General features: G+C 68.8%; 47 protein-coding genes and 1 tRNA gene (1 of these 48 running past the window's edge). 26 read left to right on the forward strand and 22 right to left on the reverse strand.

Features of this window, described 5'->3' with window-relative positions; translation table 11 throughout:
- The 5 genes from ESP51_RS11950 to ESP51_RS11970 all read right to left on the reverse strand — a co-directional run.
- A partial coding sequence (locus ESP51_RS11950; RefSeq protein WP_479683766.1) for a beta-ketoacyl-[acyl-carrier-protein] synthase family protein occupies positions 1-317 on the reverse strand: 317 nt, incomplete at its 3' end.
- A complete protein-coding gene (locus ESP51_RS11955) occupies positions 314-1,561 on the reverse strand; it encodes a class I adenylate-forming enzyme family protein (RefSeq protein WP_129521129.1) in 1,248 nt (415 codons plus the stop codon). The genes ESP51_RS11955 and ESP51_RS11950, both read right to left, overlap by 4 nt.
- Before the next feature lie 4 nt (positions 1,562-1,565).
- The gene (locus ESP51_RS11960) at positions 1,566-2,225 is read right to left on the reverse strand and encodes a biotin transporter BioY (RefSeq protein ID WP_129521130.1); all 660 of its coding nucleotides are present in this window, start codon (positions 2,223-2,225) and stop codon (positions 1,566-1,568) included.
- A gap of 167 nt (positions 2,226-2,392) precedes the next feature.
- Positions 2,393-2,827, reverse strand: a complete 435-nt coding sequence (locus ESP51_RS11965) for a hypothetical protein (RefSeq protein WP_129521131.1) — start codon at positions 2,825-2,827, stop codon at positions 2,393-2,395.
- A 109-nt stretch (positions 2,828-2,936) separates the two neighbouring features.
- Entirely contained in the window at positions 2,937-3,137 is a 201-nt protein-coding gene (locus ESP51_RS11970) for a hypothetical protein (protein ID WP_129521132.1), read from the reverse strand.
- Between the two features lie 98 nt (positions 3,138-3,235).
- On the opposite strand from ESP51_RS11970, the gene ESP51_RS11975 reads away from it, so the two are divergent.
- From ESP51_RS11975 to ESP51_RS11985, 3 genes are read left to right on the forward strand one after another with little or no spacing between them, the layout of a single operon-like run.
- Complete coding sequence (locus tag ESP51_RS11975) at positions 3,236-3,835, forward strand: TetR/AcrR family transcriptional regulator (RefSeq protein ID WP_129521133.1); 600 nt, start codon at positions 3,236-3,238, stop codon at positions 3,833-3,835.
- A 7-nt stretch (positions 3,836-3,842) separates the two neighbouring features.
- Positions 3,843-6,746 (forward strand): MMPL family transporter, encoded by a 2,904-nt coding sequence (locus ESP51_RS11980; protein ID WP_129521134.1) that lies wholly within the window; start codon positions 3,843-3,845, stop codon positions 6,744-6,746.
- A complete protein-coding gene (locus ESP51_RS11985) occupies positions 6,743-8,662 on the forward strand; it encodes a YhgE/Pip family protein (RefSeq protein ID WP_129521135.1) in 1,920 nt (639 codons plus the stop codon). The genes ESP51_RS11980 and ESP51_RS11985 overlap by 4 nt, the downstream gene beginning before the upstream one ends.
- A gap of 5 nt (positions 8,663-8,667) precedes the next feature.
- On the opposite strand, the gene ESP51_RS11990 is transcribed toward ESP51_RS11985, so the two are convergent.
- The gene (locus tag ESP51_RS11990; RefSeq protein WP_129521136.1) at positions 8,668-9,528 is read right to left on the reverse strand and encodes a sugar phosphate isomerase/epimerase family protein; all 861 of its coding nucleotides are present in this window, start codon (positions 9,526-9,528) and stop codon (positions 8,668-8,670) included.
- Between the two features lie 110 nt (positions 9,529-9,638).
- On the opposite strand from ESP51_RS11990, the gene ESP51_RS11995 reads away from it, so the two are divergent.
- The 5 genes from ESP51_RS11995 to ilvC are packed head-to-tail and all read left to right on the forward strand — an operon-like array spanning position 9,639 to position 17,027.
- Positions 9,639-11,891: a bifunctional alpha,alpha-trehalose-phosphate synthase (UDP-forming)/trehalose-phosphatase gene (locus ESP51_RS11995; protein WP_129521137.1), complete on the forward strand. Its 2,253-nt coding sequence runs from the start codon at positions 9,639-9,641 to the stop codon at positions 11,889-11,891.
- Positions 11,892-11,901: 10 nt separating this feature from the next.
- A complete protein-coding gene (gene ilvD, locus ESP51_RS12000) occupies positions 11,902-13,596 on the forward strand; it encodes a dihydroxy-acid dehydratase (protein WP_129521138.1) in 1,695 nt (564 codons plus the stop codon).
- Positions 13,597-13,639: 43 nt separating this feature from the next.
- Positions 13,640-15,454, forward strand: a complete 1,815-nt coding sequence (locus ESP51_RS12005; protein ID WP_129521139.1) for an acetolactate synthase large subunit — start codon at positions 13,640-13,642, stop codon at positions 15,452-15,454.
- Positions 15,455-15,456: 2 nt separating this feature from the next.
- Complete coding sequence (ilvN, locus tag ESP51_RS12010; protein WP_129521140.1) at positions 15,457-15,966, forward strand: acetolactate synthase small subunit; 510 nt, start codon at positions 15,457-15,459, stop codon at positions 15,964-15,966.
- Between the two features lie 11 nt (positions 15,967-15,977).
- The gene (gene ilvC / locus ESP51_RS12015) at positions 15,978-17,027 is read left to right on the forward strand and encodes a ketol-acid reductoisomerase (RefSeq protein WP_338420347.1); all 1,050 of its coding nucleotides are present in this window, start codon (positions 15,978-15,980) and stop codon (positions 17,025-17,027) included.
- A 66-nt stretch (positions 17,028-17,093) separates the two neighbouring features.
- On the opposite strand, the gene ESP51_RS12020 is transcribed toward ilvC, so the two are convergent.
- The 3 genes from ESP51_RS12020 to merB form a co-directional block, all read right to left on the reverse strand.
- The gene (locus ESP51_RS12020; RefSeq protein ID WP_129521142.1) at positions 17,094-21,464 is read right to left on the reverse strand and encodes a DUF11 domain-containing protein; all 4,371 of its coding nucleotides are present in this window, start codon (positions 21,462-21,464) and stop codon (positions 17,094-17,096) included.
- A gap of 134 nt (positions 21,465-21,598) precedes the next feature.
- Positions 21,599-22,213, reverse strand: a complete 615-nt coding sequence (locus ESP51_RS12025; protein ID WP_129521143.1) for a hypothetical protein — start codon at positions 22,211-22,213, stop codon at positions 21,599-21,601.
- A gap of 134 nt (positions 22,214-22,347) precedes the next feature.
- Positions 22,348-23,019: an organomercurial lyase gene (merB, locus tag ESP51_RS12030; RefSeq protein ID WP_129521144.1), complete on the reverse strand. Its 672-nt coding sequence runs from the start codon at positions 23,017-23,019 to the stop codon at positions 22,348-22,350.
- Between the two features lie 108 nt (positions 23,020-23,127).
- Between merB and ESP51_RS12035 the strand changes: the two genes are divergently transcribed.
- The 4 genes from ESP51_RS12035 to serA all read left to right on the forward strand — a co-directional run bounded on the left by ESP51_RS12035 (position 23,128) and on the right by serA (position 26,549).
- Positions 23,128-23,874: a copper homeostasis protein CutC gene (locus tag ESP51_RS12035; RefSeq protein WP_129521145.1), complete on the forward strand. Its 747-nt coding sequence runs from the start codon at positions 23,128-23,130 to the stop codon at positions 23,872-23,874.
- 49 nt (positions 23,875-23,923) lie between these two features.
- On the forward strand, positions 23,924-24,412 hold the full coding sequence (locus tag ESP51_RS12040; protein WP_129521146.1) for a DNA polymerase III subunit gamma/tau: 489 nt from the start codon (positions 23,924-23,926) through the stop codon (positions 24,410-24,412).
- Positions 24,409-24,810 (forward strand): hypothetical protein, encoded by a 402-nt coding sequence (locus tag ESP51_RS12045; RefSeq protein ID WP_129521147.1) that lies wholly within the window; start codon positions 24,409-24,411, stop codon positions 24,808-24,810. Before ESP51_RS12040 ends, ESP51_RS12045 begins: the two co-directional genes overlap by 4 nt.
- Positions 24,811-24,959: 149 nt before the next feature.
- Positions 24,960-26,549 (forward strand): phosphoglycerate dehydrogenase, encoded by a 1,590-nt coding sequence (serA, locus tag ESP51_RS12050; RefSeq protein ID WP_129521148.1) that lies wholly within the window; start codon positions 24,960-24,962, stop codon positions 26,547-26,549.
- Here the strand turns inward: serA and ESP51_RS12055 are convergent.
- Positions 26,539-27,111 carry a TetR/AcrR family transcriptional regulator gene (locus ESP51_RS12055; RefSeq protein WP_129521149.1) on the reverse strand — a complete coding sequence of 191 codons (573 nt, stop codon included), beginning with the start codon at positions 27,109-27,111 and terminating at the stop codon, positions 26,539-26,541. The genes serA and ESP51_RS12055 overlap by 11 nt on opposite strands.
- Positions 27,112-27,189: 78 nt before the next feature.
- Here ESP51_RS12055 and ESP51_RS12060 point away from each other — a divergent pair, with 78 nt between their 5' ends.
- Positions 27,190-28,794 carry an MFS transporter gene (locus tag ESP51_RS12060; protein ID WP_129521150.1) on the forward strand — a complete coding sequence of 535 codons (1,605 nt, stop codon included), beginning with the start codon at positions 27,190-27,192 and terminating at the stop codon, positions 28,792-28,794.
- A 78-nt stretch (positions 28,795-28,872) separates the two neighbouring features.
- On the opposite strand, the gene ESP51_RS12065 is transcribed toward ESP51_RS12060, so the two are convergent.
- Complete coding sequence (locus ESP51_RS12065; RefSeq protein WP_129521151.1) at positions 28,873-29,136, reverse strand: DUF6458 family protein; 264 nt, start codon at positions 29,134-29,136, stop codon at positions 28,873-28,875.
- 138 nt (positions 29,137-29,274) lie between these two features.
- On the opposite strand from ESP51_RS12065, the gene ESP51_RS12070 reads away from it, so the two are divergent.
- The 4 genes from ESP51_RS12070 to ESP51_RS12085 are packed head-to-tail and all read left to right on the forward strand — an operon-like array spanning position 29,275 to position 32,714.
- Entirely contained in the window at positions 29,275-30,333 is a 1,059-nt protein-coding gene (locus ESP51_RS12070) for a 3-isopropylmalate dehydrogenase (protein ID WP_129521152.1), read from the forward strand.
- 29 nt (positions 30,334-30,362) lie between these two features.
- Complete coding sequence (locus ESP51_RS12075; protein WP_129521153.1) at positions 30,363-31,478, forward strand: branched-chain amino acid aminotransferase; 1,116 nt, start codon at positions 30,363-30,365, stop codon at positions 31,476-31,478.
- Positions 31,475-31,933 carry a GNAT family acetyltransferase gene (locus tag ESP51_RS12080; protein WP_241843135.1) on the forward strand — a complete coding sequence of 153 codons (459 nt, stop codon included), beginning with the start codon at positions 31,475-31,477 and terminating at the stop codon, positions 31,931-31,933. Before ESP51_RS12075 ends, ESP51_RS12080 begins: the two co-directional genes overlap by 4 nt.
- 4 nt (positions 31,934-31,937) lie before the next feature.
- Positions 31,938-32,714, forward strand: a complete 777-nt coding sequence (locus ESP51_RS12085; protein ID WP_129521154.1) for a fumarylacetoacetate hydrolase family protein — start codon at positions 31,938-31,940, stop codon at positions 32,712-32,714.
- A gap of 35 nt (positions 32,715-32,749) precedes the next feature.
- Here ESP51_RS12085 and ESP51_RS12090 read toward each other — a convergent pair whose 3' ends face one another.
- From ESP51_RS12090 to ESP51_RS12120, 8 genes are all read right to left on the reverse strand, one after another.
- Positions 32,750-34,135 carry an FAD-binding oxidoreductase gene (locus ESP51_RS12090; protein ID WP_129521155.1) on the reverse strand — a complete coding sequence of 462 codons (1,386 nt, stop codon included), beginning with the start codon at positions 34,133-34,135 and terminating at the stop codon, positions 32,750-32,752.
- Between the two features lie 243 nt (positions 34,136-34,378).
- Complete coding sequence (locus ESP51_RS12095; RefSeq protein ID WP_129521156.1) at positions 34,379-35,224, reverse strand: LacI family DNA-binding transcriptional regulator; 846 nt, start codon at positions 35,222-35,224, stop codon at positions 34,379-34,381.
- Positions 35,208-37,682, reverse strand: a complete 2,475-nt coding sequence (locus ESP51_RS12100) for a glycoside hydrolase family 2 protein (protein ID WP_129521157.1) — start codon at positions 37,680-37,682, stop codon at positions 35,208-35,210. Before ESP51_RS12100 ends, ESP51_RS12095 begins: the two co-directional genes overlap by 17 nt.
- Positions 37,679-38,470, reverse strand: a complete 792-nt coding sequence (locus ESP51_RS12105; RefSeq protein WP_129521158.1) for an ABC transporter ATP-binding protein — start codon at positions 38,468-38,470, stop codon at positions 37,679-37,681. The genes ESP51_RS12100 and ESP51_RS12105 overlap by 4 nt, the downstream gene beginning before the upstream one ends.
- The gene (locus ESP51_RS12110; protein WP_241843136.1) at positions 38,467-39,327 is read right to left on the reverse strand and encodes an ABC transporter ATP-binding protein; all 861 of its coding nucleotides are present in this window, start codon (positions 39,325-39,327) and stop codon (positions 38,467-38,469) included. The genes ESP51_RS12105 and ESP51_RS12110 overlap by 4 nt, the downstream gene beginning before the upstream one ends.
- Positions 39,324-40,283, reverse strand: a complete 960-nt coding sequence (locus ESP51_RS21075; RefSeq protein ID WP_241843137.1) for an ABC transporter permease — start codon at positions 40,281-40,283, stop codon at positions 39,324-39,326. The genes ESP51_RS12110 and ESP51_RS21075 overlap by 4 nt, the downstream gene beginning before the upstream one ends.
- 9 nt (positions 40,284-40,292) lie before the next feature.
- Entirely contained in the window at positions 40,293-41,282 is a 990-nt protein-coding gene (locus ESP51_RS12115; protein WP_129521160.1) for an ABC transporter permease, read from the reverse strand.
- 86 nt (positions 41,283-41,368) lie between these two features.
- On the reverse strand, positions 41,369-43,045 hold the full coding sequence (locus ESP51_RS12120; RefSeq protein ID WP_129521161.1) for an ABC transporter substrate-binding protein: 1,677 nt from the start codon (positions 43,043-43,045) through the stop codon (positions 41,369-41,371).
- 318 nt (positions 43,046-43,363) lie between these two features.
- Between ESP51_RS12120 and ESP51_RS12125 the strand changes: the two genes are divergently transcribed.
- Positions 43,364-44,578, forward strand: a complete 1,215-nt coding sequence (locus ESP51_RS12125) for an ROK family transcriptional regulator (protein ID WP_129521162.1) — start codon at positions 43,364-43,366, stop codon at positions 44,576-44,578.
- Positions 44,575-45,516, forward strand: a complete 942-nt coding sequence (locus tag ESP51_RS12130) for an N-acetylglucosamine kinase (RefSeq protein ID WP_129521163.1) — start codon at positions 44,575-44,577, stop codon at positions 45,514-45,516. The genes ESP51_RS12125 and ESP51_RS12130 overlap by 4 nt, the downstream gene beginning before the upstream one ends.
- A 27-nt stretch (positions 45,517-45,543) precedes the next feature.
- On the opposite strand, the gene ESP51_RS12135 is transcribed toward ESP51_RS12130, so the two are convergent.
- The gene (locus ESP51_RS12135) at positions 45,544-46,575 is read right to left on the reverse strand and encodes an aminotransferase class V-fold PLP-dependent enzyme (RefSeq protein ID WP_129521164.1); all 1,032 of its coding nucleotides are present in this window, start codon (positions 46,573-46,575) and stop codon (positions 45,544-45,546) included.
- 82 nt (positions 46,576-46,657) lie between these two features.
- Between ESP51_RS12135 and ESP51_RS12140 the strand changes: the two genes are divergently transcribed.
- The 3 genes from ESP51_RS12140 to ESP51_RS12150 all read left to right on the forward strand — a co-directional run bounded on the left by ESP51_RS12140 (position 46,658) and on the right by ESP51_RS12150 (position 49,404).
- On the forward strand, positions 46,658-47,599 hold the full coding sequence (locus ESP51_RS12140) for a LysR family transcriptional regulator (protein ID WP_241843138.1): 942 nt from the start codon (positions 46,658-46,660) through the stop codon (positions 47,597-47,599).
- Positions 47,600-47,658: 59 nt separating this feature from the next.
- A complete protein-coding gene (gene gltX / locus ESP51_RS12145) occupies positions 47,659-49,173 on the forward strand; it encodes a glutamate--tRNA ligase (RefSeq protein WP_129521166.1) in 1,515 nt (504 codons plus the stop codon).
- A gap of 159 nt (positions 49,174-49,332) precedes the next feature.
- Positions 49,333-49,404: transfer RNA gene (locus ESP51_RS12150), tRNA-Gln, on the forward strand.
- Positions 49,405-49,468: 64 nt separating this feature from the next.
- Here ESP51_RS12150 and ESP51_RS12155 read toward each other — a convergent pair.
- Together ESP51_RS12155 and ESP51_RS12160 are read right to left on the reverse strand one after the other, a co-directional pair.
- Positions 49,469-50,299 carry a nucleotidyltransferase family protein gene (locus tag ESP51_RS12155; RefSeq protein WP_241843139.1) on the reverse strand — a complete coding sequence of 277 codons (831 nt, stop codon included), beginning with the start codon at positions 50,297-50,299 and terminating at the stop codon, positions 49,469-49,471.
- Positions 50,300-50,412: 113 nt separating this feature from the next.
- Complete coding sequence (locus tag ESP51_RS12160; RefSeq protein ID WP_129521168.1) at positions 50,413-52,548, reverse strand: RICIN domain-containing protein; 2,136 nt, start codon at positions 52,546-52,548, stop codon at positions 50,413-50,415.
- A gap of 306 nt (positions 52,549-52,854) precedes the next feature.
- Here ESP51_RS12160 and ESP51_RS12165 point away from each other — a divergent pair, with 306 nt between their 5' ends.
- From ESP51_RS12165 to ESP51_RS12180, 4 genes are all read left to right on the forward strand, one after another.
- Entirely contained in the window at positions 52,855-53,775 is a 921-nt protein-coding gene (locus tag ESP51_RS12165; protein ID WP_129521178.1) for a carbohydrate ABC transporter permease, read from the forward strand.
- Positions 53,772-54,671 (forward strand): carbohydrate ABC transporter permease, encoded by a 900-nt coding sequence (locus ESP51_RS12170; RefSeq protein WP_129521169.1) that lies wholly within the window; start codon positions 53,772-53,774, stop codon positions 54,669-54,671. The genes ESP51_RS12165 and ESP51_RS12170 overlap by 4 nt, the downstream gene beginning before the upstream one ends.
- 90 nt (positions 54,672-54,761) lie before the next feature.
- On the forward strand, positions 54,762-56,111 hold the full coding sequence (locus ESP51_RS12175) for an ABC transporter substrate-binding protein (RefSeq protein ID WP_129521170.1): 1,350 nt from the start codon (positions 54,762-54,764) through the stop codon (positions 56,109-56,111).
- Between the two features lie 112 nt (positions 56,112-56,223).
- On the forward strand, positions 56,224-57,671 hold the 5' portion of the coding sequence (locus ESP51_RS12180; RefSeq protein WP_129521171.1) for a beta-galactosidase. 631 nt of this gene lie beyond the right edge of the window; 1,448 of the gene's 2,079 nt are visible here — the first part of the coding sequence; its start codon is at positions 56,224-56,226; its stop codon lies off the right edge, out of view.

Below are 57,671 nucleotides of genomic sequence, written 5' to 3' on the forward strand. Positions count from 1 at the left end.
ACACGGGAGGCGGCCTGCATCACCGCGTCGAGGCCCGAGCCGCACTGGCGGTCGACCGTCACGCCCGGAACGTCGTGGCCGAGCCCCGCGCGAAGTGCCGAGATGCGCGCGACGTCGCCGCCCGGGCCGAGGCAATTGCCGAGCACGACGTCGTCGACGGCGATGCCCGCGGGCGCGACGGATGCCGCGACGGCGGCGAGCACGGGCGCCGCGAGCGCGTCGACGGTGTGGCCCGCGAAGCTGCGCCCGACGGAGGCCACGGCGGTGCGCCGTGCGGCGACGATGACGGGAGCCTCGAGACTGATGCCGCGGTTCATGCGCGCCCGAACCGATCCTCGTCGAGGGAACCGGCGGCGAGGGCGACGCCGAGCGCACCGCGCGCGACCTTGCCGGAGGTCGTGCGCGGCAGCGCCTCGATCGCGTACCAGCGGCGGGGGAACTCGGGCGCAGTGAGTCGCGAGCGCGCTGCCGTGATGATGTGGGCGAGATCCGCCGAGGCGGCCAGTTCGAGCACTGCCACCGGTACCTGTCCGTGCAGGGCGTGCGGCACGGCGATCACAGCCGCCGCTCGCACACCCGCAAGCTGCGCAAGGGTGGCCTCGACGTCTTCGGCGAGCACCGTGGTGCCCGAGACGGTCACGGCCGAGTCGCCGCGGCCGCGCACGACGAGGCTGCCGTTCGGGGCGGCATCCGCCCGATCGCCGACCGTGGCGAAGCCGTGCGCATCCCTTCGGTACGGCCCGTCGACACCGGCGTACCCGAGGGAGAGGTAGGGGGAGCGTGCCCACAGTTCGCCCGCGCGCACGTCGACCTCGACGCCCGGGAACGGCAGGAGCGCGCCGGAATCCTCGGCGTCGCCGCGCGAGTGGTCGACCGCGGCGACGAACGAGAGCTCGGCGGCGCCGTAGTACTCGGTCACGGCGATGCCGGCCGCCCGAGCCGATGCGAGGGCCGACGGCGGGAGCGCGCTGCCCGCGACGACGACACGTCGTGGGCGATGCCCCGCCGACACGAGTCGATCGAGCGTCGTCGGCGTCGCGTGCACGAGGTGGGCCCCGGCGATGTCGTCGACGAGCACCGCACCGCTCCAGAGCGCGTGCAACGCGGCGAAGAGCTGCATCGAGACGTGCAGCGGCCCGGTGATCGCGACGACCGGCGGCTCGGCGCGGGCATCGCGGCGGGAGCGGCGGGCCTCGGTACGTCCGGTGAGCCCGGTGAAGGGCTCGAACGACGCCGTCCACGACGCAAGCGTGCGGGCGACGGGCCGGGCGTTGCCCGACGATCCGCTCGTCATGAGCACGAGCTCGGTGCCGGGCGGCAGCGAGCTCACGACGGGAGCGGCCTGCGCGGGGTCGGCGACGACGACGGCACGCTTCGCCTCGAGCGCGGCGAGCACGGTCACGAGCTGGGCGACGGGGTCGGCGTCGTGCGCAAGCACCGGCCCCTGCGAGCGGTCGAACTGCTCGGCGACGGATGCCACGAGCCGGCGCAATTCGGCACGGCTCAACGAGCGTCCGGTGAAGCGGATCGCCTCACCGTCGCCGTCGAGCCAGCCGATCACGCCGTCACTCCGAGTGCGCTGAGGGGACTTCGGCTGCGGCCGGACGAGGGGTTGACGGAGCGGACTCGCTCTTCGACTCGACAGCGCGAGACCACGGCCACGACCGAAGGGCGATGAGGCCGGGCCACGCGCGGTGCACCTGCTTCGCGACGAGCACCGTGACGACGACCTTCAGGATGTCACCCGGCAGGAAGACGGTGGAGCCGCCGAGCGCGACCCAGAACGGCACCCCGGTGGCCGACGCCATCCACGGCACGCCGAGCGCATAGATGACGACGATGCCGCCGAGCAGCGTCGCGCAGATCGCGGGGAACACGCGGTACCGGGGGAGCAGTCGCGCCGTGAACCAGCCGATCACGAGGGCTCCGACCAACCAGCCGACCAGGTACCCGGCCGATGGGCCGACGAAGACCACGAGGCCGCCGCGCCCGCCGGCGAGCAGCGGCAGTCCGGCGGCCACGAGCCCCTCGAACAGCAGCACCGTGAGGAAGCCCTTGCGAGCGCCGAGGATCGCGCCTGCAAGCATGACGCCGAGCGTCTGGAAGGTGATCGGAACACCGGTCGTGCCGCCGATCTGCAGGGCGCCGGGGAGGCCGAGTGCGGCGATGAGGGCGGCGAAGACGGCGATCTGTGCGAGATCGCGAGCGGGGATGCGACGGGTCACGAAGTCCTCCGGGTCGAAGCGGTGGCCGAGGAGACGGCGGAATTCACGCTACGGCGGGCTGGGAGGGCCGTGCTCGCGATCGCCGTACAGAAATCGGGTGCCGATTTTGGACGAGCGCCGTGGCCGACGGGTGCCCGCAGGGCGGGCTGCGCGAACGAAGGGGCGACTCAGGCCGCGCGGGACTCGACGTGCACGGTGCCGATCGAGGGGAGTGCGTCGGCCTCGGCGGCATCCGAATCGGCCGGCACCTCGACGGGGTCGGCCCACATGACGAGCGGCGCCGGGGTCCAGCTGAGCGCGAGCGACTCCTCGCCCGCGGGCACGACGACGGTGACCGCATCGCGCTCCTCGAGGATCGAGCGGGTGAGGTCCGCGGCGATCTGGTGCGTGAGCATCGCGTGGAAGATCTGGTCGGTGTCGCCGTCGGCGCGGCGCACGAGCGACCAGCTGCCGGACGGGCCGATGAACTCGGAGAGCTTCGCGTTCAGGAGCTCGAAGATGTGTTCGCCGCGCAAGTCGGCCGCGTTCTGTCGCGGTGCGGGAAGGGCAGCGTGTGCGGCGGCTTGTGCGGCAAGCCTCGCGCGGCGCCAGCGGCGGAACATCGTGACCCCTCTCGGTGGTGCGGAACGACGGATCGGGTCGTTCGTCCCAGTCTCGGGTACCACGTCATGGATTTCGAGTGACACGCCGCGGAGCGCGCCTTGCGTGCTCTTATTGGCGGAATTCCCGCTCGAGCTCGGCTCGCTTCGACTCGTCGGACACGGTGCCGATCGCGATCGCGAGGCTCGCGAGCCACGAGACCCACATGAGCGCCAGGCGCCAGTCGCGAGGACCGGCGGCAGTGGCGCGGATGACGCCGACGCCGGCGAAGATCGCCGTGAGCACGGCCCCGCTGAAGAGGTACTTGCGCATGCCGCAACGCTACTCGTTCGACTCCGGTGTCTGGGAGTCATCCGTGAATCTGACCGATCGTGCAGAATCTGACCGATCGGTCAAGGTACCTTCGACCCATGCCAACCGATGCCCACGCCACGTCTCGTGTGCGCCCGGCCGACGAACTTCGACAGGTCGCCCTCGAGCAGTTCTCGACCGTCGGCTTCGCCGCGACCTCGCTGCAGCAGATCGCCGACCACGCCGGCTACTCGAAGTCGAGCGTGCTCTACCACTTCGCCTCGAAAGAAGCGCTGCTCGAATCGGCGATCGGTCCCGCGATCGACGACCTCGAGGTCCTGCTCGGCGACTTCGTCGCGGGCGGTCGCTCACCTGAGGCGCGGGCCGTCTTCATCGAGCGGTTCGTCGACTTCCTGCTCGGCAACCGTCTCGCCGTGCACACCTTCGTGAACCAGGGGCAGTCGCTGCTCGACATCCCGGTCATCCAGCGTGCGAACACCGCCATTCGCGGCATCGCCGACTCGATCTGCGCCGACGACGCCACCGTCGTCGAGAACATCCGCTTCGGCGTCGCGCTCGCCGGCGCCGCGTACATGCTCGTCGCCGGTGCGACCTTCCGCGACGAAGACCATCAGTTCGACGACGTCGAGGTGCGCGCCGCACTCATCACCGTCCTGTCCGAACTCCTCCTCCCGGCCGACGGCCGTTCGACGCGATAGGCAGCACATGGCCCTCCTCCTCCACCGCCTCGGCCGCTTCGCGTTCCGCAGGGCCTGGCTCGTCATCGTCGCCTGGGTGCTCGCCCTCGGGGCCCTCGTCGGGGCCGGCGTCGGGCTCGGCGGGCAGCTCCAGGAGTCCTACGCGATTCCCGGCACCGAGTCGCAGACCGCGATCGACCAGCTCGCCGCCGTGTTCCCCCAGACGGCCGGCGCGTCGGCGAAGGCCGTCGTCGAGACGCCTGATGGGGCATCCGTCGACGACGATGCCTACCGCAGTGCGATCGAGGCCATGGAGGCCGAGCTCGAGCGGGTCGATGGCGTGGCGAGCGTGCTCGGTCCGTTCGACGAGTATGCCGGCGACCAGGTCTCGCACGACGACCGCACCGCCTTCATCCAGGTGCAGTTCGACGGCCAGACCTCGGATGTCACGACCGACACGATCGACGCCGTCACCGCCACCGGCGACACCGGCCGAGACGCCGGGCTCACCGTCGCGTTCGGCGGCGAGGTGTTCCAGGAGACGAGCTTCGGCCTCACGATCACCGAGATCTTCGGCGTGCTCTTCGCCGCGGTCGTACTCCTCATCACGTTCGGCTCGCTGGTCTCAGCCGGCATGCCGCTGCTCACCGCGCTCGTCGGGGTGGGCGCTGCGTTCGGCGGGATCTCGATCGCTGCGGCGTTCGCGACCGTGTCGAGCACGGCCCCGATGCTCGCGGTGATGATCGGGCTCGCCGTGGGCATCGATTATGCGCTCTTCATCCTCTCCCGGCACCGCACGCAGCTCGCGCGCGGCCACACTCCCGAAGAGAGCGCCGCCGAGGCCGTCGCCACGGCGGGCGGGGCGGTCGTGTTCGCGGGGCTCACCGTGATCATCGCGCTGCTCGGCCTGCTCATCGTCGGCATCCCCTTCCTCAGCGTCATGGGCGTCGCGGCGGCCTTCGCGGTGTTCATCGCGGTCGCCGGCGCCGTCACGCTGCTGCCGGCGCTCCTCGGGGTGTTCGGCAAGCGGCTCGCGCCCAAGCCCGGCAGCCGGGTGCACCGCCGCGCGAACGCGAGCGACGAGGGCGGAACACGAACCCTCGGCCGTCGCTGGGTCGACCTCGTGCTGAAGGCGCCCGTCGTCTTCGTCGTGCTCGTCGTCGGCGTGCTCGGCACGGCCGCGATCCCCGCCGCGAGCCTCGACCTGAACCTCCCGAGCGGCGCGTCGGAGCCCGCCGGGTCGACGCAGCGCGAGGCCTACGAGATGATCGACGCCGGTTTCGGCCCCGGCTACAACGGCCCGCTCATCGTCACGGTCGACATCACCCAGACGACCGACATCTTCGGCGACCTCGACGCCGTCGGCGCGCGCATCGCCGAACTCGACGACGTCGCCTACGTCGGTGACGGCATGCCCAACGAGACCGCCGACACGGCGATCATCCAAGTCGTCCCCGAGAGCGCACCCGACGCGCCCGAGACGAAGGACCTCGTCGAGCGCATCCGAGAGCTGGCGCCCTCGATCGACGCCGACTTCGGCACGCCTATCGCCGTGACGGGCTACACGGCCGTCTCGATCGACATCTCGAACCGCTTGACCGACGCGCTCATCCCGTTCGCGCTCATCGTCGTGGGGCTCTCGATCGTGCTGCTGCTCATGGTGTTCCGCTCGGTGTTCGTGCCGGTGAAGGCCGCGCTCGGGTTCCTCCTCTCGGCGTTCGGCGCGATCGGCGTGACGGTGGCGATCTTCCAGTGGGGGTGGTTCGCCGACCTCCTGCACGTGCAGCCCGGCCCGATCCTGAGCTTCCTGCCGATCCTCCTGATGGCGGTGCTCTTCGGCCTCGCGATGGATTACGAGGTGTTCCTCGTCTCGGGGATGCGCGAGGAGTTCGTGCGCTCGCTGAAGCAGAATCCGGCGGGCGAGCCGCGCCAGGCGGTCGTGCACGGCTTCCAGCACGCCTCGCGAGTGGTGACGGCCGCCGCGCTCATCATGTTCTTCGTGTTCTTCGCCTTCGTGCCCGAGGGCTCCGGGGTGATCAAGGGCATCGCCTTCGCGCTGGCCGTCGGCGTCGCGTTCGACGCGTTCCTCGTGCGGATGACGCTCGTGCCCGCCGCGATGGCGCTCGCCGGCCGTGCAGCCTGGTGGTTGCCGAAGTGGCTCGCGAAACGCTTGCCAGACGTCGACATCGAGGGCGAAGGGCTCCGGGCCCACCTCGACCAGGTCGCGTGGGCGGCGTCCCGGCCCGCGGCCGTCAACGCCGACCTCGCCGTGTTCGGCCTGCCCGAGCGTCCCATCGGCCCGATCTCCCTCGAGGTGCCGAAGGGCGCACTGCTCGCCATCCGCGGTGAGGCCGTCGACCGGCGTGTGGTCGCGGCGACACTCTCCGGGCGGCTCGCACCCGTCTCGGGCCGGCTCGCGGTGCTGGGGCATCCGCTTCCCTCCGGCAGTCGTGACGTGCTGCAGTCCGTGGCGCTCGCCGAAGCGGCAGCGGATGTCGCAGGCCCTCGCAGCGTCGGCGAGCTCATCGCGAGCCGGCTCGACGCGACCCGCCCGTGGTACCGGCTGGCGCCGTCGCGTGCCCTCGTGCACAGCTGGACCGATCGCGCCGCGGAGGCCGCAGGGCACGACGACGACGGACCCCGCTTCAGCACGGACACGCCCCTCGTGGCACTCGACCCGACCGATCGCGCGATCGTCGCCCTCGCCGCCGCCCTCGCCGAACGCCCGAAGGCCATCGTCGTCGACCTCGACGATCCCGGCAGCTCGGGCATGGCCCTCTGGGATGCCACCGCGCGCCTCGTTCCCGCCGGGGTGACCCTCATCGCGGGAGTCGGCGTCGATGCGGCGCTGCCGGCGCCCGGCTCGGAACTCGCCGGTCGCGGCATCCGCATCCTCGAACTCGCCCCAGCCACCCAGGAGGCCCTCCGATGAGCTCCCGACTCCAGCCCCTGCTCGGCACCACGCCGGCGCAACGCCGCGTGCGCTACGGCGCACTGCTCGCGGCCGTCATCGTCGTGCCGCTCGCGGTCGCCGGCCTCTTCTCGGGAGCGCTCGGCGGCTCGGGTGACCGGCTCGACACGATCCCGGCGGTCGTCGTGAACAACGACGAGATGGTCACGATGACCGGCACCGACGGCACCGAACAGCCCGTGCTCGCGGGCCGCCAGCTCGTCACCGAGCTCACGGGTCCCGCAAGCACCGGGTTCGACTGGTCGATCTCGAACGACGAGGAGGCCGCCGAGCTGCTCGCGAGCGGCGATGCCTACGCCGTGCTCACCGTTCCCGCCGACTTCTCGGAGTCGGTGACCTCGCTCGCGGGTGAAGCACCCACCCGGGCCCAGCTCGACATCCGCACCGACGACGCGCACGGCTACCTCGCGGGGTCGGTGGCGCAATCCGTCGGCGACGCCATGACCGCCGCCTTCGGCCGTGAGCTCACCGCCCGGTATCTCGAGGGCTTCTACTCGAACCTCGCCTCGCTCGGCGGCTCGCTCGGCGACGCCGCGACCGGCGCGACCGAGCTCTCGAGCGGCGTGGGCTCGCTCGCCGGCGGGCTCGGCGAGCTCTCGACCGGCGTCGCCTCGGCCGCGTCGGGCGCAGCGGATGCCGCGAGCGGCGCGTACGCCTACGCCGACGGCGTGGGGGAGTACACCTCGGGCGTCGACTCGCTCGCCGGCGGACTCGGACAGTTGCAGCAGCAGGCAGGAGGGCTCGACGGCCTCACGTCCGGCACCGCGGAGTACGTGACGAACGTGCACGCGGCGGCCGACGGCTTCGATGCGCTCGCCGCGGGCCTCGCGCCGCTCCTCGAGGCGGATCCCTCCGGCGCGGCAGCGCAGAGCGTCGCCGAGTACGCGGCAGGCCTCGACCAACTCGCGGCGGGCGGCGACCTCCTCGTCACGAAGACCGGCGAAGGCGTCGACCAGCTGCAGGGCGGCATCGACGAGATCGGCACCGGCGCCGCGCAGCTCGCCGGCGGCTCCGAGCAGCTCCGTTCGGGCGCCGACGGGCTCGCGAACGGCGTCGATTCGCTCGCCAGCGGGCTCGGCGAGCTCTCCAGGGGCACTGCGGATGCCGCGAGCGGCGCCACGCAGCTCGCCGACGGCGCAGGCAGCCTCGCCTCCGGCCTCACGAGGGGGGCCGAGAGCGCCTCAGCACTCACCGACATCGACGCGGCGACGACGGCCGACGTCGTGTCGGAGCCGGTCGTCGTCGACGCCGCGCGCGACCACGAGATCGACTCGACCGGGGAGGTCATCGGCATGCTGTTCGTGCCGATCGGGCTCTGGATCGGGGCGATGGCGATGTTCCTCGTCTTCCGCCCGTTCAGCCGTGACGCGCTCCGCAGCACGGCGTCGACCGGCGGGCTCGTCTCCCGCACGCTCGCTCGCGCCGGCCTCGTGGGCCTCGCGCAAGCGGTCGCGGTCGTCGCGTTGCTGCACACCGCGCTCGGCGTCTCGTGGACCGTGCTCCCGCAGACGCTCGCCTTCGCGGCGCTCCTCGTGCTCGCCTTCACCGCGATCCACGCCTTCCTGAGCGTCGCGCTCGGACGTGCGGGCATGCTCGTCTCGCTCGTGGTCGTCGCGCTGCAGCTCGCGGCATCCGGTGGCCTCTATCCCGTGGAGGTGCTGAGCGGACCGTTCCAGGCGATCAGCCCGTTCCTGCCGCTCACCTGGGCGGTGCAGGGCATGCAGGCGATCGTCGCGGGTGCCGGCGGCGGAGCCGTGGGCACCGCCGCGGGAATGGTCGCGCTGTTCGGACTCGCCGGCCTCATCGGCACGGCGATGGTCGTGGCGAGGCGTCGCGGCATCCGCTCGATCGGCTTCGCCTCAGCCGCTCTCGGCTGACGAGCTCAGTGGCGCGAACCCGGCAGGAGCGCCTCGAGCGCCCGCCGGGATCGGGTGAGCGCCCGGCGCCGCTTCGACTGGTGCGTGTGGGTGCGGGCGAACTCGAGCGTCTCGCGCAGCAACTCGAGCCGTTCACGCTCGCTCTTGGCCTTGCGGGTGTTCACCTCGGCAACGATCGAGCCGCTCCAGCCGCGCGCCACGAGCGCCTCGAGCACCTCGGCGACGGGCTCGCGACCGTGCCCGGGCAGCAGGTGCTCGTCGAAGATCTGGCCCTCGCCGATCGCGCCGGATCCGTCGCAGAGGTGCACATGCCGAAGCCGCGCGCCGAGGTCGTTCGCGAACTCGAGACTGTCGACGCCCGAGAGCGCGGCGTGCGAGAAATCGAGGGTCACCGCGTCGCAGTCCATGATGCGCGGGTCCCATCCGGGGGCGTACGCCTTGAGGTTCTTGCCGGCGGCGCGCCACGGGAACATGTTCTCGACGGCGATGACGACCCCGTGCTCGGCCGAGATCTCGCGCACGATCCGCAGGAAGTCGAGCGCGTAGGTCGCCTGCCATCGGAACGGAGGGTGCACGACGACCGACTCGGCGCCGACCGCCGCGGCGAGCTCAGCGGTGCGTTCGAGCTTCACGCGGGGGTCGCGCCCCCACACGAAGTGCGTGAGGAGCAGCACCGGAGCGTGCACCGACAGGATCGGCAGGGCGTACCGTCGCGAGAGCTCGAGGAGATGCTCGGCCTGCTGCGTCGACTCCTCTTGCGTCACCATGATCTCGATGCCGTCGAAGCCCGCGAGCTTCGCCAACCGGAAGGCGTGCTCGGGCTCGAGCGGGTAGACGCACGTCGTGCTCATGCCGATGCGGATCATCAGGGCGGCAGTCTAGCCGCGTCGTCGGCGCGATGGGAGGGACATCGCCGCCGTTCCCGCCCGTGAACCGTGCACTGTTAGCCTGAGGCAAGCGAAGGGACATCCGCCAGATGCAGCACGCCCCCGAACCGACACCGAGCGACGACCTCTATATCGACGCGGCGTACGACATGATCGTCGTGTCGAATCGCCTTCCCGTCGACTATGAGCGCGCCCCAGACGGGTCCACCACGTGGAAGGGCTCGCCGGGTGGCCTCGTCACCGCACTCGAGCCCATCATGCGCACGACCGAGGGCGCCTGGGTCGGCTGGGCGGGCGTCGCCGACATGGAGTTCGATCCGTTCGAGCACGACGGCATCTCGATCATCCCCGTGCCGCTCTCGGCCGACGAGCTCGAGGAGTACTACGAGGGCTTCTCCAACGACACGCTCTGGCCCCTCTACCACGACGTCATCGCGCCGCCGTCGTTCCACCGCGAGTGGTGGGACTCGTACGTTCGCGTCAATCGACGCTTCGCCGAGGCCGCCGCGCGCGCCGCCTCCCACGGAGCCGTCGTGTGGGTGCAGGACTACCAGCTCCAGCTCGTGCCGCGGATGCTTCGCGAGAGCCGCCCCGACCTCGTGATCGGGTTCTTCAACCACATCCCGTTCCCGGCCTACGGCATCTACTCCCAGCTCCCGTGGCGGCGCCAGGTCGTCGACGGACTGCTCGGCGCCGACGTCATCGGCTTCCAGCGGTCGGCCGACGCCGGCAACTTCACGAGAGCCGTGCGCCGGTTGTTCGGGTACGCCACGCGCGGCACCGTCATCGACGTGCCCGACGGCAACGACAACGTTCGGCACGTCGTGGCTCGCCACTTCCCGATCTCGATCGACGCGGCCGGCTTCGAGGAGATCGCGCGCCGTCCCGAGGTGCAGGCGCGGGCGAAGGAGATCCGGGCGAGCCTCGGCGATCCCAAGACGATCATCCTCGGCGTCGACCGGCTCGATTACACGAAGGGCATCCGGCATCGGCTGAAGGCGTTCGGCGAGCTGCTTCGCGACGAGCGGCTCTCGGTCGAAGACGTCACGCTCGTGCAGGTCGCGAGTCCCTCCCGTGAACGCGTCGAGACCTATCGCCTCCTTCGCGACGAGATCGAGCTCATGGTGGGCCGGCTGAACGGCGACCATTCGACGCTCGGACACCAGGCGATCGCCTATCTCCACCACGGTTACCCCCGGGAAGAGATGGTGGCCCTCTACCTCGCGGCCGACGTCATGCTCGTCACCGCGTTGCGCGACGGCATGAACCTCGTCGCCAAGGAGTACGTCGCGTGCCGGTTCGACGAGCGCGGGGTGCTGCTGCTCAGCGAGTTCACCGGGGCATCCGACGAGCTCAGGCAAGCCGTGCTCGTCAATCCGCACGACATCGAGGGCTTGAAGGACGCGATCGTCGAGGCGATCGAGATGCCGCAGCGCGAGCGGGCTCGCCGCATGCGAGCCCTGCGCAAGCGAGTGCGGGAGAACGACGTCGCCAACTGGTCGGCCACGTTCCTGAAGACGCTCACCGGGAGCGGCATCATCGCGCCCGGCGTGCCCGAGGGACTCACGGCCGCGCTCAACCGCATCGCCGGCACTGAGCGCCTGCTCGTCGCCCTCGACTTCGACGGCACTCTCGCTCCGCTCGTCGACCGGCCCGAAGACGCGCGGGCCACCAAACGCGCCCGCACGGCGATCGAACGGCTCGCGGCCGCCGACGACACGAGGGTCGCGATCGTGTCGGGGCGGGCCCTGCAGAGCCTCCGCGAGGTGGCCGACCCGCCGCAGGGAACGCTCCTCAGCGGATCGCACGGTGTCGAGCTGCAACTCGACAGCGGCGGCGTCACGATCGACCTGCGCGATGCCGAGCTCGCCGGGCTCGAGCGCCTCACGCACATTCTCGAAGAAGTGGCATCCGGAGCGGAGGGGGCCTGGGTCGAGTGGAAACCGGCCGGCCTCGCGCTGCACACGCGACGCGTGCCCGCGAACATCGGTGCGACGCTGCAGCGCATGGCGCGCGAGCGCGTCGAGGCCGAGGTGCCCGAGCTCAGCGTGCGCGGGGGCAAAGGGGTGCTCGAGTTCTCGGTGCGCCCCGGCGACAAGGGCGAAGCGCTCACCCGGCTCCGGCAGCACGCCGGCTCGAGCGCGGTGTTCTACGTCGGCGACGACGTCACCGACGAAGATGCGTTCGCGGCTCTTGAGTACGAGGATGTCGGCGTCAAGGTCGGCCAGGGCAAGTCGCTCGCCACGCACCGCGTGAAGAGCACGGAAGACGTCGCCGAATTGCTCGAGCGGCTCGCCGATGCCCGTGACATGGCGCGCGGGCGACCTTCGCGCTGGACATAGACTCGAAGGCATGCCCGAGTTCGATCCCAAACCGCGTAGTCGTACCGTCACCGACGGCATCGAGGCCATGACGAGCCGGGGCATGCTCCGTGCCGTCGGCATGGGCGATGCCGACTGGGACAAGCCGCAGATCGGCATCGCGAGCTCGTGGAACGAGATCACGCCCTGCAACCTGTCGCTCGGCCGCCTCGCGCAGGCCGCGAAAGAGGGCGTGCACGGCGGCGGCGGCTACCCGCTGCAGTTCGGCACCGTCTCGGTCTCCGACGGCATCTCGATGGGCCACGAGGGCATGCACTTCTCGCTCGTCTCGCGCGAGGTCATCGCCGACTCGGTCGAGGTCGTCATGCAGGCCGAGCGCCTCGACGGCTCGGTGCTCCTGGCTGGCTGCGACAAGTCGATCCCCGGCATGCTCATGGCGGCGGCCCGGCTCGATCTCGCCTCGGTCTTCCTCTATGCAGGGTCGATCGCGCCCGGATGGGTGCGGCTCTCCGACGGCACCGAGAAAGACATCACGATCATCGACTCGTTCGAGGCGGTCGGCGCGGTGAAGGCCGGCACGATGAGCGCCGAAGACGCACACCGCATCGAGTGCGCCTTCGCGCCCGGTGAGGGCGCCTGCGGCGGCATGTACACCGCCAACACCATGGCCTCGGTCGCCGAGGCGCTCGGCCTGTCGCTCCCGGGCTCGGCTTCGCCGGCTTCGGCCGACCGTCGCCGCGACTACTACGCCCACCGATCGGGCGAGGCCGTCGTCAACCTCCTGAAGCACGGCATCACCGCGCGGCAGATCCTCACCAAGCAGGCCTTCGAGAACGCCATCGCGGTGGGCATGGCGCTCGGCGGCTCCACGAACATCGTGCTGCACCTGCTCGCGATCGCCCACGAGGCCGAGGTCGACCTCTCGCTCGACGACTTCAACCGCATCGGCTCGAAGGTGCCGCACATCGGCGACCTGAAGCCGTTCGGCAAGTACGTCATGAACGACGTCGATCGTCGCGGCGGCCTGCCCGTGCTCATGAAGGCGCTGCTCGATGCTGGACTCATGCACGGCGACGCGCTCACCGTCACCGGCAAGACCCTCGCCGAGAACCTCGCCGAGATGAACATCCCGCCGCTCGACGGCGAGGTGCTGCGCACGCTCGACAACCCGATCCACGAGACCGGCGGCCTCACCATCCTGCACGGGTCGCTGGCACCCGAGGGCGCGGTCGTGAAGACGGCCGGCTTCGACGCGGCGACCTTCGAGGGGCCGGCGCGGGTGTTCGAGCGGGAACGCGCAGCGATGGACGCGCTCACCGAGGGGAAGATCACGCACGGCGACGTCGTGGTGATCCGCTACGAAGGCCCCAAGGGTGGGCCCGGCATGCGCGAGATGCTCGCCATCACCGCCGCCATCAAGGGCGCGGGACTCGGGAAAGATGTACTACTCTTGACGGACGGTCGATTCTCAGGCGGCACAACCGGCCTCTGCATCGGCCATCTGGCACCCGAAGCAGTCGACGCTGGTCCGATTGCATTCGTGCGCGATGGTGATCTGATACGGGTCGATATCGCAGCTCGCACGATCGACCTACTGGTCGACGACGCCGAGCTGGCTGCCCGCCGTGAAGGCTGGGCTCCGCTTCCTCCGCGCTATACCCGTGGCGTCCTCGCGAAGTACTCGAAGCTCGTGCGTTCCGCCGCCGAAGGCGCATCCACGGGCTAGTGCTGCGCTTCCCGCACACCTCGTTGCAGAGAACAGGAACCGAATGACCACGGAATCCATCCCCGTGCCGTCGCCCACCGCACCGCCGACCGGTGCGCTCACCGGTGCGCCCGAGAAGATCACCGGCGCCGAAGGCGTCGTGCGTTCGCTCGAGATGCTCGGCATCACCGACGTCTTCGGGCTGCCGGGCGGCGCGATCCTCCCCGTCTACGACCCGCTGCTCGACAGCAAGAAGCTCCGTCACATCCTCGTGCGTCACGAGCAGGGCGCCGGCCACGCGGCCGAGGGCTACGCCGCGTCCTCCGGCAAGCTCGGCGTTGCGATCGCGACCTCGGGCCCAGGCGCCACGAACCTCGTCACGGCGATCGCCGACGCGCACATGGACAGCGTGCCGATCCTCGCCATCACGGGCCAGGTGTTCTCCAACCTGATGGGCACCGACGCGTTCCAGGAGGCCGACATCGTGGGCATCACGATGCCCATCACGAAGCACTCCTTCCTCGTGAAGGACCCCGCCGAGATCCCCTCGACGATCGCCGCGGCCTACCACATCGCCACGACCGGTCGTCCGGGCCCCGTGCTCGTCGACATCACGAAAGACGCCCAGCAGGCCACGTTCGAGTTCCACTGGCCGCCGAAGGTCGACCTGCCCGGCTACCGCCCGATCATGAAGGCGCACGGCAAGCAGGTCGCTGCCGCGGCACAGCTGTTCGCCGAGGCGAAGCGCCCCGTGCTCTACGTCGGCGGGGGAGTCATCCGTTCCCGTGCGTCGGCCGAGCTCATCGAGCTCGCCGAGGCGACCAATGCACCCGTCGTGACCACGCTCATGGCGCGCGGCGCGTTCCCCGATTCGCACCCGCAGCACCTCGGCATGCCCGGCATGCACGGCACGGTGCCCGCCGTCATCGCGTTGCAGGAGGCCGACCTCCTCATCGCGCTCGGCGCCCGGTTCGACGACCGCGTCACCGGCAAGGCGGCGCTCTTCGCGCCGAACGCAAAGGTCGTGCACGTCGACGTCGATCCGGCCGAGATCTCGAAGATCCGCACCGCCGACGTGCCGATCGTGGGCGACGCGAAAGACGTGATCGTCGACCTGCTCGCGGCCTACCGCGAGGCGACCCGCACCACGACGCCCGACGTCGCCGAGTGGTGGGCCATGCTCGACGGGCTGCGCTCGGAGTTCCCGCTCGGCTTCTCGACGCCCTCCGACGGCCTCCTGGCTCCGCAACTCGTGATCCAGCGCATCGGCGAGCTCACCGGCCCCGAGGGCATCTACGCCGCCGGCGTCGGCCAGCACCAGATGTGGGCCGCCCAGTTCATCAAGTACGAGCGCCCGAACTCCTGGCTGAACTCGGGCGGTGCGGGCACCATGGGCTACGCGGTGCCGGCCGCGATGGGCGCGAAGGTCGCCGAGCCCGATCGGGTCGTCTGGGCCATCGACGGCGACGGATGCTTCCAGATGACGAACCAGGAGCTCGCCACGTGCACCCTGAACGACATTCCGATCAAGGTCGCCATCATCAACAACTCCTCGCTCGGCATGGTGCGCCAGTGGCAGACGCTCTTCTATGACGGCCGCTACTCGAACACCGACCTGAACACGGGCCACGACAGCGTGCGCATCCCCGACTTCGTGGCACTCGCCGAGGCATACGGCGCGCTCGGAATCCGGGTGACGAAGGAAGACGAGATCGACGCGGCGATCAAGCTCGCGCTCGAGACGAACGACCGCCCCGTCGTGATCGACTTCGTCGTGAGCGCCGACGCGATGGTGTGGCCGATGGTGCCGCAGGGCGTCTCGAACAGCTATATCCAGTACGCCAGAGACCACTCGCCCGCATTCTCCGAGGAGGACTAGACATGTCGACGCACGTTCTCTCACTCCTCGTGGAAGACAAGCCGGGTCTGCTCACCCGCGTCGCGGGGCTCTTCGCCCGCCGCGGCTTCAACATCGAGAGCCTCGCGGTCGGCCACTCCGAGATCGACGGGCTCTCCCGCATCACGGTCGTCGTCGACGTGGAAGACCTGCCGCTCGAGCAGGTGACGAAGCAGCTCAACAAGCTCATCAACGTCATCAAGATCGTCGAGCTCGACCCTGCGCAGTCCGTGCATCGCGAGCACCTGCTCATCAAGGTGCGCGTCGACAACGCGACCCGCTCGCAAGTGCTCGAGGCGGTGAACCTCTTCCGTGCCCGCGTCGTCGATGTCTCGAGCGACGCGCTCGTGATCGAGGTCACGGGGGACTCCGGCAAGACCACCGCGTTCCTCAAGGTGCTCGAGCCCTACGGCATCAAGGAGATCGCCCAGTCGGGACTCCTCGCGATCGGTCGCGGTGGCAAGTCCATCACCGAGCGCGTCTTCAAGAATTGAACCAGACCCACATCAAGGAGAAAGAACAGCACATGGCTGAGATCTACTACGACAAGGACGCCGACCTCTCGCTCATCCAGGGCAAGAAGGTCGCCGTCATCGGCTACGGCTCGCAGGGCCACGCGCACGCGCAGAACCTCCGCGACTCTGGCGTCGAGGTCGTCATCGGCCTCAAGGAGGGCTCGAAGTCGAAGCCCAAGGCCGAAGAGGCCGGCTTCGAGGTGAAGAGCGTCGCGGATGCCGCGGCGGAGGCCGACGTGATCGTCATCCTCGCTCCCGACCAGTACCAGCGCCACATCTACGCCGAGTCGATCAAAGACAACCTCGCCGAGGGCAAGACCCTCGTCTTCGGCCACGGCTTCAACATCCGCTTCGGCTACATCGAGGCCCCCGAGGGCGTCGACGTCGTCATGGTCGCCCCGAAGGGCCCTGGCCACACCGTGCGCCGCGAGTACGAAGCCGGCCGCGGCGTCCCCGTGATCGTCGCCGTCGAGAAGGACGCCTCGGGCAACGCCTGGCCGCTCGTGCTCTCCTACGCCAAGGCGATCGGCGGCCTTCGCGCCGGCGGCATCAAGACGACCTTCACCGAAGAGACCGAGACCGACCTCTTCGGCGAGCAGGCCGTGCTCTGCGGCGGCGTCTCGCAGCTCGTGCAGTACGGCTTCGAGACCCTCACCGAGGCCGGCTACCAGCCGCAGGTCGCGTACTTCGAGGTGCTCCACGAGCTGAAGCTCATCGTCGACCTCATGTGGGAGGGCGGCATCGCCAAGCAGCGCTGGTCGGTCTCCGACACGGCCGAGTACGGCGACTACGTCTCGGGCCCGCGCGTCATCGACCCCCACGTCAAGGAGAACATGCAGGCGGTGCTCGGCGACATCCAGTCGGGCGCGTTCGCCGAGCGGTTCATCGCCGACCAGGACAACGGCGCGACCGAGTTCCTCGAGCTCCGCGCCAAGGGCGAGGCGCACCCCATCGAGGCCACGGGCCGCGAGCTGCGCAAGCTCTTCGCCTGGAACGCCTCGAACGACGACGACTACGTCGACGGCGAGGTCGCTCGCTGAGCGCACCCCATCTGAGCTGAACGGCCCGCCCCGGAGCATCCGGAGCGGGCCGTTCCGTTCGCTGGACTACCCCTTGCCGCCCTTGCCGGTGCCGCCCTTCATGACGAGGGAAGCGCTGTCGGTGTTGTTGTCGGCATCGGGATCGAAGGTCGAGCTCGTGACTGACGACGCGTTCAAGATCGTCCCCACGCTGCCGCTCGCCTGAGCCTCGATGACGAATTGCACCGTCGCGCCCGCCGGAAGCTCATCGGCCGTGCAGGTCACGACATGCGCGGGCTTGTCGTAGGTGCACTGCGGCGAGATGTACTGGACGACGAGCTTCTTCGCGGTGAGCGGCAGCACGTCGGTCACCACGATGTCCTGGGCATCCGACGGACCGCCGGTACCGCAGGTCGGCGTCGGGGTCGACTGGGCGTCCGACTCGCATCCCGTGTCGTTGTGCACCGTCAAGGTGTAGACGATCATCGGGGCCGGGTTGCCCGAGCGCTGCACCGCGGTCTTGTCGATCCAGATCTCGGCCGCGGTGTCGACGTTCGTCGATTCGGTGACGGTGTTGTCGGAGAGGTCGGGATCCGGGGTCGACGAAGTCACCGTCGCGGTGTTCTCGAGCGCCGCGTCCGGCGGCAACGACGGGTCGACCGTGACGGTGAGGTAGATCGTCACCGATGCCCTCGGCGCCATCGAGCCGAGGTCGCAGATCACGGTGCCGGGCTGCACGAGCGCACACACGGTGGCGCCGTTGCCGTCGACTCCCTCGACGAAGGTGGTGCCGTCGGGAAGCTCATCCGAGATCTCGACCTCGTTCGCCGTCGACGGGCCGCTGTTCGTCACGTTGATCGTGTAGGTGAGTTCGTCACCCGCGAGCACCGGGTCGGGCGAGTCCGACTTCGTGATCGACAGGTCGGCCGAGCCCGTCACGTCGGTGACGATCGTGTCGAGGTTGTCGGAGAGATCGTTGTCGAACGTCGAGCTCGTGACCCGCGCGTCGTCGTGGAGCGCTCCGACGAAGTCGGGCAGCACGTGCACCTGCACCGTCATCGTCCGCGCATCCCCGGGAGCGAGGTTGCCGAAGGAGCAGACGCTGGGCAGCGCGGCATCACCGGGCACGCCCGTATTGCAGGTGGCGCCGCCGGAGCCGCTCACGGAGAGGATCTGCGCCCCGGTCGACAGGACATCGGTGACGACCACGCCCTGCGCGGTCGACGGGCCGTCGTTCACGATCGAGAGCGTGTACGTGATGTCCGTTCCCGCCGTGGCGGTCGCCGGGCCGGTCTTGTCGACCGACAGGTCGGCGACGGCCATCACGCTCAGCGAGCCCTCGGCCTGGTTGTTCGACTGGTCGGCGTCAGGTGTCGGCGAGGTCACCGTGACGACATCGTTGATGTCGACGTCCTCGTTCGCCGATACCTGGACGGCGATGGTGGCCCGCCCGGTCGCGGTGGGCGACGCCGCGGCAAGGTCGCCGAGCTGACACGTGACCACGCCGCCGACGGGTGCACCGCAGGTTCCCTGGCTCGGGGTGATGGTGCCGAACGTGAACGCTCCGTCGCTGAGGTTGGCATCGGTCACGACGATGTCGCGGGCCGACGACGGGCCGAGGTTGTCGACGAAGATCGTGCACGTACCGGTCTCTCCGGCGGGCAGCTCGTCGTCGGGCTTGCACACCTTTGTCACCTTCAGGTCGCTGCGCTCCTGCACGAAGGTGCGCTGCACGAACGTGTTGTTCGCCAGGTTGCCGTCGACGCTCGCGCCCGAGACGGATACGAGGTTCTCGATGAGCAGGGTGCCGTCGTCCTCATCGACGACCGTGTCGGAGAGGACCCGCGTCTTGATGACGAACGAGCGGCTGTCGCCCGCAGGGATGTCGCCCACGGCGCACGTGAGCCGGTGCTCGAGCGGGTCGTAGGTGCATCCGCCGTCGTCGGACAGGTACGTCACCTCTTCTGGCAGGTCGTCGACGACGATCACCCCTGCGGAGGCATCCGGACCGTCGTTCGTCACGGTCACCGTGTAGAACAGCTCCTCGCCGGCGATGACCGGATCGGGGGAGTCGGTCTTCGTGACGCGCACGTCGGCGATCGGGATGACATCCTCGATGTCCTCGACGAGCCAGGTGCCGCGACCCATCGTGCCGACGAGCAGCACGTCGTCGGCCGCGTCGACGTGGAGATCGAACGCGATCGTGTTGGGGAGCGAGGAGCCGAGTTCCGCCCAGACGCCCAGGTTCTGCGTCTGGCTCACGAAGACGCCCGAATCGGTGCCCGCGAGGAGTGCGAGCACGTTCGTCCCGGGAACCGGCACGATCTCGAGCGAGCGCACGTTCGCAGCTGGAGCGAGCGTGCCGAGGTTGCCGGTCACGTCCGTGAAGGTGCCTCCGGCATCGACGGTGCGGAACACCTGCGTGCCCGACGAGACGAACGCGTCGGCCCAGTTCTCGGGGTTGAGGATGATGTCGGACGCCGCGCCGTTCGTCCAGCCGGCCACTTGGGCGGGCGCGCCGGCGCCGCCGCTGCGCAGGAACAGCCGGCCGCCCGTGTCGCCGAACCACAGCACACCCGCGTTGTCGGCCCCGCCCGCGCGGCCGCCGTATGCGATGGCACGCGTCGTGGCGGTGTTCGCGCCGAGCGAGTTGACGATGATGTTGAGGTTGTCGAGCGAGTCGGTCGACTCGTAGACGCGGTTCGACGTGACGATGAACCGCGTCGGATCGATCGCGTTGATGGCGAGCGGCGTGTACAGGGGCAGCGTCGAGTTGCCCCCGACGACCTCGAAGTTCTGGATCGTTTGGCCCTGTCCGACGACATTGAAGCCCGGCGCGGAGTTCGCGCACACATTCGCCGCCGTGCAGGTGCGCCGGAGGAAGGAGCCGGCGCCGAAGCTGTTCGAGCTGCTGAAGCGGATGGAGTTCGCGCCCGCGTCATTGACGGCGACGAAGCCGCCGTCACCGGCGCTCAGCGTGGTCCAGCTCGCGCTGCCGGTCGCGGACTGCTCTGGCGCGCCCGTGTCCTGGTCACCGCAGAGGATGATGTCGCCGACGCTGTCGTAGTCGCAGGAATGGTGTTCGCCGATCTGGAGGTTGCCGTTGATCGACTGCCAGGCGCCGTTCGTGGTCGTCGGGTCGGTCTGGCGGTAGACACCGCCGTCGTCGCCTTCGAGGATGTCGCCGTTCGCGTCGAAGACCATCTCACGCGAGTCGGCGTGCGGCGAGCTGTTGTTCGCCGTGCCGTTGTGCGTGAGCGACGTGCACTGCGTGTTCGCGGCGAGGGCCGAGTCGCACCGGAACAGCCGGCCGCTGAACGTGTTCGCCCCGACGGCATTCGGGAAGCCGTTGTTGTTCGGCTGGCGGTCGCCGCCGACGTACACGAGGGTCGGGTCGGCGGAGTCGGCGAGCATCGAGAAGTGCACGGCACCTTGGCTGCCCGGCTTCTCTCGCGGCTGGAGGCCCACGATCGTGCCGCCCTCGTTCGTCACGGGCGTGTCGAGCTGGGTCCAGTTGGCGCCTTGGTCGGGTGAACGCCAGAGGCCGTTGAGCTGGCCGCTGTTGATGACGCCGGCGTAGACGACGTTGTTGCCTGCACTGTTGTGCACCGTGAACTCGAGGTTGTTGGTCGTCGCATTGTTGATGCCGGTGACCTGGTTGGTGACGTTCTGCCAGTTGAGGCCGGTGTCGGTGCTGCGGAAGATTCCCTGCTGGGTTCCGGCGTAGAGCACGGCGTTGTTCGAGCGGTCGCCGACGAGGTCGAAGACGCCGATGTTCGGAAGCCCGCTCGTGCCGTTGCCCGAGAGACGCACGAAGTTGGCGCCGCCGTCGGTGCTCCGGTAGATGCCGCCCTGGCCGGCGCCGTTCGCGTTGCTGTTGCCGTTGGAGGCGACGACGATGGTGGCGCCGCGGGGTGCGACGCCCGAGATGCTCTCACCGGCGAGTTGCGCCGCGCCGAGCGGCGTCCACGTCGTTCCGGCGTCGGCCGTGCGCAGCAGGCCGTTGAGCGGCCCTGAGATGCGCCCGAAGGAGCTCACCCGGCCGATGCCCGCGAGGAGGACGGTGTTCGTCGCGACCGTCGGGTCGAGTTCGAGCGCGCCGATCGACAAACTCGACTGCTGATCGGTCAGCGGCGTCCACGTGGGTGACGCGGCGGTGGCGTTGAACGTGCGCCAGACGCCGCCGTTGACCGTGCCGATCCAGGCGATGTTCGGGTCGCTCGGATGCGCGACGACCGTCTGCACCGCGCCGGACACCTCGTCGTTCGGCGTGACCGATTCGACCTGGCCGCCGGTGATCGGTCCGGGCCCTTGGGCCACGTAGTCGGCGTCGATCGTCGCGGCCTCCGCAGGAAAGGCGAACAATGTCACCCCGGCGAACGCGAATGCCGCGATGACCGCGGCCAGCTTCTGCGAGCGCGATCCCCGTGCCGGGCGCGCGACAAATCGTTCGGTCATGACCAACCCCCTCGGCGCGCTCGGGGACGTTCCCCCCATCCCACATCGAACGCGCTCGACACCGCAGATATTGGCCCTGCGCCCCGCATCTGTCCAGACCCGGATGGACGATGGGCCACCCCCCATTCAGAGGGTCACCAGGGCTGCGGCGCGCTCTTCTCCGACACGTCGAGCTGCACGAGCGAGGTCTCCCGGCCGCCGAGGACCTGCTGTTGCACGACACCGTCGATCGTGTACGTCGACTCTCTCTCCCAATCACCGCAGGTCGGTGTGGGTAGGCTGCCCTCCACACAGCTCAGCCTCCTGCCGCCCTCGGCGAGGGCGATCGCCTGGCCCACGTCGGCGGCGATGAGCGTGCGCCGCTCGGGATCGGCGAGGTAGCCGAACAGCACGCAGTCGGTGTTCGCGCTTCCGGGCGGCGGGCACTCGGCGATGAAGAACACGCTGCCGGTCACGCGCACGGGCTGCCCGATGAACGTCGCAGGATCCTCGAGGAGCTCGTCGAACGTGACCTCGTGCGCGGCCCCGTCGCCGTCGCCGCCGTTGTCGTTGTCGCCCATCCCGTTCGCCTCAGTCGGGCTCGCCGAGGAGCTGCCACCCGGCGAGCGAGAATCGGCGCCGCATCCGGCGACCGCGGTCACGAGGATCAGCGCACCTGCGAGCGCTGCACGCACTCTGCCGCCGCGACGACGGGGCGCCGCGACGGGGGAGTCGCCGCGCGAACGCATCCCGCATGCATCGACGTCCATGCGAACATGTTGCGCCCACCACCGGGTCGCGTCAATGCGCGTCGGAACGCGCGACGGCGAGGTCGCTCGCTAAGCGACACCGTTCATCACTCCGCGCAGCGGGGTCGGCTTCGGCCGGCCCCGCCGTTCGTGCTTCAGGGCGCGTTGCCCCAGAACGGCCCGATGAGGCCGACGCTCGCGAAATACTCCGCCGCCTCCTTGGGCTCCCGGCGTCGATACGGGGTTCCGAGACGACCGGTATACCAGTTCGACGCCAGCCTCCAGAGCGTGGCGAGGTCGAACACGGCACCTCGTTCGTTGCCCGTGTCCGTGAGCCAACGGTCGACGCAGGACTCGTCGCAGAAGATGCGCTGGTTCTCGCAGGCGTGCACGACGTCATCCCAGACGTGCGCCATCGGTGTGAGGAAATGGGCGACCTGCGTTCCCACCGGAGGCCCGTCGCGGGTCACCGTCCACGAGTGGGCCGTGCCGCAAGCGGGGCAAGTCGTCGCGACGAGCGCCGCCGGCTCGTCGGGCACGAGGTTCGGGATGGCGAAGGCGTCCCAGGCGCATCCGCCCCACCAGAGTGTTCGATCGCCCATCACCGAGAATGCGAAGTTGCGGGTCGCGAACGGGTGGGCGAGGACGATCTCGTGCTCGTCGCCGAACACGAGATGCCTGGCTGCGGCGAGCTCATCCATCGCTTCATCGAGCTCCGAGTCGGAGAGGCCCGTCTCCTCGGCCAGCGTCGTCGCGGACGGAAGGCGCCCGGTGGCGGCGAGGGCGGAGTAGATGGCAAGACGAACTCGCTCGTTGCGGTCGGTCATGAGACAAGTGTGCTCCGCGCGATGCGGACGGCATAGAGCTTCTTCGTGAGGGGTGAATGGGGTCGAGTGGCGTGTATCGCGGCGGCGCCGAGCCGGTAGCTTGGCAAGATGTCAGGATTCCTTCCCGTCGAGATCGCCGTCCAGGATGCCGCGGGTGTCCGCATCGCCCTCAACGGCGGCGCCGCCCGCGTCGAGCTCTGCCAGGCGCTCGGGATGGGCGGGCTGACGCCGTCGGCGGGGCTCGTCGAGGCCGCCGTTGAGCTTGCGCGCGCGGCATCCGCAGCGTCGTTCGTTCACGTGCTCGTGCGCCCGCGCGGTGGGGGGTTCGTGTACGACCGCGACGAGGTCGAGACGATCGTGCGCGACATCCGCTCGGCCCGGTCGCTCGGTGCCGACGGCGTGGTCGTCGGTGCGCTGACGGATGCCGGTGCGCTCGACCTCGCCGCGATCGCCCTGTTCCTCGATGCCGCCGACGGACTCGACGTCACGCTGCACCGGGCGGTCGACGCCGCGACGGACCCGCTCGCCGCCGTCGCGGCGCTCGCCGGAGCTGGCGTGCGTCGCGTCCTCACCTCCGGGGGTGCGGCCGATTGCCGTGCCGGCCTGCCGACGCTCGCGCGAATGGCGTCGGAGGTTCGCGGCACCGTCGAGGTGATGGCGGGCGGCGGCGTCGGCGTCGGCGACATCGGCGCGCTTGCGGCGATCGGCGTCGACGCGGTGCACCTGTCAGCTCGTCGCCACGACGAACGAGGCGGACCGAGCGGACCGGGCGGCGGCGAGATCGGCTTCGACGCCACCGACGCAGACCTCGTGCACGCGGCCGTCGGTGCGGCTCAGGCCTCGGCGCGTGCGTGAGCGAGGCTGCTCTCGAAGCCGGTGCCTGCCGAATGGCTAGGCTGAGGACATGACCCGCGACTCCGACGACGACGCCCTTCGGTGGGAGGGCGACGACGATCCGACGCTCGCTCCGGGCTGGAAGACGATCGGCAGTCCCGTGGCTCCCACCGGACCGAACGCACCGGCATCAGACGGCGACGACAGCGCTGCGGCGTCCGACTCCTCGACGACATCTTCGACAGGCCGAGCGGATGCCGCGTCGCCGACGGGATCGGTCGAACTCGTCGTGCTCGGGGTGCTCGGCGGCGTGTACCTGCTGTACGCCGTCGGCTGGATCATCGTGGCCACGCGGCTCTCGACCGGGTCGGTCGATCCCGTGGCACAGTTCATGTTCGGGCTCGGCGGCTGGCTGGCGGTGCTCGCGGTTCCCCTGTGGTTCGGGATCACGCTCTGGCTGTCGCGCGGGCGCTCTCGCGTGAGGATCCTCTGGCTCGTCGCCGGAGCGATCGTGCTCGTGCCGTTGCCGTTCCTGCTCGGAACCGGGGTCACCGCATGAGCGCCGGAGCAGGGGAGGAGCCGGTGCGCCACGAGCGCGCCGTCGGCGGCGCGTCGACGACGCGGTCACGGGTGTCTGGCACGCCGCTCTGGCTCGCCGTCACCCTCGCCGTGCTCTTCGGCCTCTTCTACGCCTACGACGTGTGGGAGGCGCTCGGCAACCTCATCGGCATGTCGACGCTCGCTGCTCACCTCGAGGCCGGCATCAACGGCTTCGGCTGGTTCCTCCTCGTGCTCGCCATCGTGCTTCCGCTCGCCCTGTTCGCGGCCGCGTTCGCTTTCGGACGCCGTCGCGGCCCGCTCGTGCAGATCGCGTTCTATGCGGTCGGGCTCGGTGTGTCGGCCGCCCTGAGCATGGACATCATCGCCGCGTTCACCCGCTGGGTGCCGCTCGCCTGACCGTCGTGCCGCCTCATCGCGGCGCCCGGCGGTGTCTCCCGCCGTCATGAAGTCGGAGCGCTCTGGCGGGCTCGGCTAGAGTTTCACGTGATTGCGTCAGCGATTGCGACGCTCGTCATCCCCCCTCTGGCCAAAGGAATCGATTCGTCGTGTCAAAGCCGGTCGTGCTGATCGCAGAAGAACTCTCACCCGCCACCGTCGATGCGCTGGGGCCCGACTTCGACGTTCGCAACGTCGACGGCACCGATCGTCCGGCGCTGCTCGCGGCGCTCGCCGACGCGAACGCGATCCTCGTGCGTTCCGCGACGAAGGTCGACGCCGAGGCGATCGCCGCCGCGCCGAAGCTCAAGGTCATCGCACGCGCGGGAGTCGGCCTCGACAACGTCGACATCAAGGCGGCGACGACCGCCGGGGTCATGGTCGTGAACGCGCCGACGTCGAACATCATCTCGGCGGCCGAGCTCACCGTCGGACACATCCTGAGCCTCGCCCGCCATATTCCGGCGGCGCACGCGGCGCTCGCGCAGGGCGAGTGGAAGCGCTCGCACTACACGGGCGTCGAGCTCTACGAGAAGACCATCGGCATCATCGGCCTCGGTCGCATCGGCGCCCTCATCGCCGCCCGGCTCCAGGCGTTCGGCACCGAGGTCATCGCCTACGACCCGTACATCACGGCCGCGCGCGCCCAGCAGCTCGGGGTGCAGACCGTGAGCCTCGACGAGCTCCTCGAGCGAAGCGACTTCATCACGATCCACATGCCGAAGACACCCGAGACCACAGGCATGATCAGCACCGAGCAGTTCGAGAAGATGAAGCCCACGGCGTTCCTCGTGAACGTCGCCCGTGGCGGGCTCATCGATGAAGACGCGCTCTACGAGGCGCTCGTCGCTCGCCGCATCGCCGGCGCCGGCCTCGACGTCTTCGTCTCGGAGCCGCCGCGCGAGTCGCCGCTGCTGTCGCTGCCGAACGTCATCGTCACGCCGCACCTCGGCGCCTCGACCGACGAGGCGCAGGAGAAGGCGGGCGTGTCGGTAGCGAAGTCGGTGCGCCTGGCGCTCGCCGGCGAGCTGGTGCCCGATGCGGTGAACGTCGCCGGCGGCGTCATCGATCCATACGTGCGTCCCGGCATCCCGCTCGTCGAGAAGCTCGGCCAGCTCTTCGCCGGTCTGGCGGATGCCGCGCTCACCAGCGTCGACGTCGAGGTGCGCGGTGAGCTCGTCGACTACGACGTCAGCGTGTTCAAGCTCGCGGCCCTGAAGGGCATCTTCACGAAGATCGTCAGCGAGACGGTTTCGTACGTCAATGCCCCGTTGCTCGCCGAGCAACGCGGCGTCACGGTTCGCCTGATCACCGAGGCGGAGTCGCCCGAGTACCGCAACGTCATCACGATCGCGGGTGCGCTCGCCGACGGCCGTCAGCTCTCGGTCTCGGGCACACTCACCGGCACGAAGCAGATCGAGAAGCTCGTGGGCGTGAACGGGTACGAGATCGAGGTGCCGATCGCGTCGACGCACATCATCATGGAGTACACCGATCGTCCCGGCATCGTGGCGATCTACGGCCGTGAGTTCGGCGACGCCGGCATCAACATCGCGGGCATGCAGATCGCGCGTCGCGAGGCGGGCGGCGAGGCGCTCAGCGTGCTCACCGTCGACTCGCCGGTGCCCACCGAGGTGCTCGAGCGAGTGCGCGAGGCCATCGCGGCCGACGTGCTCGTCGAGATCGACATCACGGAGTAGGCGCCCGAGGCGGCTCGGCGGCGAGACGCTCGAGCAGCGCGATGAGCGAGTCCATCTCCGCAGCGCGGGGCGCGTCGACGCCGGTCTCCGCGTCGTCGCCGTGCAACGCGGAGTCGTAGTAGAGCCCGTCGCCGATGAGGGTGATCGCGAGGGCGACCGTGGGGTCGGAGACGTGGCGGCGCACGGCGCCGAGCCAGCGCTGGCGCACGGCCCTGATCACGCGGACAGCGGGTACGCTGCCCGCTTGGGCGAGTCGCGCCGCGGCGACGCCGGCGCGGTCGAGCGGATGGCCGACGGCGACGGCACTGCGCACGTAGTAGGCGACGGCGCCCTCAGGGGCACGCTCGAGCTGCTCGATGTCGGCGTCGACGAGTTCGCGGAAGCGCGCGAGCACCGCGTCGACGAGCGCCTCGCGCGACGAGAAGTGGTAGAGCAGCCCGCCCTTCGACACGCCGGCCGCACGGGCCGTGGCGTCGAGGGTCGCGGCACGCTCGCCGCCGTCGATCAGGATGCGCTCGAACGCATCGAGCACGGCGTCGCGGGCGGCAGGGGGTCGGCTCATGTGCTCGATCGTAGCGAGCGGCATCGTTCCATGTTTCTGATACTATACCGGCTGGACGGTATAGTAATGGATTCGGAAATGATCAACACGACACGCACTGACACCGGCACCGTCGAGACACCGACGAGGCCCGCCGCCGCGACGGGCAGCACGCCCACGACGGCAGCACCGCGAGCACCGCGGCGCGCGTGGATCGCACTCGCCGTGCTCATGCTCCCCGTGCTGCTCGTGTCAGTCGACAACACGGTGCTGAGCTTCGCGCTGCCCGCCATTGCGCGGGATCTCGCGCCGACGGCCGCCCAGCAGCTCTGGATCATCGACGCGTATCCGCTCGTGCTCGCGGGCCTCCTCGTCGCGATGGGCAGCGCCGGCGATCGCTTCGGGCGCCGTCGACTGCTCCTCATCGGTTCGACGGGCTTTGCGATCGTCTCGATCGCGGCGGCCTTCGCGCCGACCGCAGAGGCGCTCATCGCAGCCCGCGCCGCGCTCGGCTTCTTCGGCGCCATGCTCATGCCGTCGACGCTCTCGCTGCTGCGGGCGGTCTTCACCGATCGTGAACAGCGGCGGCTCGCGATCGCGATCTGGGCGTCGGGATTCGCGGCGGGCAGCGCGCTCGGGCCGCTCGTCGGCGGCATCCTGCTCGAGCACTTCGCGTGGGGCTCGGTGTTCCTCCTCGCCGTGCCGGTGCTCGTGCCCCTGCTCGTGCTCGTGCCGCTGCTGATCCCCGAGAGCCGCGACCCCGCTCCCGGCCGCATCGACGTCGTCAGCACCGTGCTCTCGCTCGCGGCGATGGGGCCGGTCGTCTACGGCATCAAGTCGCTCGCGACCGAGGGAATCGGCGGCTTCGGCGTGCCGGCGATCGTGATCGGCCTCGCCTGCGCGGCGTGGTTCGTGCGGCGGCAGTTGCGCAGCGACTCGCCGATGCTCGACGTGCGGCTGTTCCGGCAGGGCTCCTTCGGCGGCGCGGTGCTCGTGAACCTCTTCAGCGTCATCGCGCTCGTCGGGTTCCTGTACTTCGTGTCGCAGCACCTGCAGCTCATCGCGGGGCTCACGCCGGTCGCCGCCGGACTCGCGCTCCTGCCGGGTCTCATCGCGATGATCATCGCGGGCCTGGTCGTCGTGCCCATCGCGCGCCGGGTCAGGCCGCGGGTTCTCGTGCCGATCGCACTCGTGCTCTCCGCTGCCGGGTACCTCGTGATCGCCCTCTTCACGAGCGCCGAGTCGAGCGCCCACTCGATCGCACCGATCGTCATCGCCTTCATGCTGCTCGGTGTCGGCATCGGCTCCGCCGAGACCGTCTCGAACGAGCTGATCCTCTCGAGCGCGCCGCCGGCGAAGGCGGGCGCCGCCTCCGCCGTGTCCGAGACCGCGTACGAACTCGGTGCGGTGCTCGGCACCGCCCTGCTCGGCAGCATCCTCGCCGCGCACTTCCGCGCGGGGATCGAACTGCCTGCGGTGCTCACCGGCGAGCAGGCGGATGTCGCGCGAGAGACGCTCGCGGGCGCCGTGACCGTGGCCGAGGGACTCCCGGCTGCCGTCGGCGCCGAGCTCGCGGCATCCGCGGCCCGTGCCTTCGACGGCGGCGTCATGGTGACCTCGCTCATCGGCGTGGCGCTCATGATCGCAGCCGCGGTCGTCGCCGCGGTGGCGCTCAAGAACCCACGTGCGTCCGACGCGGAGTAGAGCGCCCGGGGCGCAGCAGCGAACGGCCGCCCTCAGCACTCCGTGGAGTGCAGGGACGGCCGCTCGACTCAGGACTGCTCAGAGAGCGGTGGGGTCCTCGGGAACCGAGTGCTCGGAGCGCGTGGCCCGGTCACCCGTCGCGGGGTCGACGCTCGTGTGGGAGGTCGCCACCGATCGACGACGACGGGCGAGCAGGATGACGCCGAGAATGACGACGATCACGCCGGCGACCATCAGGATGTAGCCGACCAGCTGAAGGTCGATCCAGTCGACGGTGAGGTTCAGCGCGAACGCGAGGATCGCGCCGATGACGAAGAGTACGATTCCGAGTCCGAGACTCATGGGTGGTTCCTGCTTTCTCTCCGGCGGCCCGTGGGGCCGTGTTTCGATGAGGCGGATACCTCTTCCTGAGGCCGAGTGTATCGATCGGCCGTGCGCGCGGACAGTACGCTGGGAGGGCTGGCGCACGAAGGAGAATTCATGGTAGGCACGGTCAGGCTCGCGGTCATTCCCGGTGATGGGATCGGACCCGAGGTCGTTGGCGAGGCGCTGAAGGCCCTCGCGGCGGTCACCGACGGCAGTGAGGTCTCGTTCCAGCAGACGGAGTTCTCGCTCGGCGCCGCCCGCTACCTCGAGACTGGCGACGTGATGAGCGACGACGACCTGGCCGCCATCGCCGGTCACGATGCGATCCTGCTCGGCGCCGTCGGCGGCGCCCCCGGCGATCCGCGACTCCTCGGCGCGAACATCGAGCGTGGACTCCTGCTCAAGCTCCGATTCGAGCTCGACCACTACGTCAATCTGCGCCCGACGGTGCTGTATCCGGGTGTCACGAGCCCGCTCGCCGCTCCGGGCGACGTCGACTTCCTCCTCGTGCGCGAGGGCACCGAGGGTCCCTACGTCGGCAACGGCGGGGCGATCCGCGTCGGCACGCCGCACGAGGTCGCGAACGAGGTCTCGGTGAACACCGGCTACGGGGTGGAGCGCGTCGTGCGCTACGCCTTCGCCGCGGCATCCGCGAGGCCCCGCAAGCGCCTCACCCTCGTGCACAAGACCAACGTGCTCGTGTTCGCCGGATCGCTGTGGAAGCGCACGGTCGATGCCGTCGCCGTCGAGTTCCCCGACATCACGGTCGACTACCTGCACGTCGACGCGGCGACGATCTTCCTCGTCACGGATCCTGCTAGATTCGATGTCATCGTCACGGACAACCTCTTCGGCGACATCCTCACCGATCTGGCCGGCGCAATCAGCGGCGGCATCGGCCTCGCAGCCTCGGGCAACATCAACCCCGACGGCCGATTCCCCAGCATGTTCGAGCCGGTTCACGGTTCCGCACCCGACATCGCAGGGAAGGGCATCGCCGACCCCACGGCCGCGATCCTCTCCGTCGCGCTGCTCCTCGAGCACCTCGGCCTCACGGAGCAGGCTCAGCGGGTCACGAGGGCGGTCGCCGCCGACATCGCCGAACGCGGCGACGCGAAACGCTCGACCTCCGAAGTCGGCGACGCCGTCGTCGCCCGACTCGGCGCACTGTAGAAGATTCCGAGCACTCGAAGGAAGACACCATGACGATCAATCTCCCGCTCCAGGCCCCCTCCGCATCAGGTCTCATCTGGCAGGTCATCCGCAACGAGTCCTCGCGCAGCGAGGCCGAACGCGACGCGATCCTCGCCGACCCCGGGTTCGGCAACCACTTCACCGACCACATGATCGACCTGTGCTGGTCGGAGAAGGGCGGCTGGCACCGCCCCCGGGTGCAGCCCTACGGCCCCCTCGAGCTCGACCCCGCGGCTGCCGTCTTCCACTACGCGCAAGAGATCTTCGAGGGCATGAAGGCCTACCGCCACGCCGACGGCTCGATCTGGACCTTCCGCCCGTACGAGAACGCCGCGCGCATGCAGCGCTCGGCGCGCCGCATGGCGCTGCCCGAGCTGCCGAGTGAGATCTTCCTCGAGTCGCTCAAGCAGCTCATCGCGGTCGACGCCGCGTGGGTGCCGAGTGCGCCCGAGACGAGCCTCTACCTGCGACCGTTCATGTTCGCGAAAGAGGCGTTCCTCGGCGTGCGTCCCGCGAAGAAGGTCGGCTACTACGTCATCGCGAGCCCGGCCGCGGCATACTTCCCGGGCGGCGTGCAGCCGGTGAGCATCTGGTTGTCGACGAACTACGCGCGCGCCGGCAAGGGCGGCACGGGGGCGGCGAAGACGGGTGGCAACTACGCCTCGAGCCTGCTGCCCCAGGCCGAGGCATCCGCGAAGGGCTGCCAGCAGGTGCTCTTCCTCGACAACGACGGGTACATCGAGGAGCTCGGCGGCATGAACATCGTGTTCGTGCACCGTGACGGCACCTTGGTCACCCCCGAGTCCGACTCGATCCTCGAGGGCATCACGCGCGACTCCGTGCTCCAGCTCGCGGCCGATCGCGGGCACGCCGTCGAGCGTCGCCGCGTCACCATGACGGAGTGGCGCGAGGGCGCGGCATCCGGCGACATCGTCGGCGCCTTCGCGTGCGGCACCGCCGCCGTCGTCGTGCCGATCGGGCGACTCCTCGCCGACGACTTCGAGATCGTGCACTCGGGGGCCGCGTCGAGCGAGCTCGCGCTGTCGCTGCGCGAAGAGCTCACGGGAATCCAGTACGGACGGGTCGAAGACCGTCACGGGTGGTTGACCCGCCTCGACGCGTGACCGCGGCGGTCTCGCCGACCGGCGTGCGCATCCGCGCGTTCGATCGAGCCGACACCGAAGCCGTCGTCGAGCTGTGGCGCGCGGCGGGCCTCGTCGTGCCGTGGAACGACCCGTATCGCGACATCGAGCGCAAGCTCGCCGTGCAGCCCGAGCTCTTCCTCGTGGGGGAGTCGGGCGGCGTCGTCATCGCGACGGCGATGGTCGGACACGACGGCCATCGCGGCTGGGTGAACTACCTCGCGGTCGACGAAACGCGGCGCGGTGAACGACTCGGTGCCCGACTCATGGAGGAGGCCGAGCGGTTGCTCACCGAGCTCGGGTGCCCGAAGCTCAACCTCCAGGTGCGTTCGACGAACGCAGGCGTGATCGAGTTCTATCGCCGTCTCGGCTACCAGGTCGACGAGGTCGCGAGCCTCGGCAAACGACTGATAGCGGATGCCTCGCCGATAGGCTGAACGCATGAAGCTCGCGCGATTCAGTCACGGCGATTCCATCGCATTCGGCGTCGTCGATGAAGAGGAGCACGAGCTCGTCGTGCTGAAGGCCGACCCGATGTTCGCCGGGTTCGAGACCACGGGCGAGCGCGTGCGGCTCGCCGACGCGAAGCTGCTCGCACCCGTGATCCCGCGCTCGAAGATCGTCGCAGTCGGCAGGAACTATCGCGACCATGCCGCCGAGATGGGTGGCGACGCCCCCTCCGAGCCGCTGCTCTTCCTGAAGCCGAACACCTCGGTCATCGGCCCCGACGACACGATCGCGCTGCCCCGGCAGAGCAAGCAGGTCGATCACGAGGGCGAGCTCGCGATCGTCATCGGCCGCATCGCGAAGAACGTCGCCGAAGAAGACGCCGACGCGTTCATCTTCGGCTACACGATCGCGAACGACGTCACCGCGCGCGACCTCCAGCGCAGCGACGGCCAATGGGCGCGCGCGAAGGGCTTCGACACGTTCTGCCCGCTCGGCCCCGTGATCGACACTGAGATCGATCTCGAGCACGGCACGATCGAGACGAGCGTGAACGGCGAGCGCCGCCAGGAAGGGCGCCTGGCCGACATGGTGCACTCGATCCCGGCAATCATCGCCTACGCGTCATCCGTGTTCACGCTGCTCCCGGGCGACGTGATCCTCACCGGCACGCCGGCGGGCGTCGGTCCGATCGTCTCCGGCGACGTCGTCGAGATCACGGTCTCGGGCCTCGGCACGCTCTCGAACCCGGTGCGCACCGCCGAGCTCTGACCCGGCGGGCGCGGGTATCGAGAGAAGACCGCCACTCAGGCGCCGGTCACTGCCGGCGCGATGTTCTGGTTGACGTGGAAGAAGTTGGCGGGATCGTAGTTCGCCTTCACCTCGGCCAGGCGCGCGTAGTTGGCTTGGTAGTTGTCGGCGATGCGCGACTGATCGTCGGCATCCATGAAGTTGATGTATCCACCGGGTTCGGCATACTGGTGCAGCGCCTCCCAGTAGTCGCGCACCCACCGGGTGTTCTGGGCGTTGTCTGCCGGGTCATGCCACTGGCCGGCGATGACGGGCGCGAAATCGACGTTCCGGTAGGCGAAGGCGGTCGCTTCGGGCGCCACCCGCTGCACGGCACCGTCGATCGGGTAGAAGTGATTGGCGGTCTCCACGCTCGGCACCCGGCTGCCGAAGTCGGCGGCGACCCGAAGCGCATCGTCGCTCAACGAGCGAAGGAAGTCCGCCTTCCAATACCCTTGCATCCCTTTCGGCTGGAGCGGATCGAAGAGCGTGTTGAGGGAGGGGTAGGGCAGCTCGCCGAGGAACGAACCGAGCACCGGCGCCGCATCGAGGACCGGCTGCCAGCGCTTCTCGCCCTCGTCGAGAGGCCCCGTCCATGCCCCGACGACCACGCACACGGGCGTGCCGTGCCACTCCTCGGGGAGGAACGGAACGGGCGGCCCCTGATGGAATCCGTAGAAGGCGCCGAACTCCTCCGGCGACCCTGCGATGAAGTCGCGGAAGAACCTCCCGACGCTCTCCCCGTGCTCCGCCGAGTAGATGACCACCCCGCCGTACACGGTATCGACGGGATGCAGCCGGTAGCGAAACGATGTCACGACCCCGAAGTTTCCGCCGCCCCCGCGCAACGCCCAGAACAGGTCGGCGTTCTGACTCTCGTCGGCAGTGAGGAACCCGCCGTCCGCCGTCACGACATCCGCCGAGATGAGGTTGTCGCAGGAGAGGCCGTACTTTCGGGCCAGGTAGCCGATGCCTCCGCCGAGGGTGAGCCCCGCGATTCCGGTCGATCCGATGATCCCGCCCGTCGTGGCGAGGCCGAAGGCATGCGTCGCATGATTGAAGTCCGCCCAGGTCGCGCCCGGCTCGGCGCGAGCGGTACGGGCGGCCGGGTCGACGTGTACGCCGATGCGATCGGCGAAATCGATCACGATCCCGTCGTCGAGGGTGCCGAAACCCGGAGCACTGTGGCCGCCGCCACGGATGGCGAGGTCGAGGCCGTTGTCTCTCGCGAAGTTGACGGTGGCGATGACGTCGGCCACCTGGGACACTCGCACGACGGCCAGGGGCCGTCGATCGATCATCCCGTTGAAGACGGATCGGGCGTCGTCGTAGCCCGGGTCGTCGCTGTCGATGACCCGCCCCCGCACGTTTTCTCGAAGCCCCGCGAGTTCGATCGTGGACATGGGTCCCTCCTTGAAGAGGTCGCGGTGCCGACGCCCTCAGTGTTCGTCGCACCCCCAGCCGCACGACGCCGGGGCATTACACGACTCAGGTCTACGCCGCGGGCGGGCGCTCCGTCAAGCGCTCAGTTGACTGAGAGAAACCGATCGCAGCGGGCGACTCGGTGGAGGTCACGGCCTCGAGCCTCGGCACCCTCTCGAACCCGGTGCGCTCGGCCGAACTCGGGGCCGGCGGCACCGCACGGCTCATGTGGATTCGCGAACGACGAGCCGCGGCGGTTCGGCTCGACCGGTGCGCACGCGGCCATCGGCGATGGTGTCGAGGAGGAGTTCCGTGGCCCCACGGCCGTAGCGGGTGAGATCGTGGGCGAGCGCGGTCACGGTGGGGCTCGCGAGCTGCAAGGCCACAGAATCGTCCCATGCGACGATCGCCATGCGCTCTGGCACCGCTTGCTCGAGCTCCCGGCAGACCTCGAGTCCGGCGAGTGCCATGACGTCGTTGTCGAACAGGATGCCCGATGGGGCGTCGGCGCGCGCGAGGAGCTCCCGGGTCGCGGCAGCCCCGCCGTCGGAGGTGAAATCGGCCTCGACTCGCTCGTGCCGGATGCGGAGCGCCTCGCACGCGCGGGCGAACGCCTCGTCGCGCAACTGCGTGTGCACGTACATCGCGGGGCCTGTCACGCGAGCGAGATGCCGGTGCCCGCGCTCGGCGAAATGGGCGACCACGCGATCGACGATCTCGACGTTGTCGTCGGTGAACGTCGAGAACCCCGGCGCGTCTTCGGCTCGCGCGAGCGCGACCGCCGGCAGCCCGAGTTGCGAGAGTGAGTCCAGACGCGGGTCGGCGGGCGTCAGGTCGGCGACGATGACACCCCGCACGCGTGCCTCTTCGTGCCAGCGCGCGTGCACGCGAACCTCGTCGTCGAGCGACGCCACGACCTTCATGAGCAGTCGGTGCCCGCGGGCCGCGAGAGCCTCCTCAGCACCCGTGATGAACCGCTGCCAGAAGGGTTCCATGGGCACGCGCCGGCGAGGCTGGTGCAGACACAGGCCGACGGATGCCTCCACGTCGGCGCTATGCAATGAGGTCATTCACCGAACATAGCGTCGGGAAGCGGTCGTGTCCCGTGAGCTCGGCACCCCCTGTTCCGGTGACGACGAAGGTATGCGAGTCGCCCGCGGCCAGGGTGACGAGGCCGGAGTCGACGCGCGCGCCGGGCGCGATGCGGTCGGCCTGCAGCACGAGGTCCTTCACGAGCGACGACGCGGTCACGGTCAATCGCGCCGTTTCGCCGTCGCCGTCACCGGTGCTCCATTCGACCGCCAACGCGTCGGCAGACGAACGGAGCTTCAGCTCCGGATCCTCGGAGAAGTACCACAGTGCGTCGGCCACGCCGTCGCCCGCGCGCACGAGCACGAACTCGCCCGCGGCATCCGTCGTCGCTAGCACCTCCGCGCCGAGCGGGAACCGCGCCGACTCGCGCGCCCCGAGCTCGAGCGCGTGCGTCTCGGCGGCCAAGCGGTCGCCGTCGAGCGTCATGCGGGTGACCTGCACCTCACCGCGCCACGGGTCATCGTGGTCATTGTGCGCGACGAGGACCGCCCCGCCGTCGTGCGGCTGCACGGTCAGCAGCCGGTCGCCGTAGACGCGGCGCAAGGCGTGCCACGCGGGCTTGCGGATGCCCGAGAAGTCCACGGCAGCCCACGAGATGACCGGCCACGAGTCGTTCAACTGCCAGACGACCTGGCCCGTGTTGCGCGGGTACAGCGAGCGGAAGTGCTCGATGCCGAAGGCGAGCGCTCGAGCCTGGTTCAGTTGCGTCGCGAAATGCCACTCGTCGACGTCACGCCACTTCGGCAGGTGGGCGCCGAGCCCGCGCTCGAGCTTGACGTTGCCCTGATCGGCCTTCTGGTGCACGAGCATCTGTTCGCCGTAGGGATCGAGCGGCTCGTCGTGCACGGCACCCGTGAGGGTCGTCCAGGCGGGCGGCCCCTGGAAGCCGAACTCCGACGCGAACCTCGGTTCGTGCTCGCGATACGCGGTGTAGTCGCGCTCGTTCCAGACGTCCCAGAGGTGCATGGTGCCGTGCCGCGCGTCGTTCGGGTGGGCGTAGCGCATGAACGAGAACGGGCTGCCGGGGGAGTAGGGGCGGGTCGGATCGAGCTCGGCGACGATCGAGGGCAGCAGCTCGAAGTAGTAGCCCTCGCCCCACGTGCGCCCCTCGAGGCGGCGGCGCCAGTCCCACTCGAGGTATCCCCAGATGTTCTCGTTGCACCCGTTCCAGAGCACGAGGGACGGATGCCGCGACAGCCGGGCCACGTGCTCGCGCGCCTCGGCCTCCACCTCGCCGCGCATCGGCTCCTCCTCGGCGTAGGCGGCGCACGCGAAGAGGAAGTCCTGCCAGACGAGCACCCCGAGCTGATCGCAGATGTCGTAGAAGTCGTCGTGCTCGTACAGGCCGCCGCCCCACACCCGGAGGAGGTTCATGTTGGCCTCGACCGCGTCAGTCACTCGCGAGAGGTAGCGCTCGGGGTCGACGCGCGTGACGAAGGTGTCGTCGGGGATCCAGTTCGCGCCGCGGATGTTGACGACTCGACCGTTCACGATGATGGTGAACGGGGTGCCGAGCTCGTCGGGCGTCGTGTCGAGCTGCACCGAGCGGAAGCCGACGAGTGCCGACCACCGGTCGTCGCCGGCGCTCAGGGTCACTTCGTAGCGCGGTTGCGCGCCGTAGCCGCGCGGCCACCACACGTCGACCTCGCCCGCGTCGACGACGATCCCGACCTCGGTCGTGCCGGCCGAAGCGAGCGCCGTGGCGGTGGCGCCCGCCACCTGGACGGTGATCTCGGTGTCGGCGGCGGATGCGGCATCCGCCCACTCGAGCGAGACGCGTGCGTCGAGCCGGCCGCGCGCACGATCGCCGAGCGGCGCCGAGACCTCGACGAGCGGCCGGACGCCCGCGATGCGCACCCCCGACCAGGAGTCGATGCCGATCGACTTCCAGATACCCGAGGAGGACAGGTCGATGCCCCAGTCCCAGCCGAAGTCGCAGGCCATCTTGCGCATGGCGTTGAAGGGGTGATGGTTGACGTGGGGGCGGGCGCCGAGCAGTTGCTCCTGCTCGTCGGCGAAGTCGAGTGGAGCCCGGAACTCGACCACGAGCTCGTTCTCGCCCTCGACGAGCGCGTCGCGCACGTCGAATCGGTACGAGCGGTGCTGGTTGGCGGTGCGGGCGATGAGCTGCCCGTTGAGCCGGATGGTCGCCGCCGTGTCGAGTCCGAGTGCGACGAGGTCGTGCCGGCCGTGCCCGTCGTCATGCCAGTCGAACACGGTGCGGTACCGCCAGTCGGTGCGACCGATCCACGCGAGCTGGGTCTCGTTGGCGCCGTCGTACGGATCGGGGATGCCGCCCGCGGCCACGAGGTCGAGGTGCACCTGGCCCGGCACTCGCGCCGGGATCTCCGTCGCGAAGGCGTCGGGCGCGGCTCCTGCGGTTGCGGCGAGGAACCAGTCGGCTCCGGCGGCGGAGTCGAGGGAACGGAAACTCATGCGGCACGTCTCTTCTCGGGGTTGGGAGCGGCTTCGGCGAGCAGCTTCGTGTATTCGTGCTTCGGCGACAGGATGACGTCGTCGGCAGGTCCGCGCTCCACGATCTCACCGCGGTACATGACGAGGATCTCGTCGGAGAAATGGCGGGCGGTCGCGAGGTCGTGGGTGATGTAGAGCACCCCGAGGTCCTCCTCGCGCTGCAGCTCGGCGAGGAGGTTCAGCACGCCGAGGCGGATCGAGACGTCGAGCATCGACACCGGCTCGTCGGCGATCAGGATCCGCGGTTGCGGCGCGAGGGCGCGGGCGATCGCGACGCGCTGGCGCTGGCCGCCCGAGAGCTCGTGCGGCTTGCGGCGGGCGATTTCGGGCTCGAGCTGCACGCGCTCGAGCAGGGCTCCGACCCGCTGGGACACCTCGGCTTCTCCGCGCGCCATTCCGTGCAGCACGAGGGGGCGGGCGAGGTGGTGGAAGACGGTGTGATACGGATTCAGCGACGCGAACGGGTCTTGGAAGACCATCTGCACGGCGCTCCGGTAGGCGATGAGGCCGGCACCGCGGCGCCGGATCGGCGAGCCGTCGAGGAGGATCTGCCCGCGCGTCGGCCGCTCGAGTTGCAGGATGAGCTTCGCGATCGTCGACTTGCCGCTTCCCGACTGCCCCACGAGCGCCGTCGTGCGACCGGCCTCGATGCGGAAGTCCACATCGTTCACCGCGGTCAGCGTGCGGCTGCGGAACCCGCCACGGAGGCGGTACTCCTTCGTGACGGAACGGAACTCGAGTGCGCTCATGACGCCACCTCCTGCTTCACGCCGCTGCGCACGAAGTCCCCGCGATCGCCGGTGAGGCTCGGGAACGAGGCGAGCAGTTGCTTCGTGTAGTCGTGCTGCGGGTTCGTGTAGAGCTCGCCGGCGTCGGCGAGCTCGACGATCTCACCGGCTCGCATGACGGCGATGCGATCCGAGATCTCGAGGAGGAGCGGCAGGTCGTGGGTGATGAAGATCACGGCGAACCCGAGCTCGGCGCGGAGTCTCGTGATCTCCCGCAGGATCTCCCGCTGCACGACGACGTCGAGGGCGGTCGTCGGCTCGTCCATGATCATGATCTGCGGGTCGAGCGCCATTGCCATCGCGATCATGACGCGCTGCCGCATGCCGCCCGAGAGCTCGTGCGGGAAGGAGGTGAGCCGCGACGGGTCCACCCCGACGCGCTCGAGCAGCTCGGCGCAGCGACGGCGTCGCTCGCGCTTGGGCAGGTCGGGGCGGTGGGTCGTGAAGATGTCCTCGAGTTGCGCGCGGATCGAGATCACCGGGTTGAGCGAGTTCATCGCCCCCTGGAAGACCATCGAGATCCGGCTCCAGCGGAATGCGCGCAGGTCTTCACCCTCGAGCGAGGCGAGGTCGATCGAGTAGCCCTCCCGGGAGTGGAAGACCGCGTGCCCAGAGGAGATGACCGCCGGTGGCTTCAAGAGCCGATTGACGCCGTAGGCGAGCGTGGTCTTGCCGCACCCGCTCTCGCCGGCGAGGCCCAGGATCTCTCCGCGCCCGAGCGTGAGCGAGACGTTCTTGACGGCGTGCACGGTCGGCTCGCCGAGGTAGTCGATGCTGAGGTCCGAGATCGTGAGCACCGGGTTCTGCTCGTGGTTCACAGTTCGTCCTCCTTCGCGACGCGGCGCAGCTCTGCTCGCGAGAGACCCCAGGCCTTGCGGGTCTGGCGGGTCTGGGCACGCAGCTTCGGGTTGATGATCTCGTCGATCGAGAAGTTGATGAGCGAGAGCGCAGCGCCGAAGAGCGCGATGAGCAGCCCCGGCGGCACGAACCACCACCAGGCGCCGAGACGGAGTGCGAGTCCGTTCTGCGCGTAGTAGAGCATCGTGCCCCACGTGAACGAACCGGAGGCGCCGAGGCCCAGGAAGGAGAGTCCCGCTTCGCCGAGGATCGCGAAGATGACGGCGAAGACCGCTTGTGAGGCGAGCAGGGGCACGAGGTTCGGCAGGATCTCGACGCAGAGGATGCGCCATGGCTTCTCGCCCGACACCCGTGCGGCGGCGACGTAGTCGCGATTGCGCAGGCTGAGCGTGAACCCGCGGAGCACCCTCGCCGACCCGGCCCAGCCGGTGATGGCGAGCACCACCGCGACGAGCAGGAGGCTCTTGTCGGGCACGTAGCTCGAGATGATGATGACGAGCGGAAGCCCCGGGATCACGAGCATGACGTTGCTGATGAGCGAGAACGACTCGTCGACCCAGCCGCCGGCGTAGGCGCCGACGATGCCGAAGAACGCCGAGAGCGCCACGACGAGCACCCCGACGATGAGCCCGATCGTGAGCGAGCCGCGCGTCGCATGGGCCAGCTGGGCGAGTACGTCCTGGCCGGTCTGCGTCGTGCCGAGGGGGAACTCGGCGCTCGGCGCCGACAAGCCGATGTTGTTCACCGTCGACGGGTTGCCGACGAGCAGCGGGCCGACGAGCCCGAAGAGCACGATGAGTGCCGCGATGCCGAGTCCGGCGGCGAGCTTCGGGGTCATCGTGGGCAGCGAGCGCCCGAGCGAGCGCAACCGGTCGGCGCCGCTGACGAGTGCGGGTGCTTCGGTGAGTCCGGTCATGTCGTCCTCCTATGCTCTGGCGCGGGTGCGCGGGTCGATGACGGTGTAGAGCAGGTCGACGAGCAGGTTCGCACCGAGCACCGAGAGGGTGATCACGAGGAAGATGCCCTGCATGAGGGCGTAGTCGTTGCTGTTGACGGCCTGGAGCAGCGCCGACCCGATGCCCGGGTACGAGAAGACGGCCTCGGTCACGATCGAACCCGCGACTACGAAGCCGAGCGAGATGGCGAACCCCGCGACGGAGGGCAGCACGGCGTTGCGTGCGGCGTAGCTCGTCATGATGCGGCGCGGCTTCAGACCCTTCGCCTCTGCGGTCACGATGTAGTCCTCGGACAGGGTCGAGACCATCATGTTGCGCATGCCGAGCATCCAGCCGCCGATCGAGGAGATCACGATCGTCAGCGCCGGCAGGGTGCCGTAGTAGAGGACGCTGCCGATGAACTCCGGGCTCCAGCCCGGCGAGACCTCCCACACGTCGTAGCCGCCGTTCAGGGGGAAGACCTGCCAGACACTGCCGAAGGCGAACAGGAGGATGAGGGCGAGCCAGAAGTACGGCACCGATTGGAACATCGTCGTCACGGGCACGACGTTGTCGAGCCACGAGCCGCGCTTCCAGCCGGCGAGCTGGCCGAGCCCGATGCCGAGGAGGAAGGAGATGACGGTGGAGATGCCGATGAGCCCGATGGTCCACGGCAGGGTCTGGTCGATCACTTGGACGACCGGCGTCGGGAAGTAGGCCACCGACACCCCGAGGTCGCCGCCGAGCACCTGACCGAGATACTGCCAGTACTGGTCCCAGAGCGGCAGCGAACTGTCGCCGCCGAGGAGGAGCTCGATCGCCCTGCGTGTCTCGGGGGTGACCGGTCCGCGCTGGGCGAGCTTGGAGAGCATGATGTCGACGGGATTGCCCGGCATCCACCGGGGAATGAAGAAGTTGAGGCTGATCGCAGCCCACAGGGCGATGAGGTAGAAGCCGAGCTTCTGGAGCAGATGGCGCATGAGGCGGACTCTCTCTCGGTCGAGTGCGGTCGGGGTGCGGTGCCGCCCGCCCGGTCGGGTGGGCGGCACCGGTCTTCACCCGGTCGTCACTTCGCCGGCTGCAGTTCCTTGAGGACGATGCCGTTGTCCCAGTTCTTCCACGTCGCGGGCAGCGCGAACTTGTCGTCGTTCGTCGGCCAGCCCGTGGCGCGATCGGTGTTGAACTCGGTGAGCATCGAGTTCACGTAGATCGGGATGTAGGGCAGGTCGCGGTCGATCTCCGCCTGGATGGTCGCGTACTGCTCCTTCTGGGCCGCCTCGTCGATCGTCACCGCGGCCGCGTGGATCGCGTCGTCGACGATGGGGTTCGAGTACCGGGAGCTGTTGCCGGCGCTCGCCGACTCGCCGACGGGGAGGGTCTGGCTGGTCGCGTACCACTTGTTGTAGACGAAGTACGGGTTGTTCGAGGGCTGGAGGCCGATCGAGTCGAGCGAGAGCTGGAACGTGCCCATCATCTGGTTGTTGTTCCACTCGTTCCAGGCGAGCTGCACGGGATTGAGCTCGATGCCCACATCTGCGAGCTGCTGCGACATGGCGTCGTTCAGCGAGATGTAGTCGCTCCAGCCCGAGACGGTCTGCACGGTGAGGCTCAGTCGTTCGCCGTTCTTCTCGCGGATCCCGTCGGCGCCCGGCACCCAGCCTGCTGCGTCGAGGATCGCGGATGCCTCGTCGGCGTCGGCGCTCGGCGGTGTCGTCGCGAGCTCGGGGTCGCTGATCCAGTCGTCGTCGCGGCCGGGGATCACCATGGTCGGGGAGCTCGTGCCCGCGAAGCCGCCGCCGGCGAGCTGGTTGAGCTGGTCGCGGTTGATCGCGTGGTAGATCGCCTGGCGCACGGCCGGGTCGGTCTGCGGGCCGGTGCATCCGAGTTCGGCGTTGGAGCACGTGAAGATCGAGGTCGTCAGCGCCGGGGTGTTCACGTAGCTGAGGTTGTCGTGGTCTTTCAAGAGCTGCTCGAGGTCGGGCAGGTACGAGCTCATCCAGTCGACCTTGCCGGCGATGAGTGCGGCCGCCGCGGCATCCGCGGAGTCGAGGGAGACGTAGCGCACCTTGTCGATCGCGGGCTTGCCTTCGTCCCAGTAGTGCTCGTTCTTCTCGAGCAGGTAGCTCTGAGCGGTGAACTCCTTGAGCACGAACGGTCCGGTGCCGACCGCGTCGGAGTTGACCTCGGTCGTGGGGTCGGCGACGTCCTTCCAGATGTGCTCCGGCACGATGCCGCGGTTGCCGAGCACGCTCGGCTCCTGCATGAACGACGGCTCCGGGAAGTGCAGCACGACCGTCGTGTCGTCGATCGCCTCGGCGGTCGCTGCAGAGCCCGAGGTGTTCAGCTCGGGCGTCTCGGCCACGAGGTTGTAGGTGAACGCGACATCCGCCGCAGTGAAGTCCTCGCCGTCGGACCACTTGACGCCCTCGCGCGTGGTGACGGTGAGCTCGGTGCCGTCGTCGTTCCATGAGAAGTCGGTCGCGAGGATGGGCGTGGGCGGAGCGTCGGATGCCGAGTTGTACCAGTAGAGCGGCTCGAAGATCACGCCGTTGGTGGATGGCAGCGCCGTGGGAGAGAAGGGGTTGAAGTTCTCGGTGAGCGTGCCGGTGCTGGCGGTGACGGTGATCGAGCTGCCGCCGGCGCCGCTCGCAGCCGGGGAGCAGGCCGAGAGGGCGAGCGCCGCGGTCGCGAGGGAGGCGAGGGCAAGGATCGACCTTGCGCCTCTGCGTGACTTCAGGGACATCGTTGAACCTTTCATCCAGGGTGTCACGGTGCTGTGACGGGCGCGGCCGTGAGTGCGAGGCGCTTGGTGCGCGGGTTCGGCAAACCGCTGGGTACTTTCTTAGGCGACTAAAGTATGTGTGTCAAGTAAGTTGCCCAAAGCGCGGAGAATCCTGCAGGGGCCGTCTGGTCGGCTCGCGACGATCTCCGCCGTTCACACACTCGCCGCTTGACCGGGGTGGTGTTCTCGCTCGCATTGCTCCACACTTGAACCGCTCGCGAGGTCGCTTCCGGCCTTTCTTCGGTGGCTAAATAAAGCAATCTAAGTTAGTATTCTCGTGTGGTAGAGACGATGCGGCGGCGTGGTTCGTCGAAGGGGCGCGCCCTCGACCTGATCAGGTCCCAGGGGCCGATCAGTCGTGTCGAACTCGCCGAGATCACGGGGCTCACGCAAGCGACGATCTCCAACCTCGTGCGTGAACTGCTCGCCGACGGCGTCGTCTCCGAGACGGGTCGCGGCGAATCCTCGGGCGGCAAGCCGCGAATGCGACTCGAGATCAACCCGGCCTCGCGCTTCGGCGTCGGCGTCGACCTCGGCGCCGACTCCTCGACCTTCGTCGTGGCCGACCTCGCGGGCACGATCATCGGCAGGCTGGGCATCGACGGGCCGGGAGCGCTCGGCCCCGCCGACTACGTGCGCCGCATGGCCGACGACCTCGCCCATCTCCTCGACGGACTCGACATCGACCGTGCAGCCGTCGTCGGCCTGGGCATCGCCGCGCCGGGGCCGATCGACCGCGAGGCGGGCGTCATCGTCGGCGCACCCTCACTCGCGGCGTGGAGCGAGTTCCCGCTCACCGCGGAGCTCTCGCGGCTCACCGGCTTCTCGTGCGTGCTCGACAACGACGCCACGGCCGCAGCGCTCGGCGAGTTCTGGCTCGGGGCGACCGAGGTCGGCTCGACGTACGCGTCCGTCTACATGGGCACCGGAATCGGGGCGGGCATCGTGTTCGACGGCACGGTGTACCGCGGCTCGAGGTCGAACGTCGGCGAGCTCGGGCACGTGAGCGTCGACGCCCGCGGCCCCGAGTGCCCGTGCGGCAATCGAGGATGCGTCGAGCTCTACGCCGGCCCGCATGCGGTCATCGCCCGCGCGCGGGAAGCTGCGGCGTCGGGCGGCATCGACCTCGAGTTCACGGGCGTCGCGGCGGCCGACTTCGCGGCGGTCGCCGAGGCGGCGATCACGGGGCATCCGCTCGCCCTCGCCCTCATCGAGGACTCCGCCGAGTACCTCGCCGAGGCGATCGTGTCGCTCGTCAACATCATCGATCTCGACCACCTCGTGCTCGCGGGCAGCGCCTTCGAGAAGGTCGGGGCCATCTACGTGCGCACGATCCAGCACATCGTGGGCGAGCGTGCGCTCTCGCGTCATCTGCAGCACGTGTCGGTGCGCATGTCGGTCAACGGAACGGATGCCGCGGCGCTCGGTGCCGCGACCATGGTGCTGCAGGAGCAGCTCTCCCCGCGTTCACTGCAATCGGTGACGCTCGCGTGAAGACCGGAACGAGTAAGGGCCCGCGCCTGTCGATCGATGGCGGGCAGAGCGGCGTGCGGCTGCGATTCGCGCACGCCGGGCAGCACCTCGAGGTGGAGACGCCCGGCGTGCTCACCGATCGGCCCGTGCTCGGGCAGATCTCCGAGGTCGCCCACGCCTTCGCGCGAGAGCACGCGCTCGAGATCGCCGAACTCGCGGTCGGTCTGTCCGGCCTGACGCCCTCGGCCGCCCAGCCGATCCCGCTGCTGGAGTCGGTCGCCGACCTCGGCGTGCGGCGCGTCGCGATCGCGCACGACTCGGTGAGCGGGTACCTCGCGGCCAACGGCGACGAGCCCGGCGTCGTGCTCGCCATCGGAACGGGCGTCGTCACGCTCGCAGTCACCGCGCGCGGGGCGGCCAAGGTCGACGGGTGGGGCTCGCTGCTCGGCGACGCCGGCAGCGGGTACTGGATCGGTCGGGCCGGGCTCGATGCCGCACTCCGCAGCTACGACGGCAGGGGCGACGCCACGGTGCTCGCCGCGCTCGCCGTGGAGGCGTTCGGCCCGCTCGACGACCTGTACATGCGATTGCAGGGCGACGATCGGCGGGTGTCGCGCATCGCGTCGTTCGCGAGAGCGGTCGTCGAGTCCGCCGAGTCGGGCGACCCGGTTGCGGCCGAGATCGTGACGGCGGCGGCGCGCGAGCTCGCGCATTCCGCCGCGGCAGCCCTCGAGCGCGCGGGCCACGCGAACGGGGAGGCGATTCGGGTGAGCGCGGTCGGCGGCATCGTCCGGGGATCGGCGTACGTGCGGGGCGCGCTCGTCGCGGCGCTCGCTGAGCGCGGTCGCGGTGAGGGGCTCGCGGCTCCGCTCGGGGCCCCGATCGACGGGGTCGCCCGGCTGCTCGACGTGCCGGCGGGGCATCCGCTCGCTTCGATGATCAGCGTCGCGGCCCGCTGAGCCTCCGAAGGCCCCCGCGGCCGCGGCTCAGTGCCCGAGCGCGCGAGCGGCAAGTTCGACGTCGTCGTCGTCGTTCCAGAGATGGAAGGCGACGCGAGCGCGGCCGGCTCGGCCCGACGCCGTGATGCCGGCGGCGCCGAGCGCGGCGAGCTCGTCGCCGTACTCGTCGGGCCAGGTGACGATGGCGCTGTCGGATGCCGCGAGCCCGATCCGCTCGCGGAACGCGTTCGCGAGCCCGACATCGTGCCGCGCCACCTCCTCGAGGTCGAGCGACGCGGTGAACCCGAGGGCCGCCTCGGCACCCGCCCAGGCGTGCCACGCGGGGGAGACGTCGAATCGGCGTGCCCCGGCTGCGAGGTACAGCTCGGGTCCGTAGCACGAGGCCCACGGGTCGTCGCCCGAGTACCAGCCGGCGACGTGCGGCCTGAACTCGGTGAGCACGCGATCGGAGACGGCCGCGAACGCCGCTCCGCGCGGAGCCGAGAGCCACTTGTAGGAGTGGCACACGACGAGGTCGGCGCCGAGGCCGGTCGTGGGCATCCACCCCGTGGCCTGCGTCGTGTCGACGAGGGTGAGCGCGCCGGCCGATCGGGCGGCGGCCACCACGGATGCCGCGTCGGCCACCTCCCCGGTGGCCGATTGCACGAGCGAGAACGACACGAGCCACGTCCGTGCCGTGACGGCGTCGGCGAGGTCGCCCACTGGCACGTGCCGCACGCGGAGGTCACCGCGCGCGAGGAAGGGGGCGACGATCGACGAGAAGTCGCCGTCGACGCACAGCACCTCGGCTCCGCTCGGGGCGGATGCCGCGGCGAGCCCGGCGAACACCGAGACCTGCGAGCCCGTGGCGACGCGGTCGGGCGTCGTGCCGAGGAGGGTCGCGGCATGCCCGCGGGCGCGTTCGAGCACGGCGGAGTAGTCGGCGGCCGTCGCGGCGCCGGTCGACCACCGTTCGAGGTCGCGGCGTACGGCCTCACGCGTGACGTCGGCGGGAAGTCCGAGCGTGCAGGCCGCGAGGTAGCCGCGGCCGGGGGCGAAGTGCGCGCGAGCTGGGTGCATGCGACCAGTCTCGGCGGCGTGCCATCCATTCGACAAGAACAGGTGAGTGATCGAATGCATGCCGTGGAGTTATGATTCGAGCATGTCCGACGCCTCCGTGGAACACCTTGCGTCCACCCTCGACCTGCAGACCGTGCGCGTCGTGCGCCAGATCGCCGAACATGGATCGCTCACGGCCGCGGCGGCATCTCTCGGCTACAGCCAGCCCGCCGTCAGTCAGCAACTGCAGCGCTTCGAGGAGCGCACCGGCATCGCGCTCGTCGAGCGAGTGGGTCGCGGCATCCGCCTCACCGAATCTGGCCGCGTGCTCGCCCGGTATGCGTCCACGGTCACCACGGCGCTCGAGGCCGCAGCGGGCGAGCTCGCCGAGATCCGCGGACTCCGTGCCGGCCGGGTGCGGCTCGTCGCGTTCCCCTCGGCGTCGGCCACGCTCGTGCCGCGGCTCATCGCGGCGCTCGCGAGCGAGCATCCGGGCGTCGCGGTCACGTACGTCGAGGCCGAGCCGCCCGAGGCGGTCGACGCGGTGCGCGCCGACCGCGCCGATCTCGCGATCACCTTCAGCTATCCCGGCGATCGCGACGACCCGCACCGGGCGAGCGCGCGGGGTCTCGACGTGCGCGCCTATGCCGATGAGCCGATGCAGCTCGTGCTGCCCGAGGGGCATCCCGCCGCCGAATCCGACGTCGTCGAGCTCGATCGGCTCGCGGGCGAGCCGTGGATCGCCGGGTGCCCCCGCTGCCGCGGCCACTTGCTCGAGCTCGCGGGCGCTGCGGGCTTCACGCCGCGGATCGCGTTCGAGACCGACAACTTCGTCGCCGTCGAGGGCATGGTCGCGCAAGGGCTCGGCGTCGCGCTGCTGCCCGCGCTCGCGCTCGAGGCGTCGCCGCGGCATCCGGGCATCGTGACCCGGCCGACCGCTCGAGCCGACGTGCGTTCGCTGCATCTCGTGACCGCTCGCGGGGCCGAGCGTGTGCCCGCGATCGGCGCGACCCTCGCCGCCCTGCAGGCGCTCGCGGCCGGCTGAGCGACGTCGCACCGAACGCGCGATTCCGCGAGGGTCGCGCCTCGCTACCATTGAGGCGTATGCCTGAGACAGCTCACCCCACGACCACCGCCACCGGCAGCGACATCCGTGTGCGCTTCTGCCCCTCACCCACCGGCACGCCGCACGTCGGCCTCGTCCGCACGGCCCTCTTCAACTGGGCGTACGCGCGGCACACCGGCGGCACGTTCGTGTTCCGCATCGAAGACACCGATGCCGCTCGCGACAGTGAAGAGAGTTATGAGCAGCTCGTCGACGCGCTCACGTGGCTCGGCCTCGATTGGGACGAGGGCGTCGGCGTCGGCGGACCGCACGCGCCCTACCGCCAGTCGCAGCGCAGCGAGGTCTACGCCGACATCATCGAGAAGCTGAAGGCCGCCGGCCACCTCTACGAGAGCTACTCCACGGCCGACGAGATCGACGCGCGCAACGAGGCCGCCGGCCGGCCGAAGCAGCTCGGTTACGACAACTTCGATCGCGACCTCACCGACGAACAGCGCGCGGCATTCCGCGCAGAGGGCCGGGAGCCCGCGCTCCGCATGCGGGTGCCCGACGTCGAGATCGCGTTCGACGACCTCGTGCGCGGCCGCATCGACTTCCCAGCCGGTTCGACGACCGACTTCGTGGCCGTGCGCCCGAACGGCGCGCCGCTCTACACGTTCGTGAACCCCGTCGACGACGCGCTCATGGGCATCACGCACGTGCTGCGCGGCGAAGACCTGCTCTCGTCGACGCCGCGCCAGATCACGCTCTACCACGCGCTGATCGACATCGGCGTCGCGCCCTTCGTGCCCCGCTTCGGCCACTTGCCCTACGTGATGGGCGACGGCAACAAGAAGCTCTCGAAGCGCGACCCCGAGTCGAACCTCTTCCACCACCGCGACCGCGGATTCATCCCCGAGGGACTGCTCAACTACCTCGCCCTGCTCGGCTGGGGCTTCTCGGCCGATCGCGACGTCTTCAGCCGCGAGGAGTTCATCGCGAAGTTCGACGTCGCCGACGTGAACCCGAACCCCGCGCGATTCGACCTGAAGAAGGCCGAGGCGATCAACGGCGACCACTTGCGCCGGCTCGACGTCGCCGAGTTCGTGGCTCGCACGGTGCCCTACCTCCAGGTCGCCGGCGCGGTCTCCACCCCGATCACCCCAGGTGAAGAGGCGGTCCTCGTCGAGGCGGCACCGCTCGTGCAGGAGCGCATCACCCTGCTCGGTGAGACGCCCGGCATGCTGGGCTTCCTGTTCACGGATGCCGCGGGCCTCGAGTACGACGAGGCGGCCGTCGCAGCACTGCCGGCCGACACCCGGTCGGTGCTCGACGCGGCTCGCGACACCCTCGAGCGGCTGCCCGCCGAGGCATGGACGCACGAACAGATCGAGGAGGCGCTGCGCGGCGCCCTCGTCGACGGCCTGGGCCTCAAGCCGCGCGTCGCATTCGGCCCCGTGCGCACCGCGATCTCGGGTCGTCGCGTCTCACCGCCGCTCTTCGAGTCGATGCAGATCCTCGGCAAGATCGACTCGCTCGAACGCATCGACCGACTGGTGGCGCTCACGGCATGAGCGAAGGGCCCGAGTCGGCGTGGGATGCCCCGGCGGCGACCCTCAACCGCGACCTGCTCGGCCCCCTCTGAGCCTCGCGCTGCGACGCGCGCTCAGTTTGGACCGGGTGCGATCGGTAGGCTAGAGTTGCATGTCGGCGCGAGCTTCGGTTCACGCCATTGGGGTATGGTGTAATTGGCAACACGGCGGTTTCTGGTACCGTTGTTCTTGGTTCGAGTCCAGGTACCCCAGCTCTCACAGGCGCAGGAATCCGCGGCAGTTTCACCCACTGCCGGGCCTGCGCCTTCACTGTTCTTCAGGCCAAATTACCAGAAACGACGCCAGAGACCGGGCGCGGCAGCTCGCGCAGCTTTGCGATCGTCTGCAAGATTTCGTCCGTAGTGGAACCCAAAGCGCCGAGCAAAGTGGCCGCCGAGGAGCTGAAACCGTTCGTGTCCATGGGTAGACGGGCAACGTTTGGAATAAGCCCCTTCTCGTTCGTCACCCACTGACCAGCTGCGGCGTGCCATCCATGGGCCGCGAGCATCGTGGCGGTGGCCGCGCAGAGCGCCACATACGCGACATCGGTCCCTTTGGCCCCCTTGTCCGCGGCATCGAGCAGGAAGTCCACCTGCCACAAGTTTGCAAGCAGTGCAGTACGCAATGGTTCAGGGTAGGGCGTGACACTCCGAGCCAGGTCCTCGAGAAGCCGGTTCGGATCGCACAGCGGCACGCACATCGCGACTTCGCCTGCATAGGCGATATCGAGAAACCCCAAGGGGTGGCCGGGCTGAACGTGAAAAGCGAATTGGCCGCGCTCAGCCCGTGCACATTGCTCAGCAACCCGCGCAACATCTCGAAGGATGAGGTCGACCGCGACACCGTCGACGATGAGCCATGCTCCGCTGTCGACCCACGGACCCCAGCCCCCTCGCGGCGCGATCGAGACATCTGAGCTTGTCCATCGACGGGCGACATCCCCGAGCGCAGCGACGTCGACGTTCACGTCGACATACAGGCCCAGATCGACATCGGAATCCGGCCGATGTGTGCCGCGTGCTCGACTCCCTCCGAGCGCGATCGCTTGGACCCCACGCACCGCACAGAGCTCGGTAGCCAACTGGTGAAGGCGATCATCGTCGAGCACAACTGCGACCCTACCGGCGCCCGGAGAATCGTTCCAGACGTGCAGTGCGATGCCTCGAAGGAACGGGCGGATGCCGAAGCATCCGCCCGTTCGTTCGTGGCTGCCGTCGCGTTCTACTTGCAGTTCGCGGCGGCGTATGCCACCTCGCTGTCGAACGTGGCCGGACCGCCCGGCTCGGTCGCGTTCACATCGGCAGTGCCTGCCGGCATCGACCCAGCACGCGTTCGGAAGTCGGCCGACACCGACTGCCCAGGATGCACCGAGGGGAACGACTTCGTTCCGTAGACCGTCGTGATCGACACATCGGCCGGAGTGTCGTCATCGTTGCGGACGGTGATCTCCACGTGCGCCTTCTTGGCGACACAGCGCGTCGTCGCCGACGTGGCGAGTTTGAGCAGATCCTGCGGAACTCCCTCGACGATCTGCCATTCCTGTGAACCGTCAGCGAGCGCGTTCTGCAAGGTGAGCGGAGCGCCGGCGTTCGGTCCGGTCAGGTAGACACTCGGGTTCGCCGAGGACTGGAACTTCACGTACCCATCACTGGATTCGACGATCTTCCAATGCCCGACCTTGCGGTGGTCGACCCACTGCCCGATCCGCTGTCCGACGGTGGCGTTTCCGGTCCAGATCGAGGCCTCGCGTCCGCCCGACATGTTGAGCAGCGTCGTGGTACCGCCGTCCTTCTCCGTGAGGTGCCAGTACTGCGTCGCCCCGTTCGAGACTGCGCCGAGATCCTCGAGTCGGACATCGGGTTCGTCGGCGTTCCCGAGGTTCGCGTCGTTCGTGCTGTCGCTGGTGCCGATAACCTGGCCCGTCTTGCGGTTCACGATGCGGTAGTAGGCGCCCTCTGAGTATCCGAAGTCGACGTCGGCGTGTCGGATGATCGCCTGGCTTCCGGGTCCGCCCCAGCTCGCCTGCAGAATGAGGACGCGTCCCGTTCCCGCCACGTGCTGGAGGGTTCGGCTGTAGCCGGCTCCGACGGTCGTCTGGTACTCCGTCCATGCGCCGCCACTGGAGCCGTCGTTGATCCAGACGCTGCCGCTGCCGGCGGCGTTGTACGCGATGCGGCCGTCGGGAAGCGCGATGGTGACCGGGCTGCCGCCCTGCGGAAGAGCTCGCGAGCCCTGATCGACGGGAAGCTGACCGATGGACAATCCTTCGGCACCGCCGACCGTGTAGAACTTCAGCGGATCGTCTGCGATCTTGTAGCGGACGTTGGCGCCGCCGCCCCAGTACTCGTAGGTGAGTAGCCATTTGCCGTCGGTCGTCGGCGCGATGGTCGTCATGCCGGGGCGTCCGCGGCCGATCTGCTCGCCGCCGTTCCAGGCGAACGTCGGTCCGGCGACATCGATCACCGGCTGGCTCCAGGCGGTGCCCCTGCCATCCCACGTCTTGTGGACCAGGACCTGCGCCTTCGAGTCAGCGGCGGTGTCGTTCGCGGGATCGAGGATCGGAACGCCGGTGGCCGGGTCGTAGCCGAGGTAGTCGTTCTCGTCGGAGTAGTAGGCGACGAGCTGGCCCTCGTGCACCATCAGGTACGGCTCCCAGACCGGGTCCACCTGCTTGTGCACGTTCGCCTGCGAGACGTTGACGCCCGTGGCCCCAGCGCTGCCGCCTTGCCAACCGCCGGTCGCGATGATGTTCTCGAATTCCCAGGTCACACCGTCGTCGACGCTGGAATACAGCGCGAGAGCGAGATTGCGGCGGTCGCCGTCGTTGCTCGGCACCCAGTCGGGGTCGGCGGCCTTCTGCTCGCGATAGAACTCGTCCTCGCCGGTCACGGTGCTCGCTAACAGTAATGTGCCCGCCGCGAGATCACTCACGGCTTCGGGGAGCGTGTACAGGAACGGGCTCGTCCAGTTGCTCGTGTAGGTGTCGTGCGCCGGGTCATCCGACAGTTCGGCCGGCGAGGGGACATCCGCCAGGTGTCGCCACGTCGTGCCGTCGTCGTCGCTCGCCCAGACCGGCATCGTCTCGCCGACGGCTCCCGTCGTGCCGTCGGCGTACGTCACGGCGGTTGCCTTCTCGAAGGCGGTGACCAACCTGCCGCTCGGCGTCTGCGCCGTCTTCGGGTAGATGACGCAGTTGCCCCGGCCCTTCAGGCATGCTTCGTCAGCGGACAGCTCGTAGAGCACTTCGGGCGTCGGAGAATACGCGTTCGCGGTCACCAGCGGTGCCACCGCCAGTGCCGTCCCGGCGAGGACGGCACCGAGCGCCCTCGCCAGTTTCTTCGTCTTCGATGTACTCATGGTCTCCCTTGCCCTGGTTCGTTGAGTCGTACTCGGATTCGACGACCATTCGTCGAAGGATGACCGACGCCGAGCCCGACCGAACGATGGACACGAGGTCCGTCGCGATTCCGTCTTGTTCTGGTACGGAAGCGGTCTGAGTGGGGACGGCAACGTCGGCCACGCTGGAGACGATAGGCCAGAATGTTATCGATGACAAGAGCTGCCTTCGGCCGGCTTGCCTTTTGCGCGCTGAACCCAGATACTCGCTTACGTCCGTTTTGTTATCGTTGCCATCGGCAGCGGCAAGCCGAATTGAGTAGATCTATGCGAGCAACGTCGCCCGAGACGTCCCAAGCGCTGGGCCAAAGGGTACGCAAGCCAAGGCGAGAATGGCAGGGGTGGCAGTTCGTGGGGCCGTTCGCCCTCGTGTTCGTCTTCGTGTTCATCGCGCCGCTGGCATTTGCGCTCTACCTCAGCCTGTTCCAGAACCGGATGGTCGGTGGCAACAGCTTCGTCGGCTTCGAGAACTATGTCGCCGCATTGTCGGATCCGCAGTTCTGGAACGGCTTCATCCGGGTCGTGCTCTTCCTGCTCGTGCAGGTACCCATCATGCTGGCGCTCGCCCTGGTCGCCGCCCTTGCCATCGACAGCGCCCGGCTCTACGCGTCGGGTGTCTTCCGAATGGTGATCTTCCTCCCATACGCCGTGCCCGCCGTGGTGGCGGTCCTGATCTGGGGATTCATGTACGGGAACAACTTCGGGTTGACTGCCAACATCAACGACCTCCTCGGCACCGACGTGCTGCGGCCCTTCTCAGGCCAATGGATCCTGGCCTCGATCGGCAACATCGTCACCTGGGAGTACATCGGCTACAACATGCTGATCTTCTACTCCGCGCTCAAGACCATCCCGGCCGAGCTGTACGAAGCTGCGGAGATCGACGGCGCACGCGGCTTCCAGGTGATCAAGGCCATCAAGATCCCAGCGGCGCGGGGAGCGATCGTGATCGCCACGATCTTCTCCATCATCGGAAGCTTCCAGCTGTTCAACGAACCGAACGTGCTGAAGCCGTTGGCCGAGAACGTCATCTCGTCGTATTTCACCCCCAACATGTACGCCTACAACTTGTCGTTCGCCGGACAGCAGTTCAACTACGCGGCAACGGTCGCGATCATCATGGGCGTGATCACCGCGGTTATCGCCTACGTGGTGCAGCTGCGCGGCACGCGGAAGGAAGACCGATGACCACCTCCCTCCGAACGGTGAACCCGAAGGCACGACGAGGGTTCTCGATCACCCGCCCGAGGAAATCGGCGGCGCTGACGGTCGTCATGCTGCTCTTCCTGATCTACGCGGTCGTGCCGTTGCTCTGGCTCGTCATCAACGCCAGCAAGACCCAGGCAGACCTGTTCACCACGTTCGGGCTCGGGTTCGGCGACAGCTTCGCGCTCTGGGACAACATCGTCGCGACCTTCACCTACCGCGATGGGATCTTCCTCCGGTGGCTCGGAAACACGCTCCTCTACGTCGTCGCAGGCGCCGGCGGCGCCACCCTGCTCGCCACCCTCGCCGGCTACGGACTCGCCAAGTTCACGTTCCCCGGCAAGAAGCTCTACTTCGCAGTGGTACTCGGCGCAGTCGCAGTCCCCGGGACCGCGCTGGCCGTGCCGACGTTCCTCTTGTTCAGCCAGATGGGACTGACGAACACGCCCTGGTCGATCATCATCCCGTCGCTGATCACCCCGTTCGGCCTGTACCTCATCTGGGTGTACACCATCGACTCCGTCCCGACCGAACTGCTGGAAGCCGCACGGCTTGACGGTGCAAGCGAGCTGCGCACCTTCTTCACCATCTCCCTCAAGCTCCTCACCCCGGGCGTCGTGACGGTGGCGCTGTTCTCGGTCGTGGCGACGTGGAACAACTACTTCCTGCCGCTGATCATGCTCAGCGACCCAGCTTGGTACCCGCTCACCGTCGGCCTGAACCAGTGGAGCTCACAGGCCAGCGGTGTCGCGGCGGAGCCCATCTACAACCTCGTGATCACCGGGTCGCTCATCACGATCGTTCCCATCGTGATCATCTTCCTGTTCCTGCAGCGCTTCTGGCAATCGGGCCTGAGCGCTGGAAGCGTCAAGCAGTGATCGAGAGCACCGCTCGGACAGCACCAGCCCTCTCTCTCGGAAACACCGGGGTGACCTGCACCCTCACACAAGGAAGTGAAAGGAAATCACATGTTCAATCTCAACAAGGGGCCACGCCGGGGCCGCGGAGCGGCGGCCCTCGCCGTTGCCGGCCTCGCCGCGATGTCGCTCGTGGCATGCAGCACCGGGCCGGGTGCCGGCGCTGGCGCCGGATCGGCCTCCGACCTCGACGCGGCGCTTGAGAAGGGCGGTGAGCTGACGTACTGGACGTGGACGCCCTCAGGTGAAGCGCAAGCCGAGGCCTTCATGAAGGAATACCCGAACGTGGAGGTCACGGTCGTCAACGCCGGTACCGCAACCGACCAGTACACCAAGCTGCAGAACGCGATCACCGCGGGTTCCGGTGCGCCCGATGTCGCACAGATCGAGTACTACGCAATCCAGCAGTTCGCCCTATCCGAAGGCCTGCTCGATCTGTCCTCGTACGATTTCGGTGAGCTCGAGGACAAGTACACGCCATCAACCTGGAGCGCAGTCAACCTCAACGGTGGGATCTACGGTCTGCCCCAGGATTCCGGGCCGATGGTGATGTTCTACAACACGACCGTCTTCGACCAGTTCGGTCTGTCCGTGCCGACAACGTGGGACGAGTACATCGCCACGGCGGCGAAGCTGCACGAAGCAGACCCGTCGAAGTACATCACCAACGATGCCGGCGACCCCGGGTTCGCTCAGCCGCTGATCTGGCAGGCAGGAGGTCACCCGTACCAGGCGGATGGTACCGATGTGACCATCAACCTCCAGGATGAGGGCACCAAACGCTGGGCAGACACCTGGAACCAGCTCCTGGAGCCCGGCCTGCTCTCCGACATCCCAACCTGGAGCGACGACTGGTACAAAGCGCTCGGCGACGGATCGTTGGCGACCATCGTCACCGGTGCATGGATGCCGGGAGTGCTCGAGTCATCGCTTCCGGAAGGCGCAGGGCACTGGCGTGTCGCACCGCTTCCGAGCTACGACGGATCCGCTGCCACGGCCGAGAACGGCGGAAGCGCACAGTCAGTGATCAAGCAGAGCAAGAACCCTGCTCTCGCCGCCGCATTCCTGCGGTGGTTGAACAGCTCGGACGAGAGCGTCGACGTGTTCCTGGAGAACGGCGGCTTCCCATCGACCACTGCGCAGCTCAACGCCGATGAGTTCCTCAATGCCACCCCCGAGTACTTCGGCGGCCAGGAGATCAACAAGGTACTCGTCGATGCGTCCGCCAACGTGGTTGACGGCTGGGAGTACCTCCCGTTCCAGGTCTACGCGAACAGCGTCTTCGCCGACACGGTCGGCCAGGCCTACGCGAACCGCAGCGACTTGAACACAGGTCTCCTGGCATGGCAGGACAACCTCATCACCTACGGCAACTCACAGGGGTTCACGGCGAGCGAGTAGCGCCTCCACTGCGGGCGCCGGAGCCGAGCTCCGGCGCCCGCAGCCGTCCGTCATCAGCCGTCGATTCACCCCGATCACCATTTGAGAGGAACGAAACCCATTGCCTGAATCAATGAGAGAGGCGCGCTGGCTCGGTCGAGGTGGAAACGCACCTCGCCGCATCTCATTCGGTGCCGATTACAACCCGGATCAGTGGCCACGCGAGTACTGGACGGAAGACGTCCGCCTGATGCGCCTCGCCCAAGTCGATATCGTTTCCGTCGGGATCTTCTCTTGGGCGCAGCTGCAACCATCGATGAACGAATGGAATTTCGGCTGGTTGGACGACGTCCTGGATCTTCTCCATGCGAACGGGATCGCCGTGGATCTCGCCACCGCCACCGCGTCACCTCCTCCATGGCTCACCACGGCGTATCCCGAGATCCTGCCGGTGACGGAGCGTGGTGAGACGTTGTACCCCGGTGCTCGGCAGCATTGGCGTCCGACTTCTCCCGTGTTTCGCGAGTTTGCCCTGGGCCTTGTGGAGCAGTTGGCGCAGCGATACGCAACCCATCCTGCACTGGCGGCCTGGCATGTCAACAACGAACTCGGCTGCCACAACGCCTGGGACCACTCAGCGGATGCGACAGCAGCCTTTCGCAGCTGGCTTCGCGTGCGCTACTGCGATATAGCAACGCTCAACGAAGCGTGGGGCACCGCGTTCTGGTCGCAGCGCTATTCGACCTTCGATGAGATCCTGACGCCGCGACTGGCTGCTGCGCATCCAAACCCATCGCAGCAGCTCGACTTCAAGCGCTTCTCCTCGGACGCCCTCAAACAGCACCTTCGAGCCGAGCGGGATGTCCTCCGGCGGTGGACTCCCGACATCCCGGTGACGACGAACTTCATGGTGTTCGACGACATCAAGGCGATGAACTTCGCAGACTGGGCACCCGAGGTCGACTTCATTTCGAACGATCACTACGTGTCCACCAAGCCCACATCCCGGGACGAGCTGTCGTTCTCCGCCAACTTGACCGGAAATCTGGCCCAGGGTGCGCCGTGGTTCCTCATGGAGCACTCCACGAGCGCCGTGAACTGGCAGCCGGTGAACGTCGCGAAGTCGCGCGGCGAGCTCGCAGCGGATGCACTCTCCCATGTCGCGCACGGTGCTGACGCGGTCTGCTATTTCCAATGGCGGCAGTCACGGGCGGGCGCGGAGAAGTTCCACTCCGCGATGCTCCCGCACGCCGGCGAACACTCGGACGTCTTCCACGATGTCGTCGAACTCGGCAAGACACTGACCTCGCTCACCGGTGTAGCAGGTACCAGGCGCAAGCCTGCGAGGATCGCCATTCTCTTCGATTGGGAGTCGTGGTGGGCAAGCGAACAGGACTCGCATCACACCGACCGCTTCCGGTATCGGGACGAAGTGCTGGATTGGTATCGGGCGGTCCTCGATGCGGGCTTGCGAGCTGACGTCCGCCCGGCGGGCAGTACATTCGAAGGCTACTCGGTCGTCGTTGCGCCGGCCCTTCATGTACTTCCCGCGCCGCTCGCCGAGCGGCTGGACGCTTTTGT

Source organism: Agromyces albus (genome assembly GCF_004134825.1).
GTDB classification, from domain to species: Bacteria; Actinomycetota; Actinomycetes; order Actinomycetales; family Microbacteriaceae; genus Agromyces; species Agromyces albus.

Coding starts and splice junctions, on each gene's coding strand:
- ESP51_RS12135 (WP_129521164.1), bottom strand. CDS start 46,575: ATGCACCCAGCTCGCGCGCACTTCGCCCCCGGCCGCGGCTACCTCGCG.
- ESP51_RS12025 (WP_129521143.1), bottom strand. CDS start 22,213: ATGGACGTCGATGCATGCGGGATGCGTTCGCGCGGCGACTCCCCCGTC.
- ESP51_RS12060 (WP_129521150.1), top strand. CDS start 27,190: ATGATCAACACGACACGCACTGACACCGGCACCGTCGAGACACCGACG.
- ESP51_RS12090 (WP_129521155.1), bottom strand. CDS start 34,135: ATGTCCACGATCGAACTCGCGGGGCTTCGAGAAAACGTGCGGGGGCGG.
- ESP51_RS12175 (WP_129521170.1), top strand. CDS start 54,762: ATGTTCAATCTCAACAAGGGGCCACGCCGGGGCCGCGGAGCGGCGGCC.
- ESP51_RS12005 (WP_129521139.1), top strand. CDS start 13,640: ATGACCACGGAATCCATCCCCGTGCCGTCGCCCACCGCACCGCCGACC.
- ESP51_RS12100 (WP_129521157.1), bottom strand. CDS start 37,682: ATGAGTTTCCGTTCCCTCGACTCCGCCGCCGGAGCCGACTGGTTCCTC.
- ESP51_RS11975 (WP_129521133.1), top strand. CDS start 3,236: ATGCCAACCGATGCCCACGCCACGTCTCGTGTGCGCCCGGCCGACGAA.
- ESP51_RS11990 (WP_129521136.1), bottom strand. CDS start 9,528: ATGATCCGCATCGGCATGAGCACGACGTGCGTCTACCCGCTCGAGCCC.
- ilvN (WP_129521140.1), top strand. CDS start 15,457: ATGTCGACGCACGTTCTCTCACTCCTCGTGGAAGACAAGCCGGGTCTG.
- ESP51_RS12065 (WP_129521151.1), bottom strand. CDS start 29,136: ATGAGTCTCGGACTCGGAATCGTACTCTTCGTCATCGGCGCGATCCTC.
- ESP51_RS11965 (WP_129521131.1), bottom strand. CDS start 2,827: ATGTTCCGCCGCTGGCGCCGCGCGAGGCTTGCCGCACAAGCCGCCGCA.
- gltX (WP_129521166.1), top strand. CDS start 47,659: ATGCCTGAGACAGCTCACCCCACGACCACCGCCACCGGCAGCGACATC.
- ESP51_RS11985 (WP_129521135.1), top strand. CDS start 6,743: ATGAGCTCCCGACTCCAGCCCCTGCTCGGCACCACGCCGGCGCAACGC.
- ESP51_RS12160 (WP_129521168.1), bottom strand. CDS start 52,548: ATGAGTACATCGAAGACGAAGAAACTGGCGAGGGCGCTCGGTGCCGTC.
- ESP51_RS12095 (WP_129521156.1), bottom strand. CDS start 35,224: ATGACCTCATTGCATAGCGCCGACGTGGAGGCATCCGTCGGCCTGTGT.
- ESP51_RS12045 (WP_129521147.1), top strand. CDS start 24,409: ATGAGCGCCGGAGCAGGGGAGGAGCCGGTGCGCCACGAGCGCGCCGTC.
- ESP51_RS12070 (WP_129521152.1), top strand. CDS start 29,275: ATGGTAGGCACGGTCAGGCTCGCGGTCATTCCCGGTGATGGGATCGGA.
- ESP51_RS12035 (WP_129521145.1), top strand. CDS start 23,128: ATGTCAGGATTCCTTCCCGTCGAGATCGCCGTCCAGGATGCCGCGGGT.
- ESP51_RS12165 (WP_129521178.1), top strand. CDS start 52,855: ATGCGAGCAACGTCGCCCGAGACGTCCCAAGCGCTGGGCCAAAGGGTA.
- ESP51_RS12105 (WP_129521158.1), bottom strand. CDS start 38,470: ATGAGCGCACTCGAGTTCCGTTCCGTCACGAAGGAGTACCGCCTCCGT.
- ESP51_RS12075 (WP_129521153.1), top strand. CDS start 30,363: ATGACGATCAATCTCCCGCTCCAGGCCCCCTCCGCATCAGGTCTCATC.
- ESP51_RS12120 (WP_129521161.1), bottom strand. CDS start 43,045: ATGTCCCTGAAGTCACGCAGAGGCGCAAGGTCGATCCTTGCCCTCGCC.
- ESP51_RS12020 (WP_129521142.1), bottom strand. CDS start 21,464: ATGACCGAACGATTTGTCGCGCGCCCGGCACGGGGATCGCGCTCGCAG.
- ESP51_RS12140 (WP_241843138.1), top strand. CDS start 46,658: ATGTCCGACGCCTCCGTGGAACACCTTGCGTCCACCCTCGACCTGCAG.
- ESP51_RS12115 (WP_129521160.1), bottom strand. CDS start 41,282: ATGCGCCATCTGCTCCAGAAGCTCGGCTTCTACCTCATCGCCCTGTGG.
- ESP51_RS11980 (WP_129521134.1), top strand. CDS start 3,843: ATGGCCCTCCTCCTCCACCGCCTCGGCCGCTTCGCGTTCCGCAGGGCC.
- ilvD (WP_129521138.1), top strand. CDS start 11,902: ATGCCCGAGTTCGATCCCAAACCGCGTAGTCGTACCGTCACCGACGGC.
- ESP51_RS11970 (WP_129521132.1), bottom strand. CDS start 3,137: ATGCGCAAGTACCTCTTCAGCGGGGCCGTGCTCACGGCGATCTTCGCC.
- ESP51_RS21075 (WP_241843137.1), bottom strand. CDS start 40,283: ATGACCGGACTCACCGAAGCACCCGCACTCGTCAGCGGCGCCGACCGG.
- ESP51_RS12170 (WP_129521169.1), top strand. CDS start 53,772: ATGACCACCTCCCTCCGAACGGTGAACCCGAAGGCACGACGAGGGTTC.
- ESP51_RS12055 (WP_129521149.1), bottom strand. CDS start 27,111: ATGAGCCGACCCCCTGCCGCCCGCGACGCCGTGCTCGATGCGTTCGAG.
- ESP51_RS12040 (WP_129521146.1), top strand. CDS start 23,924: ATGACCCGCGACTCCGACGACGACGCCCTTCGGTGGGAGGGCGACGAC.
- ESP51_RS12085 (WP_129521154.1), top strand. CDS start 31,938: ATGAAGCTCGCGCGATTCAGTCACGGCGATTCCATCGCATTCGGCGTC.
- merB (WP_129521144.1), bottom strand. CDS start 23,019: ATGACCGACCGCAACGAGCGAGTTCGTCTTGCCATCTACTCCGCCCTC.
- ESP51_RS11995 (WP_129521137.1), top strand. CDS start 9,639: ATGCAGCACGCCCCCGAACCGACACCGAGCGACGACCTCTATATCGAC.